The organism is Arthrobacter sp. KBS0702 (assembly GCF_005937985.2).
Lineage (GTDB): Bacteria > Actinomycetota > Actinomycetes > Actinomycetales > Micrococcaceae > Arthrobacter.
The window spans coordinates 1021785-1079455 of the sequence record NZ_CP042172.1 but is presented as its reverse complement, the minus strand read 5'-3'; the positions used below and the strand labels follow the sequence as shown (position 1 = coordinate 1079455).

General features: G+C 69.8%; 41 protein-coding genes and 1 tRNA gene (1 of these 42 only partly in view). 14 read left to right on the top strand and 28 right to left on the bottom strand.

What is annotated here, in order from left to right; translation table 11 throughout:
* The 4 genes from FFF93_RS04905 to FFF93_RS04890 form a co-directional block, all read left to right on the top strand.
* Window positions 1–559: the 3' portion of a uroporphyrinogen-III synthase gene (locus tag FFF93_RS04905; protein WP_261375394.1), read on the top strand. 536 nt of this gene lie to the left of the window's left edge; only the last 559 of its 1095 coding nucleotides appear in the window; its start codon lies off the left edge, out of view; it ends in the stop codon at window positions 557–559.
* Between the two features lie 151 nt (window positions 560–710).
* Window positions 711–1586, top strand: coding sequence for an FAD-dependent oxidoreductase (locus FFF93_RS04900; protein WP_138769915.1), 876 nt, complete (start codon window positions 711–713; stop codon window positions 1584–1586).
* A 114-nt stretch (window positions 1587–1700) separates the two neighbouring features.
* Window positions 1701–2426, top strand: a complete 726-nt coding sequence (deoC, locus tag FFF93_RS04895) for a deoxyribose-phosphate aldolase (protein WP_138769916.1) — start codon at window positions 1701–1703, stop codon at window positions 2424–2426.
* Window positions 2427–2490: 64 nt separating this feature from the next.
* Window positions 2491–2715, top strand: coding sequence for a hypothetical protein (locus FFF93_RS04890; RefSeq protein ID WP_138769917.1), 225 nt, complete (start codon window positions 2491–2493; stop codon window positions 2713–2715).
* Between the two features lie 158 nt (window positions 2716–2873).
* On the opposite strand, the gene FFF93_RS04885 is transcribed toward FFF93_RS04890, so the two are convergent.
* Window positions 2874–3701 (bottom strand): metal-dependent hydrolase, encoded by an 828-nt coding sequence (locus FFF93_RS04885; protein WP_138770534.1) that lies wholly within the window; start codon window positions 3699–3701, stop codon window positions 2874–2876.
* A gap of 7 nt (window positions 3702–3708) precedes the next feature.
* A complete protein-coding gene (mfd, locus tag FFF93_RS04880) occupies window positions 3709–7374 on the bottom strand; it encodes a transcription-repair coupling factor (RefSeq protein ID WP_138769918.1) in 3666 nt (1221 codons plus the stop codon).
* A gap of 236 nt (window positions 7375–7610) precedes the next feature.
* Between mfd and FFF93_RS04875 the strand changes: the two genes are divergently transcribed.
* From FFF93_RS04875 to FFF93_RS04855, 5 genes are all read left to right on the top strand, one after another.
* Window positions 7611–9146 carry an SDR family oxidoreductase gene (locus FFF93_RS04875; RefSeq protein ID WP_138769919.1) on the top strand — a complete coding sequence of 512 codons (1536 nt, stop codon included), beginning with the start codon at window positions 7611–7613 and terminating at the stop codon, window positions 9144–9146.
* Between the two features lie 48 nt (window positions 9147–9194).
* Entirely contained in the window at window positions 9195–9692 is a 498-nt protein-coding gene (locus FFF93_RS04870; RefSeq protein WP_138769920.1) for a DUF2505 domain-containing protein, read from the top strand.
* Between the two features lie 3 nt (window positions 9693–9695).
* On the top strand, window positions 9696–9917 hold the full coding sequence (locus FFF93_RS04865) for an SCO4848 family membrane protein (protein WP_138769921.1): 222 nt from the start codon (window positions 9696–9698) through the stop codon (window positions 9915–9917).
* Window positions 9918–10004: 87 nt separating this feature from the next.
* Complete coding sequence (locus tag FFF93_RS04860; RefSeq protein ID WP_186372234.1) at window positions 10005–10448, top strand: VanZ family protein; 444 nt, start codon at window positions 10005–10007, stop codon at window positions 10446–10448.
* Between the two features lie 27 nt (window positions 10449–10475).
* Window positions 10476–11789 carry a UDP-glucose/GDP-mannose dehydrogenase family protein gene (locus FFF93_RS04855; RefSeq protein WP_138769923.1) on the top strand — a complete coding sequence of 438 codons (1314 nt, stop codon included), beginning with the start codon at window positions 10476–10478 and terminating at the stop codon, window positions 11787–11789.
* Here FFF93_RS04855 and sufU read toward each other — a convergent pair.
* From sufU to FFF93_RS04830, 5 genes are all read right to left on the bottom strand, one after another.
* On the bottom strand, window positions 11786–12286 hold the full coding sequence (gene sufU / locus FFF93_RS04850) for a Fe-S cluster assembly sulfur transfer protein SufU (protein WP_138769924.1): 501 nt from the start codon (window positions 12284–12286) through the stop codon (window positions 11786–11788). The genes FFF93_RS04855 and sufU overlap by 4 nt on opposite strands.
* Window positions 12287–12298: 12 nt before the next feature.
* Window positions 12299–13612, bottom strand: coding sequence for a SufS family cysteine desulfurase (locus FFF93_RS04845; protein WP_138769925.1), 1314 nt, complete (start codon window positions 13610–13612; stop codon window positions 12299–12301).
* Between the two features lie 84 nt (window positions 13613–13696).
* Entirely contained in the window at window positions 13697–15274 is a 1578-nt protein-coding gene (locus FFF93_RS04840; RefSeq protein ID WP_138769926.1) for a glycerophosphodiester phosphodiesterase, read from the bottom strand.
* A 25-nt stretch (window positions 15275–15299) separates the two neighbouring features.
* Complete coding sequence (locus FFF93_RS04835; RefSeq protein WP_138769927.1) at window positions 15300–16685, bottom strand: O-antigen ligase; 1386 nt, start codon at window positions 16683–16685, stop codon at window positions 15300–15302.
* Window positions 16686–16740: 55 nt separating this feature from the next.
* Window positions 16741–18174 carry a polysaccharide biosynthesis tyrosine autokinase gene (locus tag FFF93_RS04830; RefSeq protein WP_186372233.1) on the bottom strand — a complete coding sequence of 478 codons (1434 nt, stop codon included), beginning with the start codon at window positions 18172–18174 and terminating at the stop codon, window positions 16741–16743.
* A gap of 349 nt (window positions 18175–18523) precedes the next feature.
* Here FFF93_RS04830 and FFF93_RS04825 point away from each other — a divergent pair, with 349 nt between their 5' ends.
* From FFF93_RS04825 to FFF93_RS04810, 4 genes are all read left to right on the top strand, one after another.
* A complete protein-coding gene (locus FFF93_RS04825; protein WP_138769929.1) occupies window positions 18524–19684 on the top strand; it encodes a glycosyltransferase in 1161 nt (386 codons plus the stop codon).
* Window positions 19681–21222, top strand: a complete 1542-nt coding sequence (locus FFF93_RS04820) for a lipopolysaccharide biosynthesis protein (protein ID WP_138769930.1) — start codon at window positions 19681–19683, stop codon at window positions 21220–21222. The genes FFF93_RS04825 and FFF93_RS04820 overlap by 4 nt, the downstream gene beginning before the upstream one ends.
* The gene (locus FFF93_RS04815) at window positions 21215–22177 is read left to right on the top strand and encodes a glycosyltransferase family 2 protein (protein ID WP_138769931.1); all 963 of its coding nucleotides are present in this window, start codon (window positions 21215–21217) and stop codon (window positions 22175–22177) included. The genes FFF93_RS04820 and FFF93_RS04815 overlap by 8 nt, the downstream gene beginning before the upstream one ends.
* A gap of 243 nt (window positions 22178–22420) precedes the next feature.
* Window positions 22421–23377, top strand: coding sequence for a right-handed parallel beta-helix repeat-containing protein (locus FFF93_RS04810; RefSeq protein WP_186372232.1), 957 nt, complete (start codon window positions 22421–22423; stop codon window positions 23375–23377).
* 75 nt (window positions 23378–23452) lie between these two features.
* On the opposite strand, the gene FFF93_RS04805 is transcribed toward FFF93_RS04810, so the two are convergent.
* From FFF93_RS04805 to FFF93_RS04730, 16 genes are all read right to left on the bottom strand, one after another.
* On the bottom strand, window positions 23453–27895 hold the full coding sequence (locus FFF93_RS04805) for a PKD domain-containing protein (protein WP_138769933.1): 4443 nt from the start codon (window positions 27893–27895) through the stop codon (window positions 23453–23455).
* A gap of 113 nt (window positions 27896–28008) precedes the next feature.
* On the bottom strand, window positions 28009–28923 hold the full coding sequence (locus FFF93_RS04800) for a hypothetical protein (protein ID WP_138769934.1): 915 nt from the start codon (window positions 28921–28923) through the stop codon (window positions 28009–28011).
* 56 nt (window positions 28924–28979) lie between these two features.
* Window positions 28980–29741, bottom strand: a complete 762-nt coding sequence (locus FFF93_RS17080) for a hypothetical protein (protein ID WP_138769935.1) — start codon at window positions 29739–29741, stop codon at window positions 28980–28982.
* Window positions 29738–30580 (bottom strand): CDP-alcohol phosphatidyltransferase family protein, encoded by an 843-nt coding sequence (locus FFF93_RS04790; protein WP_138769936.1) that lies wholly within the window; start codon window positions 30578–30580, stop codon window positions 29738–29740. The genes FFF93_RS17080 and FFF93_RS04790 overlap by 4 nt, the downstream gene beginning before the upstream one ends.
* A complete protein-coding gene (locus FFF93_RS04785; RefSeq protein ID WP_222424646.1) occupies window positions 30577–31761 on the bottom strand; it encodes a DUF1972 domain-containing protein in 1185 nt (394 codons plus the stop codon). Before FFF93_RS04785 ends, FFF93_RS04790 begins: the two co-directional genes overlap by 4 nt.
* Window positions 31758–32219 carry an adenylyltransferase/cytidyltransferase family protein gene (locus tag FFF93_RS04780; protein WP_138769937.1) on the bottom strand — a complete coding sequence of 154 codons (462 nt, stop codon included), beginning with the start codon at window positions 32217–32219 and terminating at the stop codon, window positions 31758–31760. Before FFF93_RS04780 ends, FFF93_RS04785 begins: the two co-directional genes overlap by 4 nt.
* A gap of 39 nt (window positions 32220–32258) precedes the next feature.
* Window positions 32259–33611 carry a sugar transferase gene (locus tag FFF93_RS04775; RefSeq protein ID WP_261375298.1) on the bottom strand — a complete coding sequence of 451 codons (1353 nt, stop codon included), beginning with the start codon at window positions 33609–33611 and terminating at the stop codon, window positions 32259–32261.
* Between the two features lie 735 nt (window positions 33612–34346).
* Window positions 34347–36989, bottom strand: coding sequence for a LuxR family transcriptional regulator (locus tag FFF93_RS04770; protein ID WP_138769939.1), 2643 nt, complete (start codon window positions 36987–36989; stop codon window positions 34347–34349).
* 57 nt (window positions 36990–37046) lie between these two features.
* Window positions 37047–39782 carry a LuxR family transcriptional regulator gene (locus FFF93_RS04765; protein ID WP_138769940.1) on the bottom strand — a complete coding sequence of 912 codons (2736 nt, stop codon included), beginning with the start codon at window positions 39780–39782 and terminating at the stop codon, window positions 37047–37049.
* 225 nt (window positions 39783–40007) lie between these two features.
* Window positions 40008–42719 carry a LuxR family transcriptional regulator gene (locus tag FFF93_RS04760; RefSeq protein WP_186372231.1) on the bottom strand — a complete coding sequence of 904 codons (2712 nt, stop codon included), beginning with the start codon at window positions 42717–42719 and terminating at the stop codon, window positions 40008–40010.
* Complete coding sequence (locus tag FFF93_RS04755) at window positions 42706–45300, bottom strand: helix-turn-helix transcriptional regulator (RefSeq protein ID WP_261375297.1); 2595 nt, start codon at window positions 45298–45300, stop codon at window positions 42706–42708. The genes FFF93_RS04760 and FFF93_RS04755 overlap by 14 nt, the downstream gene beginning before the upstream one ends.
* A 302-nt stretch (window positions 45301–45602) precedes the next feature.
* Window positions 45603–46190 carry an aminoacyl-tRNA hydrolase gene (gene pth / locus FFF93_RS04750; RefSeq protein WP_138769943.1) on the bottom strand — a complete coding sequence of 196 codons (588 nt, stop codon included), beginning with the start codon at window positions 46188–46190 and terminating at the stop codon, window positions 45603–45605.
* Between the two features lie 122 nt (window positions 46191–46312).
* Window positions 46313–46936 (bottom strand): 50S ribosomal protein L25/general stress protein Ctc, encoded by a 624-nt coding sequence (locus FFF93_RS04745; protein WP_138769944.1) that lies wholly within the window; start codon window positions 46934–46936, stop codon window positions 46313–46315.
* A 224-nt stretch (window positions 46937–47160) separates the two neighbouring features.
* The gene (locus tag FFF93_RS04740; RefSeq protein ID WP_138769945.1) at window positions 47161–48141 is read right to left on the bottom strand and encodes a ribose-phosphate diphosphokinase; all 981 of its coding nucleotides are present in this window, start codon (window positions 48139–48141) and stop codon (window positions 47161–47163) included.
* A 5-nt stretch (window positions 48142–48146) separates the two neighbouring features.
* Window positions 48147–49637 carry a bifunctional UDP-N-acetylglucosamine diphosphorylase/glucosamine-1-phosphate N-acetyltransferase GlmU gene (glmU, locus tag FFF93_RS04735; protein WP_138769946.1) on the bottom strand — a complete coding sequence of 497 codons (1491 nt, stop codon included), beginning with the start codon at window positions 49635–49637 and terminating at the stop codon, window positions 48147–48149.
* Window positions 49638–49851: 214 nt separating this feature from the next.
* A tRNA-Gln gene (locus FFF93_RS04730) sits at window positions 49852–49923 on the bottom strand.
* A 197-nt stretch (window positions 49924–50120) separates the two neighbouring features.
* Between FFF93_RS04730 and FFF93_RS04725 the strand changes: the two genes are divergently transcribed.
* A complete protein-coding gene (locus FFF93_RS04725) occupies window positions 50121–50720 on the top strand; it encodes a TetR/AcrR family transcriptional regulator (protein WP_138770536.1) in 600 nt (199 codons plus the stop codon).
* Between the two features lie 445 nt (window positions 50721–51165).
* On the opposite strand, the gene FFF93_RS04720 is transcribed toward FFF93_RS04725, so the two are convergent.
* From FFF93_RS04720 to FFF93_RS04700, 5 genes are all read right to left on the bottom strand, one after another.
* A complete protein-coding gene (locus FFF93_RS04720) occupies window positions 51166–52995 on the bottom strand; it encodes an ABC-F family ATP-binding cassette domain-containing protein (RefSeq protein ID WP_138769947.1) in 1830 nt (609 codons plus the stop codon).
* A gap of 84 nt (window positions 52996–53079) precedes the next feature.
* Window positions 53080–54042, bottom strand: a complete 963-nt coding sequence (locus tag FFF93_RS04715) for a 4-(cytidine 5'-diphospho)-2-C-methyl-D-erythritol kinase (RefSeq protein WP_138769948.1) — start codon at window positions 54040–54042, stop codon at window positions 53080–53082.
* Between the two features lie 104 nt (window positions 54043–54146).
* A complete protein-coding gene (rsmA, locus tag FFF93_RS04710; protein ID WP_138770537.1) occupies window positions 54147–55013 on the bottom strand; it encodes a 16S rRNA (adenine(1518)-N(6)/adenine(1519)-N(6))-dimethyltransferase RsmA in 867 nt (288 codons plus the stop codon).
* A gap of 171 nt (window positions 55014–55184) precedes the next feature.
* Window positions 55185–56366, bottom strand: a complete 1182-nt coding sequence (locus FFF93_RS04705) for a resuscitation-promoting factor (RefSeq protein ID WP_261375296.1) — start codon at window positions 56364–56366, stop codon at window positions 55185–55187.
* A 280-nt stretch (window positions 56367–56646) separates the two neighbouring features.
* The gene (locus FFF93_RS04700; RefSeq protein WP_138769949.1) at window positions 56647–57579 is read right to left on the bottom strand and encodes a TatD family hydrolase; all 933 of its coding nucleotides are present in this window, start codon (window positions 57577–57579) and stop codon (window positions 56647–56649) included.
* Between the last annotated feature and the right edge of the window lie 92 nt (window positions 57580–57671).

Below are 57671 nucleotides of genomic sequence, written 5' to 3'. Positions count from 1 at the left end.
CCGGCTGCCGAAGCTGATCGAGGCGGCCTGCAGCGGCAACCTGGACGTCCTGACCTTCACGTCCGCCCCCGCCGTCGACGCGCTGTGGAGCACAGCACATGAAATGGGCCTCTACAAGGAGCTTGTGCAGAGCCTGAAGACCACGGTGGCCACCGCCGTCGTCGGGCCGATTACCGCCCAGCCGCTGCTCGACGCCGGGGTGCAGCCGCTGATCCCGGAACGGTTCCGGATGGGAGCCCTGATCCGGCTGGTCTGCGAGCACCTGGCCCTGAACCACGTGCGGCGCCTGGACACCGCCTCCGGCGCCGTGGAACTGCGCGGCCGCTCGCTGCGGATCGACGGGGAAGCCGTGGAGCTGGCCCCGGCGCCGCTGCTGCTGCTGCGGGCGTTGTTGGGTGCCGGCGGGGCCGTGCTCTCCCGTGACGCGCTCTCCGACCTCCTGGAACTGCGGGGATCGGTCCATGCCCTGGACATGACCGTCAGCCGGCTCCGTTCCGCGTTGCCGGACGGCAACCTGGTGGAAACGGTGGTGAAGCGCGGCTACCGGATCCGGGTGTGACCCACGCCATTACCAGCTGGTAACAGCTGGCGAACGGGCCGGGAAAATAACGCAACAACACGGTAACCTGCCCGAAAAACCGGCCCCCTACGCTGGGGAACATCAAGAACACGGGCCACATCCGCCGGCCCACCAGCGAAAGGGCCAGCACATGTCCGTTACGGAAGCGTCCGCCATCTCCACCGTGTCCGCCACACCCCAGACCCGGCCCCGGATCGTGATCGCCGGTGCCGGGCCGGCGGCGCAGGCGCTGGTCCGCCAGCTCACCCGCACCCCGTTCGCCGGCGGCATCACCGTGCTCAGCAACCGCGACGACGCCCCCGAGGAACTGCTCGAGCTCGCCGCGCTGCCCCAGGTTTCGGTCCGCTTCGGGCAGCCGGCCAGCTTCATCGACGCCGCGGACCGCCGCGTCACGACCGCGGACGGCCTCGAATTCAGTTACGACCAGCTGGTGATCGCCACCGGCTCGGCCCCCGTCCTGGCCCCGATCGAGGGCGCGGCCCGATGCCTGAGCTACTCCACCATCGACGACGCCACCCGGCTCGGCGACGCGGTCAAGGACGTCACCCGGGTCCTGGGCCGCAGGCCGCTCGGCATCCTGGTGGGCACCGGCACGGCCGCGGGCCAGGCCGAGGCCGTACTGCGCGCCCGCGGCGTCCGCCCGGTCCGCACCACGCAGCGCCCCTCCGCCGTGGTCCCCACCCTCGCCGGCTCGGCGTTGCCGGCCGCCGGCATTGTCTTCGACGACGGCGCCCGGATGAGCGGTGACCTGGTGGTCCTCGCCGAAGAGCGCGTCCCCCGCGACAGCCTGGCCCGCACGGCAGGCCTGGCCACCGCGCCGCAGGGCGGGATTGTGGTGGGCACGGATTACCGCACCTCGGTCCCCGGAATCTGGGCCATCGGCGACGCCGCGGCATACGACGGCGTCCGGCTCGGCCTGCTGGTGGCGGCCGGTTCCGCCGCCGGCGTCTGCGCTTCGCACCTGCTGCAGGCCTCCCTCTCCGCGCCCCTTCCGCAGGCGGCGTAGGGCGGATCCCCGCCGGTCCCGTTATGGCAAGATGGTTCACTGAGAAGCCACGACACACGCCGTGTCAGCAGGGTGGGCCGGCCACGAACCAGGCCCGCCAGGAAAGGGATCACCATGAGCAACGAAGCCACCACGGACGGCACGGCTGCCGGCACCGCCAGCCACTCCGCGGGCACCATTGCCTCGTACATCGACCACACCCTGCTCAAGCCGGAGGCGAGCGAGGCCGAGGTCCTGAAGGTGTGCGCCGAGGCGGCCGAATACCACTTCAAGTCCGTCTGCGTGAACCCGATCTGGGTCAAGACCGTCAAGACGGCGCTCAAGGGTACCGGCGTCCTGACCTGCTCGGTGATCGGGTTCCCGCTGGGCGCCACCCCGAGCGATGTCAAGGCCTTCGAGGCCCGCGGCGCGGTGCTGGACGGCGCGGACGAGATCGATATGGTGATCAACATCGCCGCGGCCCGGGCCAATGACAAGGGTGCCCTGGTCGATGACATCAGCGCGGTGGCGGAGTCGGTCCACGCCGGCGGCGCCATCCTGAAGGTCATCATCGAGACCGCGCTGCTCGACGACGCCCAGAAGGTCCTCGCCTGCGAGGCCGCCGTCGAGGCCGGGGCAGACTTCGTGAAGACCTCCACCGGTTTCAACGGCGGCGGAGCCACCGTGGAGGACGTCGCCCTGATGCGCCGCACGGTGGGTCCCGAACTCGGCGTCAAGGCCTCGGGCGGCGTGCGGTCCCTCGCCGACGCGCAGGCTATGATAGCTGCAGGTGCAACACGTATTGGCGCCAGCTCCGGCATCGCGATCGTCAAGGGTGAACAGGGTTCATCCGCGTACTGACCGCACACCGGTAACAGCCGCTGCCGCCACAGTTTTTGAGCCCCGCGGGGCCGAGGAGGAACGAATGTCAAACAACACCACCAAGACCCGGCAGGGCGAGAGCAGCCTGGCATCCAGCGTCGTGCTCTTTGTCCTGATGATGGCCCTGTTCTTCGGCGCCCTCTACTCGCTCTCCTTCCTCAGCCTGGGCAACCCCTGGCCGATGGCCGCCTGCCTGGCCCTGTTCGCCCTGGCGTTCTGGATCCCGCAGACCATCACGGGCCGCTCGGATTCCGCTGGCGAGAACTAAACGTATTTCCCTGAAGCCCCGGTTTTCCGGGGCTTCAGTCGTTTAACCGGCCGGTTCCGGATGAGCGCGGCGGTTTCGGACCGGGGCACCCCGGACCCGGGGCGCGCGCGTCCGAAACTGGGGCGGAAACTGCGACGCCGACGCGGCCGCCGTCGGCCCTAGCCTCCGACGGCGGCCAGCAGGCGGTTGACCAGTGCGGTGCCCAGCGCGAGCGCGGCCGGGAAGTGCCCCTTGGCCAGGGCCAGGGCAGCGGAGAACATGCCGACCATGGCGTAGGCGCTCACCGGGATCAGCACGAACCATTCCCGCCGCGAGCCGGCCCGGCCCAGCAGCGGGATGGAGAATGCCCCGTTGGCCTTCCAGACGTCTTTGACCAGCGGCAGCCTGCGCAGGAACTTCGGCGGCTTGACCACCAGCGGCCAGAGAAGCGGCACTCCCCCGGTGGTGATCATGTCCCCGACGATGTGCACGATGACACCGGCGAGCATGGACACCGGCAGCCAGAACCACTGGTGCGGCGCGAACCAGGTCACCAGCGACGCCATGGCAAGGGCAAAGATCCAGTTGCTGATCCAGCCGTACCTGGGAAACAGCTTCAGCGCCTTCGCGGCGATGTTGATCATGAACATGCATAGCAGGCCGGCGCCAACGGACAGCAGCCCCCAGTCGGTCTGCACCTGGATCTGCCCCGCCATGGCCGCGAGCAGCACGAAGAACGCCGCGCCGAGCACCGAGTGGGTGCCCTGGCGGTGGCCTCCGGAGGCGTTTTCGATCCCGACGGCGATCAGGTTCGACAGCGGCGGCAGGGCATGCGCCACGGTGGACGAGCGGTGGTCCCAGTCGCAGACCAGGGCCGTGCCCGCCGTCGCCATCCCGCCGATCAGGATCCCGGTGGCATCCAGCGGGTACCAGCCCAGCGTGTATGGACCGGTCGAGGCAATAGCAACCCACACCGCGGCCCCGGACGCGGCGTGGTGACCTCCCATCACGGGGCTAGCCCACGGGGAGCGGGGCGTCGGAGAAGATCGCCTCGATCACGCCGTTGGCCCAGGCCAGGATCTCGGCGTCCTGCAGGTCCCGGCCGCCGATCCTGGCCGTCTTGGGCTTGGGGATCAGCACCGCGTCCAGGGCCGGCTTGGCCTGCGAACCGGGGTACATCCGGGCCAGGCGCATCAGCTTGGATTCCGGCAGCTGGGCGGGCGAGAACTTGATGAAGTTGCCCTGCAGCGCGACGTCCGTGAGGCCGGCCTCGCGCGCCCCGACCCGGAACCGGGCCACGGCGACCAGGTTCTGCGCGGGCAGCGGCAGCTCGCCGTAGCGGTCGACGAGTTCGGCCTCGACCTCCTCGATCGCCTCGTTGCTGAGCGCGGCGGCCAGCTTCCGGTAGGCCTCCAGGCGCAGCCGTTCGCCGGGCACGTAGTCGTGCGGCAGGTGCGCGTTGACCGGCAGCTCGATCTTCATCTCCGCGGCCTTTTCCTCGGCCTCGCCGCGGTAGTCGGCCACGGCCTCGCCCACCAGCCGGATGTAGAGGTCGAAGCCGACGCCCTGGATGTGGCCGGACTGTTCCCCGCCCAGCAGGTTGCCGGCGCCGCGGATCTCGAGGTCCTTCATGGCCAGCTGCATGCCGGCGCCGAGTTCGTTGTGCGTGGCGACCGCCTTGAGCCGTTCCAGGGCCACCTCGCCCAGCGGTTTTTCCGAGGGGTAGAGGAAGTAGGCGTACGCCCGTTCCCGGCCGCGGCCCACCCGCCCGCGCAGCTGGTGCAGCTGGGAGAGCCCGTATTTGTCCGCGCCGTCCACGATCAGGGTGTTGGCGTTGGAGATGTCCAGGCCGGTCTCGATAATGGTGGTGCAGACCAGCACGTCGAAGCGCTTCTCCCAGAAGTCCACGATGATCTGCTCCAGCCGGCTCTCGGACATCTTGCCGTGCGCCACCTCCACACGCGCCTCGGGGACCAGTTCGCGGATCTTCGCCGCGGTCCGGTCGATCGTGGAGACCCGGTTGTGCACAAAGAAGACCTGGCCCTCGCGCATCAGCTCGCGCCGGATCGCGGCCGAGGTCTGCTTGTCCGTGTACGGGCCCACGTAGGTCAGCACCGGGTGCCGCTCCTCCGGCGGGGTGGCCAGCGTGGAGGTCTCGCGGATGCCGGTCAAGGACATCTCCAGGGTGCGAGGGATCGGGGTGGCGCTCATGGCCAGGACGTCCACGTTGGTGCGCATCTTCTTGAGCGCCTCCTTGTGTTCGACGCCGAAGCGCTGCTCCTCGTCCACGATCACGAGGCCGAGGTCCTTGAACGCGAAGTCCTTGGACAGCAGCCGGTGCGTGCCGATCACGACGTCGACGGTGCCGTTCTTCACGCCCTCGGCCGTCTCCTTGGCCTCCTTGGCGCCCTGGAAGCGGGACAGCGGCTTGACCCGCAGCGGGAAGCCGGAGAAGCGTTCGGTGAAGGTCTCGTAGTGCTGCTGCGCGAGCAGGGTGGTGGGCACCAGTACGGCGACCTGCTTGCCGTCCTGGACGGCCTTGAAGGCCGCCCGGACCGCGATCTCGGTCTTGCCGTAGCCGACGTCGCCGGAGACCAGGCGGTCCATCGGGATCTCCCGCTCCATGTCCGCCTTGACCTCGTTGATGGTGGTCAGCTGGTCCGGGGTCTCCACGTAGGGGAAGGCCTCCTCGAGTTCGCGCTGCCACGGGGTGTCCGGGCCGAAGGCGTGGCCGCGGGAGGCCATCCGGGCCGAGTAGAGCCGGATCAGCTCGCCGGCGATCTCCTTGACGGCCTTGCGGGCCTTGGACTTGGTGCTGGCCCAGTCCGAGCCGCCCATCTTGCTCAGCACCGGGGTGTCGCCGCCGACGTAGCGGGTGACCTGGTCCAGCTGGTCGGTGGGGACAAAGAGTCGGTCACCCGGGGCGCCGCGCTTGGAGGGCGCGTACTCCAGCACCAGGTATTCGCGCACCCCGTCGCCCCCGCCCGCAACCTTGCGCTGGATCAGCTCGACGAACCGGCCGATGCCGTGCTGTTCGTGCACCACGAAGTCCCCGGCCAGCAGCTGCAGGGGGTCCACCGCGTTGCGCCGCTTGGACGGCATCCGGCGCATGTCCTTGGTGGACCCGGCGGAGGTGCGGCCCAGCAGGTCTGCCTCGGTGAGCAGGGCCAGCTTCAGTGTGTCCAGGACAAAGCCGCGGCCGACGGCGGCTGTGGTCACCTCGATCAGGCCCGGCTGCGGGTCCGCGTCCAGGGCTTCGACCCGGGCGCAGGGGATGTCATTGTCGTGGAAGAGCTCGGCAAGGCGCTGTGCCGGGCCGGGGCCCTCGGTGGCGACGACGATCCGCCACTGTTCCCGCACGTGCGAGCCGATGAAGTCCATCATCTCGGCCACGTCGCCCTGGTAGCCGCGCGGTTCGCGGGCGTGCAGGTTTAGCACGTCGATCTCCGGCAGCAGCTCCTCGTCGCTGGCGAGCGAGCTGATGGACCACCAGGACACGCCGTGCCCGAGCGCGGTGGAGCGGGTCTCGCCCAGCGAGCGGAAGCTCGCCGAGTGCAGGGCCGCGGACGCCGCGGAACTCAAATCCAGCGGGGCGGTTCCGCCGTCGGACGCCGTGGACCAGGCCGCCTCGAGGAACTCCTCGTTGGTGGCGGCGAGGTCGTGGGCGCGGGTGCGGACTTTTTCGGGTTCGATCACGACGGAGATGGAGCCCGCCGGGAACTGGTCCAGGAACGGCACCATGGAATCGACCAGCACCGGGGCCAGTGACTCCATGCCTTCGACGGCGATGCCGCCGGCGATTTTCTCCAGCATGTCCGCCGCGGCCGGCAGCTGGGCCTTCAGGGTCGCGGCCCGGGACATCACCGAGGGCGTGATCAGGATTTCGCGGCAGGGCGGGGCGTGCAGTTCAGTGGGGTGGTGCACGCCAGGCGCGGTCAGCGAGCGCTGGTCGGCGACGGCGAACCAGCGCATCTGCTCGACCTCGTCGCCGAAGAACTCGACCCGGATCGGGTGGTCTTCGGTGGGCGGGAAGACGTCCAGCATGCCGCCCCGGACCGCGAACTCGCCGCGCCGGGTGACCATGTCCACCCGGGCGTAGGCGGCGTCCGCGAGGTTCTTCACGACGTCACCGAACGGGGCATCCTGGCCCACCGAGAGGGTCACCGGGACCAGCTCGCCAAGGCCCGCCACGATCGGTTGCACCACGGCGCGGACCGGGGCGACAACCACGCGGAGGGGCCCGCCGCCGGCGGTTTCCGGGTGCGCGAGGCGGCGGAGCACGGAGAGCCGGCGGCCCACGGTGTCCGAGCGCGGCGACAGCCGTTCGTGCGGCAGGGTCTCCCAGCTGGGGAACTCGGCGATCGTCTCTGCCGGTAGGAAGGCGCGCAGGGCGGCGGCCAGGTCCTCGGCCTCGCGGCCGGTCGCGGTGACGGCCAGGACGACCGGCGTCGCGCCGTCGGACGGGCCGCCGTCGGACGGGCCGCCGTCGGACGGGATCACTGCGAGGCCGTCGGCCATCTCCGCGAGGAGGGCAGCCCGCAGCCCGGCCGGCGCGCTGAGCTGGTAGTCCTCGCTGCGGGCCGTAAACGGCCGTGACGCTTCGGCCTGCACCCGGGCGAAGGTCTTGTCCTCGGCGAGGACACGCCGCAGACCGGTGAGAGAGGGGCCGTTGAGGCTCATGGCTGGAACTCCTGAAGTGATCACGGGAATGCAGGCAACACGAATACCCGAAATTCGCAAGAATCCCGGGTCCTTCCAGCCTACCGCGACCCGGCGGCGGCCCGGCACCCGGGGCTAAGCTGGCAGCACGGGGGTCCGCCAGGGCCGCGCAGTCCGGAGCCGTGCAGTCCGGACCAGCCGGCGCTCCGAATGGCTTGTATCCGCCGGCTGATATCCGCAATGAGAAGGAGCCACCCATGAACGGCACCCGCAAGGCTGCGAACGCGAAGACGGTGCTCGTGACTGGCGCCACCGGGTACATCGGCGGCAGGCTGGTCCCCCGCCTGCTCGAGGCCGGACACCGGGTAAAGGTCCTGGTCCGGACCCCGGCGAAAATCGCCGGCGTCCCGTGGCTGGAGCAGGTCGAGGTGGTCCAGAGCAGCCTCGATGACGGCGCTGCGCTGCGGGAGGCGCTCGAGGGCGTCGACGTGCTTTACTACCTCGTCCACTCAATGGCGGGAGGCTCCGGATTCGAAGCCAAGGAAAAGGCCATGGCCGAAACGGCGGCACAGGCAGCCGCCGGGGCCGGCGTCGGGCGGATTGTTTACCTCGGCGGCCTGCACCCCTCCGGGGCCGAGCTCTCCACGCATATGCGGTCCCGGGAGGCGGTGGGCAAGGTCTTCCTGGACGGCCCGGTCGATGCGATCGTATTCCAGGCGGGCGTCGTGATCGGCTCCGGCTCGGCGTCGTTCGAGATGATCAGGCACCTATCCGAGACCCTGCCCGTGATGCCCGCCCCCAGCTGGGTGCGGAACAAGATTGAGGCGATCTCGGTGCGGGACGTGCTGCACTACCTCGTCGGGGCCGCAGCGCTCGAAGGGCCGATCAACCGCACCTTCGACATTGGCTCCCGCCAGGTGCTCAGCTACGCGGGCATGATGCAGGAATATGCCGCGGAGGCCGGGCTGCCGCACCGGGTGGTGCTGGCGCTGCCGATCCCCGCGCCGAAGCTTGCCGGGATGTGGGTCGCGTTGACCACCCCGATCCCGTTGTCCATGTCGCTGCCGCTGGTGGAGTCGCTGCAGCACGACGCCGTATCGCGGGAGCATGACATCGATTCCTACATCCCGCAGCCAGAGGGAGGGCTCACCCCCTACCGGCGCGCGGTCGCCCTGGCCCTGGGCAAGGAGCGCGACGGGCAGGTGGAGACGACGTGGGCCAGCGCCGGGGCCGACGCCGATCCGCTGCCGAGCGACCCGGACTGGGCCGGCCACCGGGTCTACCTCGACGAGCGCGCCTACTCCAGCCCGGTGGACCCGAAACACGTCTGGACCATCATCGAAGGCATCGGCGGACGCAACGGCTGGTATTCGCTGCCGCTGGCCTGGAGCGTGCGCGGCTGGCTGGACAAGCTCACCGGGGGCGCGGGGCTGGCGCGCGGCCGGCGGCACCCGCACCTGCTGGCCGAAGGCGAGGTGGTTGACTGGTGGCGGGTCGAGCGGATCGACCGCGGCCGGCTGCTGCGGCTGCGCGCCGAAATGCGGGCGCCGGGCCGGGCCTGGCTGGAATTGTCGGTGGAACCGGAGGGCACCGGCAGCCGCTACCGGCAGCGCGCCATCTTCTTCCCGAAGGGGCTCAGCGGCAAGCTGTACTGGCTCGCCGTGCTGCCGTTCCACAGCCTGATTTTCCCCGCCATGTCGCGGAATATCGCCGCGGCCGCGCAACGCCTCGCAGAGGCAGAGCGGGACACGGCGACGGGGGCCGAATCGGAACCCGCCGGGCCCACCGCGTAGGATGTTGGGAGCCCGAAACGTCCAGTCCCACCCCATGGAGGACCCCCAATGGCCCTGAGTGCATCCACCACCCTTCCGCACAACGTTGAGAGCGTCACGGCAGTTTTCGTCAACGAGGACTTCCTGCGCCACACCAGCGAACTCGTCGGCGGAACCCTCGAATCGTTTGCCGTCGACGGCGACCCGGCCGGAGCGTTCAACACCACGACCGTCCGCACGATCCCGACCACCCGGATGCCGGACCTGGCCCGCAAGTTCGTTGGCGAGAGCCTCAAGGTGACGCAGCTGGAGAGCTGGGAAGCCCCTGCCGCCGACGGTTCCCGCCAGAGCAGCATCTCGCTGAAGGTCGCCGGCGCCCCGCTGGATGTCAACGCCGTGCAGCGCCTCGTCGCCGAGGGCGGCAGCACCCGGATCGAGCTGGAGGGCACCGTCACCTCCTCGGTGCCGCTGCTGGGCGGGAAGATCGCCGATGCAGCCGAGCCGATGGTCGGCAAGGCCCTCAACATCCAGTCCACCCAGGCCCAGGCCTGGCTCGAAAGCCACTAGCCGGTGGAGCTTCCCGCTTTCCTCGCCGTCGTGCTGGTGGTGGCCGGCGTCTGGTCCCTGGCGGTCTGGCCGCAGTTCCTTCGCCGCGTAATGAAGGACCCGCGGGCCCGCGACGCCGGCGGCAAGGCAACCCGTTTCCTCACTGTCCACGTTGTGCTGGTCAGCATCTCGATGCTGCTCGGCGCGGCGACGGCGGGGATCGGGATCGCGGGCCTGCTCGGCTGACCCCGGGGCGCCGACTACCGCTTAAACCGGCGGCGGCGCGGGGCTAGAATCAGGAAAATGTCCGCCCGCTGCTGAAGGGGGATGCCTGTGCGGCCCCATCGCGTGGCCACCTGGGGGCTCATCGCCTACGTCGCGGTGCTGGCCGGGGTGGCCCTGTGGCCGCTGCCGGTCGACCGGCCCCTTTCACGGCTGCTGGAGAGGGCGCTCCGGGCGGTGCACCGCCGGGGAGTGCCCGACTGGGTCGACTACGGCTTCGTCGAGTCCGCCGCCAATATCCTGCTCTTCGTGCCCTTGGGTGCCCTCGTGGCCTGGATCATCGGCCGGGGCTACTGGTGGGTGGGCGCGGCCGCTGGCCTGCTCGCGTCCTGCGTCTTCGAGCTCGCGCAGTTCCTCTTCCTGCCCGGCCGCTACCCCACCCTGGCCGACGTCCTGGCCAACACCTTCGGGGCGCTCCTGGGCTCCCTGGTCGCCCGCCAGATAATGCCGCGCCGCAGGCCTGTCCGAAACCGGGCGCCAGCACGTACTCTGTGAGCACACCCTTGGCGGGAGGACCTCGGAATGCGGATCTCGGTTATCGGCTGCGGCTATCTGGGCGCGGTCCACGCGGCGTGCATGGCGAAGCTGGGCCACGAGGTGGTCGGCATCGACGTCGACGCGAACAAGGTGGAGCAGCTCTCCCGGGGACGGGCCCCGTTCTATGAACCCGTGCTCGATGAGCTCCTGTCCGAACTCGAAGAATCCGGCCGGCTGAGGTTCACCACCGAGCTGTCCGCCGCCCGCGGGGCGGAGGTCCACTTCATCTGCGTGGGAACACCGCAAAAACGGGGGGAAAACGCGGCGGACTTGCGCTTTGTCGACGCCGCCGTGGAAGCGCTGGCCGGCCAGGTGTCCCCAGGTGACGTGATCGCCGGGAAGTCCACGGTCCCGGTGGGGACCGCCGGCCGGCTCGCCGAGCTGCTCGCGGAGACGGAGCCGGGCGCCACCCTCGTCTGGAATCCCGAGTTCCTCCGCGAGGGCCACGCCGTCACTGACACCTTGAACCCCGACAGGTTCGTCTACGGCGTCCCGGACGGCAGCGAGGACCACCCCGCCGTCGCCGTGCTGGACCGGGTCTATGCGACGCCGCTGGCGGGCGGAACACCGCGGATCATCACCGACTACGCCACGGCCGAACTGGTCAAGGCCGCCGCGAATTCCTTCCTTGCCACCAAGATCTCCTTCATCAACGCCATGGCCGAGGTGTGCGAGGCCACCGGCGCGGACGTCACCCGGCTGGCCGACGCCATCGGCATGGACGAGAGGATCGGCCGGAAGTTCCTGAACGCGGGGATCGGCTTCGGCGGAGGCTGCCTGCCCAAGGACATCCGGGCGTTTATGGCCCGTGCGGGCGAGCTGGGCGCGGACCAGGCCCTGACCTTCCTTCGCGAGGTGGACGCGATCAACATGCGGCGCCGCACCCGCGTCGTCGAGCTCACCCGGGAACTGTGCGGCGGCTCCCTGATGGGGCAGCGGATCGCGGTGCTGGGCGCCGCCTTCAAACCCGAGAGCGACGACGTCCGCGACTCGCCGGCGCTGAGCGCCGCGGCCCAGCTCCAGCTCCAGGGCGCCGTGGTGACGGTGACCGATCCGCAGGCGCTGCCCAACGCCGCCAAGCGTTTCCCGGAACTCCCACTCGAGCCGGACCTGGACGCCACCCTGCACAAGGCCGACGCGGTGTTGCTGCTGACGGAGTGGCGGCAGTACCGCGAGCTGGACCCGCACGACACCCTGGCCCTCGTCTCGGCGCCGCGCATCCTGGACGGCCGGAACGTGCTGGATCCCGCCAAATGGCGCGCCGCGGGCTGGACCTATAAGGGCCTCGGACGCCCCTAGTTCGCGGGGTCCTGGTTAGTGGTGTCCTGGTTCGCGGGGTGCTGGTGTGACTCCGCCTGGCCGAGGGCGTCCTCGGCGGCCACCCAGGAGAGCATGGCGCACTTAACCCGGGCGGCGTACCGGGACACGCCCTCGAAAGCCGCCGCGTCGCCCAGGACCTCGGGGTCGGCCGGCACCTTCCCGCGGGAGCGCAGCACCTCGCGGAAGCTGTCGATCACGCGGTGCAGTTCCACCGGCTCCAGGCCCTCGGCGAGGTCCGTCAGGACGGAGGCGGAGGCCATCGAGATGGAGCAGCCCTCGCCGTCCCAGCGCAGTTCGCTGACCTTGCCGCCGGCCACGGCGATCCGCAGCGTGATTTCGTCGCCGCAGACGGGGTTGAGCTGGTGCGACTGGCCGCTGCTGGCCCCCTCCGGCACACCGGCGTCGGCCAGGCCGCTGCCGTGCCGGGCCTTGGAGTGCTCCAGGATGATCTGTTGGTATAGCTGGTCAAGACTCATGCAGGGCCGTCCTCAGGCTTGGAAGTATCCGCGGACACCGGCGACGGCGTCGAGGAACGCGTCGACGTCGTCGGTGGTGTTGTACAGGTAGGTGCTGGCCCGGGTGCTCGCCGTGAGCCCGAGCCGGCGGTGCAGGGGCTGGGCGCAGTGGTGGCCCACCCGGACGGCGATGCCGCGGCTGTCCAGGAACTGTCCGACGTCGTGGGCGTGTACCCCTGCGACGTCGAACGCGGCCAGGCCGATCCGTTCCTGCCCGGCGGCCGGACCCAGCACACGGATCCCGGGGATGGCCTCCAGCCCTTCCACCAGCCGCCCGCCCAGCTCGGCTTCCCAGGCGTGGATCCGGGCGAGGCCGGTTTCGCTCAGGTAGTTGGCGGCGGCGGCCAGCGCCACGGCCTGCGAGATCTTCTGCGTGCCGGCCTCAAAACGCTGCGGGCTGGGCAGGAATCCGGCGCGTTCCATCGTGACGGTGGTGATCATCGAGCCGCCGGTCAGGAACGGCGGCATCGCGTTGAGCAGCTCCGAGCGCCCGTAGAGCCCGCCGATCCCGGTGGGGCCGAGCATTTTGTGGCCGGAGAAGACGGCGAAGTCCACGTCCAGGGCCTTGACGTCAAGGGCCAGGTGCGGGGCGGACTGGCAGGCGTCCAGCACCACCAGGGCCCCGGCGGCGCGGGCCAGGGAGACCAGCGCGGGCACCGGGTTGATGGTCCCGAGGACGTTGGAGGCATGGGTGAAGGCGAGCACGCGCGTGCGGCCGCCGATCAGCCGGGCGGCCGCGTCGAGGTCCAGGGCGCCAGCGTCGTCGACCGGGATGAACTTCAGCGTGGCGCCGGTCCGTTCGGCCAGTTGCTGCCAGGGAATCAGGTTGGCGTGGTGCTCCATCTCGGTGACCACGATCTCGTCCCCGGCGGTGAGCGCGAAGCGGGCCGACGCCGCGGGGGCGCCCGGCAGGGAGGCGTTCAGGAAGGAGTAGCTGAGCAGGTTCAGTCCCTCGGTGGCGTTGGAAGTCCAGATCAGCTCATCCGGGTCCGCGCCGATGAAGGCCGCCACGGTCTCGCGGGCATCCTCGAAGGCTTCGGTGGCCTCCACCGCGAGGTGGTGCGCGCCGCGGTGCACTGCGGAGTTCCGCTGCTCGTAGAACTCCTGCTCCGCCTCCAGCACGCTGAGCGGGTTCTGCGAGGTGGCCCCGGAATCCAGGTAGACGAGCCGGTGCCCGTTGACGGACCGGTTCAGGATCGGGAAGTCGTTGCGGATCCTCATGACCTCCTCGTTGCCCAGCGCCGTGGCTGAGCTGAGGAGATGGGCTGGTGTAGCAACCATGGGCAGGAACTCCTGGATCGGCAGTCGCTGCGGCGCAAGAGGGCCAACCGCCCGGGTCGGAACCTATTACGTCACGCAGATTAGACCTAATTATCCCACGTTCGCGCAACGATCGGATGCGGCGGCAGCGCGGACCCGCACCCGGCGGAACTCCACCGCCGGCCCGGCGACGTAATTCTTCAGCAGCGAGAACCAGCCGCCGCCGTAGCGGGAGTCGTCCGAGCGGACACTCCAGCGCGGGGCGCCGCCGTCCATCCGGTGCACGGTGAGGCTGCGCGGTGCCACCGAGACCACGAACGCCAGCCACTCCCCCGGCGCCGGCGCCGGGCTGTCGCCGGCGGCCAGTTCGACGGCGGCAGCCGCGCCCGGGTCCCGGCGGGACAAAGTGATCCGTCCGCCGGCGCCGACGTCGAGTTCGTAGCCGGGCGCACCCGGGCCGGACTCGCGGCGGTAGGACGCGTCGGTGGACTGTCCGAAGGCCACGCCCGCCCCGCCGGACCCGCCGGCCGGCGGCAGCCCGTCCGGCCAGCGCAGCTCGAAGGTGAGTTCCCAGCCCGGGGCATCCACCGCGCCGGCCATGGACCCCAGCAGGTAGCCGGCGCGTTCCTGGTTGGCCAGGCGCACTGCCTCGCCGGCGAAGCCGGGCTGTTCCTCCCATCCGCCGTCCGCCTTCCACGGCAGGTCGCCGGTGCCGCGGAGTCCCTCGCCGAAGCGGTCCTCACCGCGGGGCGCCTCCTGGTGCAGCACGTGCCGGATGTTGGAGCAGATGAACCCCCGGACGCCGAGCTCGCGCAGCCGCAGGTGCTCGGTGCGGCGGCGCACCTCCCAGGCGATTACGGGCTTGCCGGAGTCCACCAGCTCCAGGATCCGGTCCTCCGGTGCCGTGTGGTGGACGCCGAGCATGTCCACGAGCGGCACCAGTTCGGCGAGCCGGGGGTAGTCCGCCCGGGTGACGTAGCCCCAGGTGGTGTAGCCGTCGGCCGCGGCCTGGGCATGACCGGCCGACGACGCCGGCTGCTTCCAGATGATGTGCTGCCGCGCGTCCGGGTACTTCTCCAGCAGGGTGAGGATCCGCTCCGCGTTGGTGCCTTGTTTGTCCTCCAGGAAGATCACGTGGCTGGCGGCGAAGGCATCCAGGACCTCGGTCAGGAGCGGGATCGGTTCCAGCGGGGTCGCCGGGCCAAGCCACGGCCGTGCGTCGTTGCGCAGCTGGGCCAGCGATGCCGCGGTGGCCGTGGCAATCGTCAGCGCGGTGCCGGTCAGCCGGGCCGTGGTCAGGTCGTGGTGGCAGACCAGTACGCCGTCCGAGGTGGCGGAGACGGAGACTTCGATCGCCTTCAGGCCCGCGTCCGCCGACTGCCGGTAGGCGCGCATGGTGTGCTCGGGCCAGTTGTCGCCGGAGCCGCGGTGCGCGACGAAGAAGTTCGGCTTCGAGAGCAGGCCGTGGATGGTGTGGGGCGTGGTCGCGCCGGGCTCCGCGATGGAGCCTTCGGCTACGAAGGCGGCGGCCGCGGAGGGCGCCGGAACAAGGCCGGTGCCGGGCCGCGGGCTGCCGGCAGAGCTGGGGCAGGGAGCGCAGCCGGCCGCACCGAAGAGGGCGCCGGCGGCAGCCAGGCCCAGGAATCCGCGCCTGCCGAACCTGCCGGAAGTTCCCCCCGATGCAACCATGCTCTCCCCCGGTCCCGCAGCGGGTTCAGCCGGCCGGCGCCGTGCGCGCGGGGACAGGCCCGGTGCCGGCCGGAAGCGGCCGGGCCGGAGTCACGGGGGCCGGAAGCGGCCGGGCCAACGTCACGGGGGCCGGAAGCGCGGGCGCCAGGGCTGCGGCGGCGTGTTCCTGCCTGTTCCGCTCCCGGCGCTCATCCCCCGCGATCACCACCATCGCCAGCACGGTCCAGACCAGGATGCCGGCCGCGGACCGCGTGGCCAGCGAGCTGTAGGTCTGCGGGATTACGAGGGCCAGGACGCCGGCCAGCGCCAGGCCCGAGTAACCCAGGCGGAATCCGCTCCGCGCCACCAGCACCAGCATGGAGCCGAAGTAGAGCACGGCCGCGACGATGCCGATGTCGACGCTGTACATCAGGAGCGGATTCTCGAGGCTGCTGGCCAGGCCGGCGTGGAAGGCCAACCTGAAGCTGGATCCGATCCCCCCGCCGCCCAGGACGTAGTCGTCCCAGCGGGCCAGGAAGTAGCCCACCGCGGCCTCCCTGGCCTGCGCCGAGCCGGAGTCGTCGGCCAGCCGGGCCGTCACGCCGTCGATCAGGGGCGACGACACGATGGCTGCCCCCGCGGCGGCGAGGCCCGCCAGCATGAACGACTTCACCCAGACCCGTCCCGGTGCGAACAGTATGGCGGCCACCACCGAAGAGGCGACGGCGATGATGCCGACCCGCGACTGGGTGAGCAGGCTCCCGACCACCATCAGGACCAGCAATGCCGCCTGCAGGAACTTGTGCCGGAGGCCTGCCACCAGCGGCGCGGCCACGGAAATCGCCAGCGACAAGGCGAGCGGCTGGTCCAGGGTGCCCATCCACCGCCCCGACTGCCGTTCGAACCAGTACTGGGTGCTGTAGCCGGACTCGAAAATCAGCACGTCCTTCGCCCGCCATTGGAGCACGGCCACGACGCAGGCCACGGCCACAAACAGCAGCAGTGCCCCGCGAAGGGTTGCCACGAGTCCTCCGGCGCGGGAGGCCTCGGACAGCAGGAGCAGGAAGAACAGCACTGGGACCAGGATCTGGTCCACCAGCACCACCAGGCCGCCGGCCGTACTGGCGCTGAGGGAGGCGAGCAGCGCCACGATGATCACCACGGCAAGGACCAGGAACAGGAGGAACCGCCGAGCCAGCGCCTGCAGGATGCTCCACGGGTCATAGAGGATCCGGACGGCGAGGATGCAGAGCACCAGCCACGTCGCCGGGTGGAAGCCCAGCGGCCCGGCATCCACGCCGGTGACCACCGAGGCGCCGACGGCCGGTACCAGGATCCACAGTCCGATCACCAGGACGATCAGCACCCTGGCGTGGCGGCGGAGGACCAGGGCCGCGGCCAGGCACAGCGCGATCCAGAGTGCCAGCTGCATTCAGACCACCCGGCCCGGTTCCGGGTCCCGCACGGTTGCGCCCACCGTGTGCGCCTTAGGGCTGACGGGACGCGCTCGCGACCGGCTTGCCGGTCCGGGCACCCGGCGGGAGGCCCGGGGCCGGCTGCCCGGTCTTTCCAGCCGCCGGGAACTTGACCGGGAACGTGGCGCGGAACTGCCGGCGGCCTGCCGCGAGGCGGCCCGGAAGGGCGTTCAGCACCGCTCCGGCGACGGTTCCGTTCACCAGCTCGAGGTTGCGCAGGGCCGCCCGGAGCACCTCGCGGGTCACGTTCCGGTGCCGGACAACCAGCACCGTGCAGTCGGCCGCGGCTGCTATCACGGCGGCGTCGCTGAAGGGTTCCATGGCCGGGGCATCCAGGACGACCCGGGCATAGGAGCCACGCAGTTCATCGAGGATGGCAGTCAGTGCCCGGCCGCCGAGCAGCTCGGTGGGGTTCGGCGGCACGGTGCCCGCACCGACGGCGTGAAGGCCTTCGACGGCGGTGTGCTGGATGGCCTGTTCCAGCGGCAGCCGGCCGGCCAGAACGTCGGAGAGGCCGGTCTCCGTAGCCAGGCCAAGCACGGAGGCGAGCCGCGGCGAGCGCAGCCCCGCCTCGACCAGCAGCACCGGCTCCCCCGCTTCGGCCCATGCCCGCGCGAGCATGAGCGCCACCGTGGTGCGCCCTTCCCCGCTCCCGGCGGAGGTCACTGCGACGACGCCGGATGTCCCCAGGGCAGGGTAGTGATCGATGTTGGTGCGGAGCCGGCGTCCGGCCTCGTCCAGCAGCGTGCCCCTGCTCTGGTCCAGGATGCTTGCCGGCGGCCGGGCCACGCCGCTGAGCGGAATGCGGGCCAGTACCGGCAGGCCGGTGGCCTCTTCGACCTCCTGCGCCGTCCGCAGCGACTTGTCGGAAAGCCGGCGGGCGACCGGGATCGCTATACCCAAGGCGAGGCCCAGGAGCGCACCGACGGCGAGGTTCAGCGGCACCTTGGGAGACACCGGGCCTGGGTCGTTCGTGGGTCCGGCGATGACCGTCAGGTTCGTTACGGCGGCGCCGGATTCAAGGTCCGCGGCCGCGGACCCGAGGTTGCTGGCGATCGCCCGGGCGATCGCGAAGGCTTTGGCCTGCTCCGGCTGGCTCACCACCACCGAGAGCGTCAGGGTGTCCCGGTCCGCGGAAGCCCCGATGCTGTCCGCGAGGTCCTTGCCGGAGATCCCGGTGCCGCTGTCCCGGACGAGGCGGCCGAGGAAGCCCTCACTCTTGACGAGGTTGGCGTAGGACGTGACGCGGTTCCGCGAGAGCTCCTGCGCCTGCAGGGTCGATTGGCCCACCGCCGATGGAGTGGCGGCAAAGAACTTGACGTTGCTCTGGTACACCGGCTCCGTGCGGGCCGTGACGAGGGCTGCCGCCCCGAGACCCGCCAGCAGGCACACCAGCAGGATCCACCACCCCCGCGCAATCGCCCTGCCGTATTCTGCAAGCTCCAAAGGAACCCCCATGCGGTTCCCATGCCATGCCGCGCCGGCACGGTCCTTCACGGTCCCCTTGTCGCACCATTATTGACCGCAACGGTGCCGGGCGGAAGCTTTTAACCCGCACCGGTTTTCGGGGCGCTCCGGTGCCGCCGGCCCCCGGAGGCCGGGCGCAATCCGCTGCTCCGCCGGAGGCGGAACCGCATCCTAGCCAAAGCCGAAAGCCGGCCGTAGTCTTTCCCTAAGCCTGGGCGGATTCCGTGGGTCTCAACGCTTCCTCGCCAGGACCGGGGACGCGCGAGCGGCCAGCCGGACCTGCCGATGGGCGTCCCGTCCGCCGGGGTACGGATCTGCGGGGGGAAAGATGGACGAGACCGGTCACAGTTTCACGGTGTTGGTGGCGCATCCCAGTGCCGACCTCTACGGGTCGGACCGTGTGCTCCTCGAAACCATCGAGGGCCTGCACGGCGCCGGCGCCCGGGTCCTGGTGGCGCTGCCCGAGCCCGGGCCGCTGATTGCCGAACTCGAACGACGCGGCGCCGCCGTCGTCCTGTCGCCCACGCCCGTGCTGCGCAAGAGCCTGCTCTCCGGGCCCGGGCTGCTCCGTCTGGCGGCGGAGTCGGCACGCGGCCTGCCCCGGAGCGTGGGCGTGATCCGCGGAACACGACCGGACGTGATCCTGGCCAACACCATCACCGTGCCGCTCTGGACCATCGCCGGCCGGCTGACCGGGGTCCCGGTCGTCACCCACGTCCACGAAGCCGAGGCGAGGGCCCCCCGCCTGCTGCGGGCCGCGCTGGTCGCGCCGCTGCTCCTTTCCCGGAGCATCCTGACCAACAGCCGGTTCAGCGCCGACACCCTGGCCGCCTCCCTGCCGGCCCTGCGCGGGCGCTCCACAGTGGTCTACAACGGGGTGCCGGGCCCCGCGGAGCCCGCCCGGCCCAGGGGGCAACTGCACGGCGGGCTGCGGATCGCCTACGTGGGCCGGCTCTCGCACCGCAAGGGCGTGGACGTCGCCGTCGACGCCCTGCTGCGGCTGCGGCGCCGCGGCACCGACGCGCACCTGTCCGTCGTGGGGGCGGTGTTCCCCGGCTATGAGGACTACGAGGCGGCGCTGCGGGGCCAGGTGGCCGACGGCGGCGCCGCGGCGCACGTGACGTTCCACGGCTTCCAGGCCGACGTCTTCCCGTTCCTGGCCGACGCCGACGTCGTGGTGGTCCCGTCCCGGTTGGAGGAGCCGTTCGGTAACACCGCCGTGGAAGCGCTGCTGGCCGCACGGCCCGTTGTGGTGAGCAATACCTCCGGGCTGCGGGAGGCCGCCGGCGGCTACCGTTCGGCTCAGTTTGTGGAACCCGGCGACGCCGCAGGCCTTGCCGCGGCGCTGGCCCGGGTGGCTGCCTCGTGGCCGGACTACGCCGCCAAGGCCCGGGCAGACTCCGCCGAGGCGGAGTTCCGGCACAGCCCGGAGCGCTACGGAAAGGTGATGGCCGACCACCTTGCCCAGGCCGCCGGCGGCCGTCAATGACAGCCGGCCTCGCCGGCAGAACCGCCCGCAGCGTGCGCTGGAGCTTCGGCGCCGTGCTGGCCCGGCAGGGCTTCCAAATCATCTGCGCCGTGGTGCTGGCCCGCCTGCTGGGACCGCAAAGCTACGGCACCATCGCCGCCGCGACTGTCTACATCAGTCTGGTGGCGCTGCTCCTGGACCAGGGCCTGTCCGCGGCGCTGATCCAGCGCCAGGACATCACCCGGCGGCTGGCCGGGGCCACCGCCACACTGAACCTGCTGGTGGCCGCCGTCCTGGCGGCAGCAACCTGGTTCGCAGCCCCTGCCGTGGCCGGGTTCTTCGGAGTGGCGGACCTGGAACCCATCCTGCGCGCTCTGGCGTTCATCGTCCCGGTCAAGGCGCTCGCGATCACACCGCGGGCCTTGCTGGCGCGGGAGCTGCAGCTGCACCGGGTCGGTGCGGCGGATATCGCAGCCGCCGCGGCCGGCAGCGCGGCCGGCATCGGCGCCGCAGTCGCCGGGGCCGGTCCGTGGTCCATGGTCTACCAGGTGGCCGTCACCGACGTCGTCGGCGCCGCAATGCTCCTCGCGGCGAGCCGGGGCCCGGCACCGAACCTCGCGCTCCGCGCCGTGGCCCCGCTGTTCGGATTCAGCCTGAGCGTCTTCGCCACCGACTGCCTCGCCTACTTCTCCCGCAACCTGGACAACATCCTGGTGGGCCGGGTGCTTGGCGTCTCGGCCCTGTCCATTTACGGCATGGCCTACCGGATCCTCGTGGTCCCGGTGCAGCTGATCGGCCAAACCGTCAACCGGGTCATGTTCCCCGCCTTCGCCAGGTCGGCGAAGGAACCCGAGCGGGTGGCCGCGAGCCTCATAGCCGCCACCAGGATCCTAGCCTTCTCGGCCGTTCCGCTGATGGTGTTCGTGTCCTGCGCCGCGCCGGAGCTGGTCCATCTGGTCCTCGGACCGGACTGGATGCCGGCGGCGGCGCTGGTCAGTGTCCTGGCGATTGGCGGCGCGCGGGAGACGATCTTCTACATCACGCCCTCGCTGATGAAGGGGCTGGGCCGCGGGGCCCTGATTGTGCGCTACGAGGTCCTGGCCGCCGTGGTGCAGGTTAGTGGGATCGTCATCGGCCTGCAGTTCGGGGTGTTTGGAGTGGCCGTCGGCTACACCGCGGCCGGCTTCCTGCTGACCCCGGTGTTACTGCGGATCCAGACCCGGCTGACGGGAGTGTCGGCCAGGTCGCAGCTGGCATCCATCCTGCCGGCGGCCCACGCCGCGGTGTGGGGCGCCGCCGGCTACGGGCTGTGGCAGCTCGGGGACGCGGACCGGCTGTGGCATCTCGTTGGCGGGCTGGTAATTTTCTTTGCCCTGGCGGCGGCGGCGCTGTGGCTGTTCCACCGCCAGATCCTGGCCGGCGTCGTGTCGCAGGCCCGCGGCCTCGCGGGGCGGGCCGGCAACCGTTCGGGCCGCCCCCGCACCCCGCCGTCCCCGGCCGCACCTGACACGCCGGAATCCCCGGACGTCCACAACCAGGCAGGAGGCCTCCATGGCTGACGACGTCGACTCCGCGGGGGACGTGGTGATCGCGGTCCTGACCTACCGCCGGCCCGAGGACATCAGCCTCGCGCTCCCCCGCCTCGCCGCGCAGGCGGAGACCCTGGCCGGCGGTCCGCTGCCGACCGCGACTGTGCTGGTGATCGACAACGACCCGGCGGGCAGCGCGCGGGCCGCCGTGCAGGACATCGCCGCTACACTGCGTCCGGGCCTGGTCCGGTATGCGCACGAGCCACGGCCCGGCATCGCCGCCGCGCGGAACCGGGCGCTCGCGGATGCCGGGACCGCGGCCCTGCTGGTCTTCATCGACGACGACGAAGTCCCCTCCGAACGCTGGCTGTCCCAGCTTGTGGAGCTGCAGCGCCGGAGCGGAGCCGCCGCCGTCGTCGGCCCGGTCATCAGCGAGTACGAACACGAGCCCGAGCCCTGGATCCAGGCCGGACGGTTCTTCCGCCGCCGCAGGCTCGCCACCGGCACCCGGCTGAGTGTTGCAGCGACCAACAACCTGCTCCTGGACCTGCGCCAGATCCATGCGCTCGGCCTGGGCTTCGACGAGCGGTTCGGCCTCAGCGGCGGCTCGGACACGCTCTTCACCCGCCAACTGGTGCAACGGGGCGGGTCCATGCTGTGGTGCGACGAGGCCGTCGTGGTGGACCGGGTTCCGGCGTCCCGCCTCACCCGCGGCTGGGTGCTGCGCCGGGCGCTGCGAAGCGGCAACTCGGCGGCGCGGGTGAACCTGGAACTGGCCGCCGCCGCGGGTCCCAGGCTGGCGGCCAGGGCCTCGTCGCTGGCGTCCGGTTCGCTCCGGTTGTTCGGCGGCGCCGCACGCCTCGGCGCGGGGCTGCTCACGGGTTCAATGGCACACCAGGCGATGGGCCTGCGAACCGCCGCGCGGGGACTGGGGATGGCGTCCGCGGCCTTCGGTTACGTGTACAGCGAGTACCGCCGGAAATAGCCCCCGCCCCTGCCGCGCCGCGGCACACCCTTGGACAGCTGGCCGGACCTCGGATAGCGTACAAGCAGGTCTCAACCGCAGCGCTCCGCCCCCGGCGGGGCCGGTAACGAGACCCCTGAGGTGAACAGCATGGCCCGCCCGACCCGGAGCACAGGCGCCTCGCTTGCGGCGGCCGTTTGGGCCGCTGTCCTGATGGCGGGGTGCGGACAGCCTGCGGCGCAACGTCCGCCCGGGCCGCCCACGATGGCGGCTCCAGCCGCACCGGTCGTCCCGCAGCCGGCCGGATCGGGACTCGCCGTCGGCAGTTACCGCCCCTCGGCAGCCACCACCGGGGTGCCCGCCGGAACCGCTTTGAAGCCGTTCAACTCCGCCGGGGCGGATCTGGTCATCACACGGGACGGCACGATCCTCGACGGCCTCGAGATCTACGGCGACATCAAGGTCCGCGCCAAGAACGTCACCATCAGGAACAGCAGGCTCCACGGCGGCCCGGGCATCCCGGCCTCGAATACCGGCATCGTCGATGCCACCGACGCCGGCGTCGTGAACCTCCAGGTCCAGGACAACACGATCATCCCCGACCGCCCCTCCTACTACCGTGACGGCATCGTCGGCCATGACTACACGGCCCGGCGGAACCACATCCAGGGCACCAACGACGGCCTCGGCATTTTCAACCGTCCCGGCGGCCCTCCCGGCGCCAACGTCACGGCCGAGGGAAACTACATCCATTCGCTGACGTTCTGGTCCAACGACCCGGCCCACAGCGACGGAACCCACAACGACGGCATCCAGGTGCAGGGCGGCGAAAACATCCGGATCGTCGGGAACACCATCGTGGCCAGCGCCACGCCCGGCCGAGGCAGCGGCCCGAGCCCCCGCGGCGAGCACGCGGGCATCGGCATCATGCTGCAGCAGAATGTCGGCCGGCTGGGCAACGTCGTGGTCGAAAAGAACTGGGTGGACGACGGCCAGACGTCCATCAACATCGACCACGGGAAGTACGCCACCATCACGGTGACGGTGGCGGCCAACTATCTGGGCCGCAACCAGTTCGACTTCGGCCACGGCTCGAAGTACCCCGTCCGGGTGATCAACCGCGCGGCGAGTTCGGTGCCGGGCCTGGCGACGAACCGGTGGGCAGACAGCCTCGCCCTCCTGGGCGAGGGGACCACCGGCGGGATCCGCTTCAACGGCTGACCCGGCCACCGGCACCTCACCGGGCACGCCCAACCCCGCCTGGCAGAGCCCATGAATATCCTTCGTCCCCTCCCGCTATGGCCTGGCCACGGACAAGTCGTCGAACCGAACAGCCACCGGGGCGTTGGTAGCCGTGCTCCAGAGGTACGTAAGCAGCCCGATGCTGCCGGCCGCCTGCAGCGACGGCGTGGCATCCGTTGCCGTCAGCCCCCAGGCCGCCGGCTCGGCGGCCCCGTCCCGCCAGATTTTCGCCCTGACCGTCGTGGGGTTGGTTCCGGTGACCTGCACCCTGAGCCGGAGTTGGTCGTTGGCAGCCACCGTCATGCCGGTCACCGCCGCGGACTGCAGCGTCGTCTCCGTGCCGCCGGAAACCCGGGTCAGGAAGAGCGTCGCCGCGCCGGTGGCGGCGATTCGCAGCTTGGCCCGGTATTCGTCGCCGCCGACTTTGCGCCCGACGGCGCCGACGTAGGTGCCGCCGCCGGTGGCGATCTTGTCCTGCGCGAACTTCACCGTGAGGTCGGTGGCGGTGGTGGAGACACCGGCCAGGGTTGCCAGCCGGGAGATCCCGCCGGAGCGCGTGGTGATGATCCCCGCGCCGCCGGTCACCGTGTAGTTGGCGGCCGTTCCGGCCAGCGTCCAGACCCCGCCGGTGTCGGCCGACCCCCAGCTGCCGGCCAGGTCGCGCCCGAAGCCGTCCGCGGCGAGGAGACCCGGCGGCGGGGTCCCGGTCACCGTCACGGCCTGGGTGAGGGTGCCGGTGGCGCCGGCGTTGTCGGCGACCGTGAGCGTCACCTGGTAGGTTCCGGCAGCTGCGTAGCTGTGCGACGCGGTGGCGCCGTTTCCGGCGGCGCCGTCGCCGAAGTTCCACGCGTACCCGGCCACGGTCCCGTCGGTATCGGTGGAGCCGGTGCCGTCGAAACTGGCCTGCAGCGCGTTGACGGTGGAGGTGAACGCCGCCACCGGGGCCGCATTGGGTGCCGGGGCCGCGCCGCCTGCGGTGATGTTCAGATTGTCCATCCGCAGGACCACCGGCAGGTTGGTGGAGGAACCCGAGACGTAGCCGCCGGCGCCGGCAGCGCCCGCGGCCTGCAGGGCCGCCGTGGCGTCGCTGACGGTCAGTTGCCACGCGGCGGGTTCGGCTGCCGAGGCGCGCCAGACCTTGCCGCTGACCGCGGTCGGCGCGGTACCGTCGAGCTTGAGGCGGATGACCACCGGGTCGTTGGCGGCCAGGGTCAGCCCGGCCACGGCCAGCGGCCCGGCAATGGTCGTCTCGGCGCCGGCCACCACCTTGGTGAGGTAGAGCGACACGGCCCCGGTGGCGGCCACCTTGATCTTGGCCCGGTACTCGTTGTTGTTGGCCCGCCGGCCCACCAGCGTGGCGAACATGCCGCCGCCGTCGGGGACCTTGTCGGCCGAGAGGGTGATTCGGCCGTCGTAGGCTGCCGTCGCGACGCCGTTCAGGTACGCGTACCTGCTGGCACCGGCGGTGCCGATGGTCGCGGCTCCGGATCCGTTGGCGACGGAGAAGTTGCTGCCTCCGCCGGCCACCGTCCAGGCTCCGCCGACGTCGGCGGTGCCGAATCCACCGGTAACAGTCCGTCCGAAGGCGTCCGCGGCCAGGACAGTGTCGGCCGGCGGGGCCGTGACCGTGACGGTGCGGGTGAGCTGACCGGTGGCGCCGGCGTCGTCCGTGACCGTGAGGGTCACCCGGTAGCTCCCGGCCGCGGCGTAGCTGTGTGACACGGAGGCACCTGTCCCGGAGCCGCCGTCACCGAAATCCCAGGCGTAGCCGCTGATGGCGCCGTCGGGATCCGTGGAGCCGGCGGCGTCGAAGGCGGCTGCCAGGTTGGCCACGGTCGAGGTGAAGGCGGCCGTTGGGGGCCGGTTGGCCGGCGGCGCGGTCACCGTGACCGTCTGGGTCACGCTCGCGGTGCTGCCGGAGTTATCCGTCACCGTGAGCCGCACCTGGTAGCTGCCGGCGGTCGCGTAGCTGTGCTCCGCGGTCACCCCGGTTCCGGTGGAACCGTCGCCGAAATCCCAGGCGTAGGCGGCGATGGGGCCGTTGGCGTCGGAGGATGTGCTGCCGTCCAGCGTCGCGGTCAGCCCGCTGACAGTGGAGCTGAATGCCGCCACCGGCGGGGACGGCGGCGCGTCCACGGTGCGTCCGGAGGCGACGTAGTGGGCCTGGATCCGGGCCAGCGGCAGGACCGCGGGGTAGAGCGCGACGTCATCGATCTGGCCCTTGAGGTAGCTGATGTAGGCGGGCTGCCCCTTGAGTTTGACGGGCCAACTGGGCCAGCCGTCGAGGTTGTCGCCGCCGATCCGCCAGTAGCCGTCGAACGGCCAGGCGGCGGTGGTGTCGGTCCTTGACGCCACGGGCACCCCGTCGATGGTCAGCTTCATGCCGTCGGTGCCAAGGGAGGCGACGACGTGGTGCCACTGGTTGTCGTTGAACTTCGCCGTGGAGTTGATCGTGGTCCGGGTGCCGCGGCTGCCGCCGGGCCGGACGCCGAAGAAGATGCGGCCGGCGGGGTCCATGTAGACGGTCCGGTCCAGGTCGGCCGAGAGCCCGGCCTGGCTGTTCCCGTAGCCGATAATCTGGCCGCCCAAGGTGGAGTCGGTCCGGATCCAGGCCTCGGTGCTGAAAGTGTTGGGCCTGGCCGCCAGCGACGGATCGCCCGCCACTGCGTCCTGGGTGCCGTTGAAGCCGACGGCGGTGTCCGCCTCGCTGTTCAAGGCGCCCGGGGCGCCGAAGCTGGCACCCGGCTGCAGCAGCAGGTCGTCACGGCCGGCCAGGTCCACGGCTGTGGCGCCGCTGCCCTCCCCGAGCCGCCAGTAGTTTCCGGGTTTGTCGGCCAGAACCTGCTGGGCGTAGTTGCCCGGGGCCGCCACGGCGCCCGGCACGGTGATCGTGGCGGTGTCGCTGCGGGCCTCGTTGCCGAAGGGATCCCGGACGAAAATGCGGTAGGTGTAGCTTTGGCCGGGTACCCGGGAGGTGTCCAGGTAGGTCATGCCGGGCCGGCGCCAGAACGTTGAGGCCTGGTTGACGGTAGCGATGACGGCGCCGTTGCGCCGGACTTCGTAGACCAGGTTCTCGTTGTCCTGGTCCCAGTTGGCCTGCCACCGGACCCGGACGGTGCCGGCGGCGGGGCTGGACAGCGTGGGTGTCAGGTTCGCCCCGGAAACGCGGGGGCCGCGCTGGTTCGGGGCGATGCCGGTCCGGGGAAAGCGGACCAGGCCCTGCTGGGGCTGGTTGTTGACTGTGGTGAATTCGCCGGCCATCACCACGTAGTCATCGTTGCCGTTGACCGTCCACGGGCCCTGGTCCTGGCCGGTGAACGTGCCGGAGTTGATGGTGGGGAACCAGTTCAGCAGCGGCGGGGAGGGATTGCCCGCGAAGTTGGTGTAGCCGTGGCTTTCGGTGGTGATGGTGCCGGTGGCCTGCTTGCCGAACGCGAGCCCCCGGTTGTGGGTCCAAGGTTCCGTCTGCGGGAAGCCGCCGATGTTGCCGCAGTAGTGCGGGTGGCCGGCCAGATAGATCACGTCGCCCAGCGGTTTGATGGAGTAGCTGTCCCCATGACAGTCCTCGATCCAGTTGGTGCTGTCATCGGACCATTTGACCGAGAACATCCCCTCCAGGGTGCTGGTGCGGCCGAAGGTGTAGCCCGCCCCGTAGACGCTGGTGCCGTCGCTGGCGAGCGTGGTGATGGCACCGTTGGTCCCGCCGTCGCGCACGATACTGTTGATTTGGAACGGCAGCAGGGCGCCGGCTCCGGTGTCCACTTTGGCCAGGCCCAGCCCTGGGTTGCTGGACCCGTTGACGGTGGTGAAGGCGCCGCCCACCACCATGCTGGCACCGTCGGGAGAGAGTGTCATGGCGTTGACCCGGCCGCCCTCGGCAACCGGGCTCCAAGGCAGCAGTGCTCCGTCCGCGGCGCTGACCGCGGCAAGCCGGTTGCGGGTCACGGAGCCCACGGAGCCGAACAAGCCGCCCAGGTAGACCGTGCTGTCCGTCGCCACGATCGCGCGGACCGAGGCGGACATCTTCGGCAGGAAGCTCATGATGAGGGCGCCGTTGGATGGATTAAGCGCGACGACGCGCCAGACCGTGGCGCCGTTGTAGGTGGTGAAAGACCCGCCCACGTAGAGCCGCGATCCGTCCGGGGACGCGGCCAGCGCCGTCACCTCGGCGTTGAAGCTCGGGGTGAAGCTGTTCAACAGCTCCCCCGTGGTCAGGTTGTAGGCCAGGATGTTGTTCCGGGTGACCGCCCCCGTTCCGGCCGCGGCACCGGCGGGCCGGGCCTCGCTGAAGTCCCCGCCAACGTAGACCGTGTTGCCAATGACAAGCTGTGTCCAGGCGACCCCGTTGATCTGGGCGGTCGGCAACGCGTCGGCGGAGACCGTCACCGGTGTGGTCGGGCTGGCCGGATCGGCCGGCGCGGTGTCGGCAGCGGACGGCGGACCACCCACCAGCACCAGCGAGACCGCCAGGGCAGTGCCCAGCAACACCGCCAGCATTCGTTTTGTTTGATTCCATACGGCGCCTGCCGGCGCCGGGTCGGGCGCAAACCCTGCATCATCCTTCGACTGAGCGCTCCCCAGCGTGGCGTTCCGGAACATGTGCTTCCCCTCTAGTCCATTCGGTGTCTGGCGGCGCTGCTGGTCAGCACCGCCACGTCCTCGGCCGTGAAGAGGCCTCGGATCCAGTGGTCGTTTCGGCTTGCGCCGACGTTGGTGTGCATCAGGGCCTCGCCCTGGGTTCCCGGGATGATCGGAAAATGCCGCGGGACCGGACGGACCTGCCGGACCGGAATCCCGGCGCGCAGGGCCACCCACTTGAGCCAGATGTCGTCAGCATTCGGGCAGGCAGCGGCGAAACCGGTGCCGTGCGCCTTCAGTTCCTGAAGCATCGCCGGCGGATAGAGCACTCCGGAGGCGCCCACGGCGAAGTTGGCCGTCCGGGCGGCGGTGTCGCGTGCCCGCGCCCAGGTGGCATAGTCGGCGATCCCGTCCACCGAGGGTCCGATCACGTTGATCCAGTGCCCGCTGATGGCGCCCGGGTGACGGCGGTTGGCGTCGGTCAGCAGGGCCAACCAGTTCCTCGGGTAGGCGATGTCGTCATCGGCGGTCACGAGTGGCAGGGTGTGGCGGTCCACCGAGGCGACGTACGGGTAGTACTTGGTGTGGGAGCCGTAGTCCGCGCTGAGCAGCACCTCCACGCCGCGGCGTTCCAGCCGGCGCAGGGCGGGCGGAGTGGTGCGGAACTGCTCCGGTGTCTGAAGCCACAGCAGCAGGCGTTGCGGCCTGGTGCTGCCTCGGGCGATCGATTCGAGCGCGAGGGCAACGGTCTGCAGCCTGTCCCCGTGCGTTGTCATGGAGACGACGACGGGGGCGGTGCCGGTGGCACACCGCCGGGCCGTCAGGTTCCGAAGGCGCAGGTACGCCACGGTGACGCGCGCCCGCAGCCGCTTGGCCGCCTTCCTTCCCCGCCGGGCCGTGGTCCGCACCAGCAGCAGTGAGGGCAGGCTGTCCAGTTGTGTTGCCATGGCTGGATCCTTTCCTGTGATTCAACGGTCGGTTCTGATAGCTCTGCCGGAGGCGGTTAGGCCGGCACCTTGCCTGCAAACGTCGCCACCGGCGTCTCGGCCTCAAGATTGAAATGGATCTTGACGTTGTCCCGGGCCTCCAGGGGGACCGCGAAGACGAACACCCCGGTGCCGGTGTCTCCGGGCGCGACCGAGGACGGGAAGGCGGCCGTGTCCGGACCACTCAGGGGTCCGGCCGGCTCCTCGTCCCGGCCGAACGTCAGGTCGACGACGGCGGACCCCAGGGAGAGGGCTTGTGCGGTGCTGTTGGTCACCGTGACCTTGAAGCGGACGGCCGGCCCGGCGATTTCACCGATGCCTTTCGCTTCGCCCTGGACGGCCTGTACCTCCGTGATGGTGGCCGACACACCGCCCTTGAGGTCCTTCTTGTCCTTCAAATCCACCGGGGCCGCGGTGGGCTGCGGGATTTCGGCAAGCTGCTGCTCGGATTTGCCCTGCCGGTCTACCGGGCTGGGATCAGGCCGGGCAGCGGGAGACACGGCCGCCGGTCCCGGCACCGTGTTTGCCGCCGGGCCACCGGCTGCGGAGGGTGTGAGGGCGGGCGCCGCGGGCCCCGCCGTCTCCGGCTTTGGGCTGGCCGACCCGGCAACCGTGTCCTGCCCGGGCCGTTCGCCTGCCGCCCTGGCGACGGTGTCCTGGCCGGAGGCCCAGACCGTGCCGCCCAGGGCGAGCAGCGCCGAAATTCCGATCGAGGTGGCGAGGAGGCGCCGGCGCCTCCCGGCGCTGTGGCCTCCCTGCCCGTGGTGTGCTGTGTTCATTGCGGGACCCCAGTTCCAGTGATGCTGCCGGTTGGTTCGGTCGGCTGCGGGAGGCGTTGCCGGCTCTCGCGGCCTGGCGCCGGCGGGAAGGCGGAAATCTCACGGAACCATTTGACGGATGCCAGCAGCAGGAAGCCTGCCGTCGCGGCGACGATCAGGGTGTAGACGGCGAGGAAAAGCGGAACCACGCCGTAGAAAGCGAAGGAGAGGCAGAGGACCCCGTAGTCCATCGGGACCACCAGCACCGACCGGACCCAGGACCGGTTGCCCGGGGCTGCGACGGAGACCAGCCTGTGTTGGCGCCTCAGCTGCTCGGTGAGGATCATGCTGAAGAACAGCACGGCTGAGATGACGGCGGCGGCCAGTGGGACCAGCAGCCACCAGCGGTCCACCGCGCCGAAGCGGTACAGTCCGACGGCGAGCGCCAAGGGAAGCGCAGAGGTCTTCACCGCATCCACCATGTGGTCCAGCCACTCTCCGGCCGGCGATCCGCTGCCCTGCATCCGGGCGACCTGTCCGTCGGCCGAGTCAAGGGCGTAGCCGACCACCAGCAGCAGTGCCACCCCGATCCCGAGCGCCCCTGACGGCGGGAAGACCGTCAGCAGGGCGATCCCGGAGAAGGTGAAGACCGCGCTGATAGCCGTGACGGCGTTGGGGCCCAGCCCGGCGCGAAGGGCCAGCGCGGCCAGCAGCCGTCCGAGCCGGCGGTTGACGTAGCGGGAGTACGCCGGCGCCCCGCGGGCCGCCGTCTTCTGCGCCGCGGCAAGCTGCTTCACGGTGTCCCGGTAGCCCGTGCCGGCCGGGGCGGCCGTACCGATTCCCGGATCGACGGCGGTCATTGTCCGGCTCCCAGGCTCGGCCGAGGCGCCGAAGTCCGGTCGCGGGTTGCAGCCGCGGGGCCCTGCCGGGCGCTCCGGCTCCTGGTGCTCAGGAGCCCCTCACAGAGCTGTTCGTATCCGGCCGCGACGTCGTCCCAGTTGTAGCGGCGCGCCAGCTGCCGGGCGTGGCGCCCCCGGGCGTCGGCGTCGGAGCCGGGGCTTTCGGCCTCGTGAACCAGCCGGGTGACGTCGTCGGGGCCGGCGAAATACCGCCCGGCGGTTTCGAGCACCTCGCGGTTGAATCCGACGTCGAACGCGTTGGTGGCCGTGCCCGAACCAATGGCCCGCAGCAGCGAGGGGTTGGTGCCGCCCACGGAGTGTCCGTGCCAGTACACCAACGCGTTCGCGTACAGCTGGTCCAGCAGCTCCTGGTCCCAGATGCCGCCCACGAAGCGGACCCTGTCGTCGCCGAGTCCGTGGACCATGCTTGTGTAGCGGTCCGAGTAGGGCGCAGAGCCGACGACGACGAGCGGAAGCCGGGCGGCGCTCCGGGCGAACCCTTCGACGATGAGGTGGACGTGGTTTTCTGGCTCGAAGCGGGCGACGACGAGATGGTAGCCGCGGGGCGCCAGGCCCAGTTCCCCTAGCCGGTCGGTGCCGCCGCCGGCCTGCAGCGGCGCCCCGTAGGCCAGGTAGACCGTGTCGGCGTCGAACTTCTCCCGGTAGTAGTCCTGGATGCCGGCCGCATCCGCGATCAGCGCGTCAGACCACCGGACCGCGAGCCGTTCGACCAGCTGATAGTAGTTCCGGCCGGCCCGGCCCCACTTGGCACGCTTCCATTCCAGCCCGTCGACGTGGGTGGCCACCGGAACGCCTGCGGCCCGGATCGCGGGCAGGTAGGGCGCGTTGGCCGCGTTGAAGACGATGGCGGCGTCCGGACGATGCCGGAGCAGGTGGGCGACGGAAAGCCCGGTATGGCTCAGCGTCTCAAGGGACCTTTTGCGCAGCGCCGGAAGATGGACGAGGTCCATGCCGAGGTGCCGGGCCGGCCGGGCGCCGTCGCCCATCTCACGGCAGTAGACCGTGACGCGGTGGCCGCGCTGTACGAGCCGCTGCCCGATTTCCTCGATGGCGGTTTCGAAACCCCCGTAGCGGGCCGGAACCCCGCGCGTGCCCACCATCGCGATATGCAGCCCGCTCATAGCCGCACCCCATGGAGGCGTTGGCCGGGTTCAGGCGAACGGTTGATCAACTCCAAGGCGGTGCGTAACGAGGAACTGGACGTCTGCACGGTGTACGGGAAGAAGACGACGTCCACGCCGACGGCCCGGAACGCGGCCTCCAGCCTGTCGCCCTGGGGGGTGCCCTTCCAGTCATCGCCTTTGAAGAAGACGTTGAATCGGAGCTCCTCCCAGACCTGGAGCTTGTCCGGGACAGTTTCCGCGTAGACCTTGTCCACGTAGCCGATGCTGGCGACGATCTCCATCCGCTCGGCCAGCGGGACCACTGGGCGCCTCCCCTTGGCCTGTTCCAGCATTTCGTCCGAGACGACGCCGGCGACCAGGAAGTCGCATTGGCTCCTGGCGTGCTTGAGGATGTTGAGATGCCCGATGTGGAACAAATCGAACGCCCCCGGCGCGTAACCGATTCTGAGACCCATTTTTTCCCTTTCAATTCACCGCCGGCCCTCACCAGCGCTTTAGTAAGCCCCCACCGGGTTCAGGATGACCTTGACGGTGCGCCAGAGGATCATGATGTCTCCCGTCAACGACCAGTTCTCCACGTAGTAGAGGTCCCAGCGGACGCTCTCTTCCCAGCCAAGATTCGACCGGCCGTTCACCTGCCACAGCCCGGTGATGCCGGGTTTGATCAGCAGCCGGCGGGTCACGTCGCCCTCGTAGCCCTCAACCTCGCGGGGCAGCTGCGGACGCGGCCCCACCAGGCTCATGTCCCCTTTGAGGACGTTCCAGAACTGCGGCAATTCGTCGAGCGAATACTTCCGCAGCCAGCGGCCGCACTTTGTGACCCGCGGGTCATCCTTCATCTTGAAGAGCAGCCCCGCGCCCTCGTTCAGCTCCTTGAGCCGCGCCAGGTCCTCCTCCGCGGTCACCACCATGGAACGGAACTTGATCATCTGGAACCGTTCCCCGTTCCGGCCGACCCTTTCCTGCCGGAAGAAAACCGGTCCCATGCTGTCGCGAGCGATGACCCAGGCCAAGGCGCACAGCAGCGGCGAGAGGAGCAGCAGCGCCGCGGCCGAGGCAACCACGTCGACGGCGCGTTTGAGCGTGTGCTTGCCGCCGCTGAATTCCGGCAGTTCCACGTGCATCAGCGGCAGGCCCTCCACCGGCCGCCAATGGATCCGGGGACCGGCGACGTCGGTCAGGCTGGCGGCCAGAACCAGGCTCGCGTGCGTGCCTTCCAAGGCCCAGCCGAGCTGGCGGATGGCACGGCTTCCGCCCTGCAGCTGCCCGGCCACGACGACGGCGTTCGCCCCGGTCTCGACCACCTTCCCGGCGACCGAGGCGACATCGCAGAGCACGGGGACCCGGGTGGCGGAAATCTGCAGGTGGGTGGCGGTGTAGCCGGTCGGCAGGGCCGCCCCCACCACCTCGTACGCGGCACCGGATACCTTGCCGAACTGGCGGATGACGTATTCAACGTCTGCGGGCTCGCCCACCACGATCACCTTGGAGAGGTAGTGGCCGAAGTTGCGTTGGCGGTTCAACCAGGCCCGCCACCGCCACCGGCTCAGGAGGAGCAGCAGGGAACCGGCCGGGAGGGCGATCGCGAAATGGCTGCGCACCACGTCGATGCCGAGCAGCAGGACCACGATGGCGATTCCGCCGAAGACCCCCAGGGTGGCGTCCATGACCCGTTTGTATTCCTCGGCTCCGACGCCGAGCACGGTCTCCTCCCTGGTCCTGTGCACTTCGAGCGCGACGATCCAGGCCACGACGATGGAGATGCTGAGGGACACATAGGTGCTGACGGCCGGCGTTCGGGCGAGCATGTCCTCTGCGTCGATGTGGATCGCATAGGCCACCGCCACCGCGCTGGTAACTATGGATATGTCAGTGAAGCGCAGCCAGCGGCGGTACCGCCGAGCCCAGGACATCCCCGAGTCGACGGGACGGGCCGCCGCGGGTTCCCGGCCAACGGACCGGGAGTGATCAAACGCCCCGCCTGCGGGCCTTAGGACCCGGGCGGGGCGTCTGTTACTACGACTGCCTCTTTTTCTATAGCCGGCGCGGTGTTCGTCTACCGCGCTCACGGCAGTTCCACGTCTCTCAGTGGTGCAGACCGTTTAAGGGAGCCGGCGGCGGCTGGGGGGAGAGCCTCGGTCTCAGAAGGCTCTGACGCCGCCGGCTCCGTCTTGGGGGTACGGCTGCCAGTTGGGGCTCCGTACGGTTCCATTGAAGGAGTTCGGTTATGGATGGTGTCGACACGGCCACGTTTGCGCGTGGCTTTGGCAATTGCGGCGCTGGAACTCAGGCTTGTGGCCCTGCTCCTCCGCGGGCGCTGCCCGCAGTCGGTTACCGCCCTGTAGTTACTCATTTTGAGACCTTTGTGAGTCGTTCCTGGGACTGAGTTAAGTCAATCGCGGAGGCCCGATCTGCACACGAGTAGGGGTTACCCGACTTCTCTTGTGGACTACGCTGACGTACTACTTGGGCATACTCCCGGAGGGCGTCCGGGTCACGCAGGCGATACGCGGGCTTTCCCGCGGTGGCGGCAAAAAACGCCTGCATTTCGCACTCAGGGCCCGCTGCCGGCCCGGCCCGTGTCACTGCTGCGGTAAATCACGCTGGACGTCCACGAGCTCACCCCGGCGGCTGACGCCGAGCTTCCCGAAGATGCGGTAGAGATGGCCTTCGACGGTCCGTTGCGACAAGGTCAGCCGGGCGGCTATTTCCGCGTTCGTGGCCCCGCCCGCCACCAGCTTCAGGATCTCGGTTTCCCGGGCGGTGAGGTCGGCGTAATGCTCGCCGCGGACGATGTTCATCTGGCCGGACATGCCGGCGGCGACCATCCGGTGGTGCACCTTGCGCTGGACCGCGGTCAGCTTCCATTTGTCCGGATCATGTTCGAGCAGACGCGCGGCCTGCTGGGCGGCCTCGAGCGCCAGCAACAGGTATCCGGCGCTCAGAGCCTGATCGCTCACGGCCATCAGCTTGGTCGAATCCGATGCGGCGACGGCGAGCGCGTAGTCCCGCAGCAGCCGCGCCTCAGGGCCTTCGACGGCGCTGCTACTGGCCGCCAGGGCGGCCGCGGCTGCCGTGTCCCCGCCATGCAGCGCTAGCCGTCGAATGTCGGTTTCCACGCCCCGCAGCCCCTGCCGCTGCGCTTCGTCCGCGAGCCGGTCAAGTTCGCGGCGGCCGTCGTCGCCGTCCCGGCCAGAAGCGACCTCCGCAGCGGTGCAGTAGGCCTCCGCAAGGAGCCCAAGCGTTGCCGGCTCGCGGTACGCGGTGCTGCGGAAGGCCAGCGTCTGTTCGGCCGCGTCGCCGGGGTGTCCGGCGGCGGCGGCGGCGTAGGCAGCGACGGCGTGCGCGAAGGCCAGCAGTTCCCAGGGGTCGGCGATCAGGAGTTCTTCCACACCGAGCAACAGTTCGGCGAGGCTTTCCGGGATCCGGCCCTGCCGCAGCCGGGAGTAGCCACGCATCACGTGCAGCATGCCCCCGCTGTATAGCAGCCGCGGGGACAATCCGGCGGTGTAGTCGTCCAAGGCGGAGGCGAGTTCCTCCCATTCGCCAGCGCGGATGAGGTTCAGGCAGTGCCGTTCCAGCACGTCTTCGTAGACCAGGGGAAGCGCCAGGCCGGCTCCCTGCACCCCATTCCAGGCCTCCCGGTCGATGCCCAGTCCCGCGAGCACCCGGCCCTGGGCGGTGAGCACCTCGGCCAGGCGAGACACCGCCGGGATGCGGATTTCCGGGTTGCCCTCCGCGGCGGCGACGAGCCCCTGCAGCCGTTCCTGAAGCTCCGCGGTCCGGCCCTCCCAGCGCTCCAGCAGGAGGCCGGCGGCCACGCCCGCGGTTGGCCCCGCCCAGCGCCGCTGGTCGGGGTCGCCGGCGTCCAGTCCCCCGCCGCCCGCCTCGCGCGGAAGCTCGAGGGATGCCGCTGCGGTTCCGAGCCGGGCGGCCAGGAGTGCGGCGAGATAAGAGGCCCGGCCGTAGCGCACCGGCTGCGCTGCTTCGAGGTAACCGGCCGACGCCCCGCTCCGGCCGAGGATGTAATTGGAATAGGCCAGCTGGATCCTCGCCTCCGAAAGGAAGTGCTCCTCCTGGATGGCGCCCGCGGCCCGGAGCGCCGTCGCGGTGTCCAGCTGGATATTCGCTGCCGTGGCGGCCCGGAGCAGTTCCACGGCGGGGACCTCGGCCCCGGTATCCAGCGACCAGCGCAGCTGGTTCAGGAAGGCATCCGGGTGCACCGCGCCCGCCCAGGGCAGCGCCAGCAGGCTGGTCCGGAGACTGGCGCTCCGTCCCGCGGGCACGCGGCGGCGGATGATCTCCCCGATAAGCGGGCTGGCGGGTTTGACGATCCGGTCGCGGTCCCGTGAGACGGTGATGATTCCGGCCATCTCGAGGGCGTCGACGGCACGGGGGCTGCTGAACCTGAGGATCTGGCCGAGCGAGAGCGGCCCGGCCAGGGCGACAATGGCGGCGGCCGTCTTTTCCTCCGGGGACATCGAGCGGATCTGGTGGTCTAGCAGGTCAGCGGCCGGGACGCTCCCCAGATCCGGCGCCGCGAGGAGGAACCACGCTCCGCGTCGCTGCCCGATGGCTCCGGTCGCGCGGGCGTGCTCGATCAGGGACATCAGCATAAACGGATTGCCCTCCGTCAGCTTGGCGAAGACCTCGCTCACCCAAGGGGACACCTCGGCGCGCAGCACCTGTTCGCAGAGTTGGTGCACCTCGGAACGGCTGAGGGGCGCCAAATCGAACTTCGCAATGATGCCGTCATCCCACAGTGCCAGGAACTCCTCGGGAATCAGCGGCCCGGGACGGCAGGTGGCGAGCAGCCGGGCCGCGCCGGTGGCCACGGCCTGCGCCACCAGCTGGACCGTCCCCCGGTCCAGGCTCTGGGCGTCGTCAATCACGAACAGGGCCAGCTTTGGCTCAGCCCTCAGACTGGCTGTCACGGCGGCCAACACGGCAGCGTACGAATCCAGGTCATGCGCCGGGAGACCTGCCAGGTACGGTGCGAGTGCACCGAACGGGACCGCGGCGAGCGCCGGGGTCGCTGCGAGCCTGATCACCGTTCCCTGCGGGTGCAGTTCCGCAAGGACGGCCTTCACGACGGCGGTCTTACCGGACCCCGAACTCCCGACGATCACGGCCCCGGCCCTGCCCTCGTCACGGAGGCAGCGGACCACCTCCTTGACGACGCCGGAGCGGCCGATCAGGGTCACGGCATCAGTCAGGCTTTCCACTCAGGGCCACTCCCGCCGCCGTCGACCGCGTCAGGGCCACGGTGGGCCCCGTGCGGGTCAGCCGATGCGGGCGCTGGCCGCCGGTCCCGAGATGACATCTTTGAGCTCCGATCGGCTGGCGACATGGAGTTTTGCGTACACCTGGTACAAGTGGCCCTCGACCGTGCGGACCGAGACGTGCATCTGCTCGGCGATTTTGCGGTTGGACGTTCCGGCTGCCGCCCGGACGGCGACCTCGCATTCCCTGGCGGTCAGGGTGGAGGTGGTCAGCGAATGCAGGCCGTTTTTCGGGCTGCCGAACCTGTCGTCCAGGGACTGTTCCGTACGCTGCGAGACGCGGAGCGCGATCCGGTTCCCGGCCTCGTTGGCGCAGTAGACTGCCCGGCGGGCCACGTCGCGGGCGAACACCGCGTTCCCGGCGGCATCGGCGTCCTTGGCGACGGCCAGCAGCTGCTCGCTGGCGCAGTCCTTCACGCCGTCGGCAAGCCGCAGGCAGAGCAGGGCGAACTGCCCGGTCACCCGGCCCGCGAGGCCGGCGAGCTTCTGGCACAGCTGCCGGTCGCCCAACCGGGCCGCCGCGGACAGGAAAAGCAGCCCTGTGGCTGCGGCCCCGGCGTCCGCGTCGCTGTCCGATTCGGCGGTGAGGGCGCGGATCGCCGCCGGCCGCTGGCCGAGTTCAGCGAGAGCGCACAGCTCGAAGTACCGTGTCATCCGCTCCACCAGCCAGGAGCTGGCACGTTGCGGCTGCGACAATTCGGCGAGCAACAGCCCGGCTCGTTCCTCGTCCCCGGCGAGCCCGGCTGCATAGGCGCAGGCCGCGGTGGCCAGTCCGGACAGGGCATCGGGATCCTGCATCCGCAGCTGCCACATTCCGGCCTCGAGCCACGGGCCGGCGCCGTCCAGGTTCCCGGCGTGCAGATCGATCACGCCTCGGACAATCTCGAACATCCCGCCCAGCCGGGCCTGCGGCTCCGGCGTGCTCGACGTTGCCGTGAGGAAGGCCGAGGCTTCGCGGAACTTCGCCGACAACAGCATGAGCAGCAGGAAACGCCCCCTGATCTCGCGCACAGCGCGGTCCGACATCGGTACGGCGGCGGCCGCGGCGATGACCTGCTTTCCCAGGGCCATGGCGCCAAGGACGTTGCCGGTGACCGCCATGGCCTCGCAGAACAGGCTCGCGGTAAGAAGCCCGGTTTCGGTTCCCAGCTCGGCCCCCACACCGGCATGGGCCGCGAGGACGTCACCGTAGCGGCCCTCGAAGGCTGCCAGTTTCACCTCGGCCAGTCGTAACTGCTCGCGGGCGGCCTCCACCTGTCCCGTCTCTTCCACGGACGGGCCGAAGAGGCGGTCGCGGACCCGCTCCAGCCTGGACCGGGCGTCGGCTGCGGTGGCGGTGCTTCGCAGGTCCAGATCCACCCGCAGCAGTTGAAGGGCGGCCCACTCTTCCAGCGGGCGCCCAGCGGCCGCGGAGCCGTCAAGGCCGTGCAGCAAGCGCCGGGCGGACTCGTCGTTGTTGGCTGCAAGCTGCGCGTGCACGGATTCGATGGCCACCTCCGTGAGCGCCTCGCCGCCATCGATTTCGTGGATGAACCGCAGCGCCGAGGCGGGATCGGAGGCGTTGTTGGCCAGGTGCGCCGCGGCGAGCGCCGTCGCGGAGCTGATCTCTTCCCCGCAGTCCAGGGCCCACGCGACGTCGGAGGACCCGGTGGGTTCACCTTGCTCCGTGTCCGCCAGCACCGCGGTCAGGCGGCGGCGCAGTTCGGCGCTGCGGCCCGGAGGAACGACGCTGGCAACGATCGAGGCCGTCACCGTGTTGGCGACGCTGACCATTGGCGGATGGTCGTGGCTGACCTGGATCAGGGCCCGCTCCTGCAGGTTGTCCATGTCCTGCGGATTGAAGATCCGCATAAGGGTCTGGAGCGGAACGGCGCCGGCGAGGGAAAGGAGTTCGAAAACGTCGCGCTGGCCGGGGCTGAGCCGGTTCAACCGCGCCTTCACGACGTCGCGCACTTCCCCGGTCAGGGCGATGGAGCGGCCGCCCTGGACCCAGGCGCCCTCCCGCCGCACGATGGTGCCGAGCTTGATCTGTTCCCGGGCCAGGGAGTGCAGGAAGAGCGCGTTTCCGCCGCTTGCACTCCAGAGCGCGCGGGCGGCCGTGTGCGAGAAGTGCCCGCCGTATTCCTGGTTAAGCGTGGCGGCCGTCTCGGCGAAATCGAACGGCTCCAGGTCCACCCGGCGCAGCAGGTCATCCTTCCACAGCCCCATGATGTCGCCGCCCACGTGCGGCAGGTCGACGCACGCAGCAAGCAGGGTCACGTGGCCCCCGGCGCTGAGCTGGGCCACCATCATGCAGGACAGGTCATCCAGGTCGTGGGCGTTGTCCACGAACAAGACAATGGCGCGGCCCTGGGCTTTCGTGTGGAGGAGCTGGGTGAGCCCGCGCAGCACCATCAGCGGGTGCTCCAGGTGGGAGGCATCGAGATCGTTGAGCAGCACGCTCAGGGCGCCGTACGGGAGTTTTGATGAAATCGAACTGCCCCGGACCTGGACGACCAGGTAGTCGTCGCCGAGTTGTTCAAGGGTGCGCTGGGCGATGAACGATTTTCCGGCCCCGTGCTCCCCCACCAGTACGACGCCGCAGCCCGATCCTGATGTCAGGGTTTCCAAGACGTCCGCAACGACGTGCTGGCGGGTGAAAGGTTTTTCCTGCCGCCCCTGAGGGGGGCGTTGCGCTGGTGAAATCGCGTCCGTTTTGCCGCTGCCCGCGGGCACGCCGGCTTCTTGCTGAAACATGGGAGAGACCTTCGCAATCAATGTTTAACCAGTGATAGCTCCACGCTATGGAGCGGCCGTCGCAAAGGCATCCGTAAGTAGTACTCGATTGCCGGCCGGGTATGGCGCCGGTGTCTACGCGGCTGTACTCGGATTCCGCCAGGCCCTCTGCGCGGCAAACCAAGTAGTTCCAAACCGAGTCCAAGTGCCGCCGGCCGTAATGCGCTCCGGCCGAGCAGGGAACACCTACTCCTCGGACACCCGGCGGAGTTCCTCGCGTCCCTTGATGTTCAGCTTGGCGTAACTGCGGTACAGGTGGCCCTCCACGGTCCGGACTGACACCTGCAGTTCGGCAGCGATTTGCCGGTCGCTCAGGCCCCGGACCGCCAGCGCCACGATGTCACGTTCGCGGCGGGTCAAGAGTCCGAGCGTGTCCTGGCCGGCCGGTTCGTCCCCGGCAGCGCTGTCGGCACGGTCGCGGCACCGCTGCCGCTGCGCCGTGGCCATCCGCTCCCGCAAGGTGTCGCCGGCCGCGTGGTAGGCGTTGGCGGCGTCGCCGTACGCCAGCGCGGCGAAGCCCCACAGTTCGGCCTCCTCGCAGGTCTTGGCCGCGTCGATCAGCTCGCCCGGCTGCCCGGACCCGATCGCGGCGGCGTACCCGCAGACAGCCCTGGCACGGCGGCCCTCCAGCTGCGGTGCCAGTTCGCGCAGCCGCACGGCCGCCTCCCTGTCGCCGAGGGCCAACCTGAAGGTCAGCGCATCAAACTCCAGCCCCGCGGTGTTGCGGTCGCCGTCGGGCCTGCCGAGCCTTTGCAGTTCCTCCGCCGCCCGGCGGTAGCCGCCGAGCCGGGCCTTGCCGTACACCACGGCCATGGCGGCGAGGGCACGCAGGTAGCGCGAAACGGGGGGCCGGGCGGATTCGTAGTCGGCCAGGTACCCGGCGGCCTTCTCCGTAGCTCCGATGTCCGCGGCGGCGGCAAAGGCCATCGCCGCGGTCAGCGAAAACAACTGTTGGGGGTCGGCAAGCCGCAGCGCTTCGACGGCCGCGCGCAGCGTCCGCTTGGCTTCGGCCGATCGGCCCTGGTACAGCAGCACGATGCCGGTCGCCGTGTGGACGCCGCCGCCAAACGAGATCAGGCTGGGGCCGAACCCCGCAACGAAGCGTGCGAGCAGGCTTTCCGCGGCGCGCCAGTCACCCCCGTGGATCACCGCCGTCACGGCGCGGACCACGAGGAAGTCGGAGAGGAAGTACAGTTCGTCGTGCTCGGTTCCGGCAGCCTCCAAGGCGGCGGCGGCCGCGGCGGAGGCGCTGTCCGGCTTGCCCTGGACCAGCAGTTGTTCCGCCTCCAGGGCCAGGCCGAAGGCCCTTTCAAGGGTGCTGGCCGCCAACCGGCCTTCGTCGCGGTCGGCAGGGTCGCTGCCGGCCGCGCCGGCAGCTTCCGCGTCGCCGGCGAGGGCCAGGACCATGGTCCGGATGGTCCGCACCCGTTCCCGCGTCGCGGCAAGGATGCGTTCGGACTCGGCGGGGCTGGCGTCGGCCAGCCGTTCACCGGCGCGCAGCAGAGCTTCCGCCCGGTGCATGATGTCGGCCGGCGTGTGTCCGAGCGCCGAGAGCACTGCCGCCCACAGCAGCGAGCCCGTCAGCAGGCCGGCCAGCGTGCGTCCCTTGGCGAAATCCGCCTCCAGGATGTCCCGTGCCGCGGCATGGTTGGAGGTGTTGTAGTACGTCCGTGCGATCACCGACCGGGCCGTGAACTGCAGTTCCGGGTCCTTGACCTGGGCGGCCGCCTTGCGGGCGAGGTCGTCCTCGAAGAGCCTGCTGGCCAAGATCGCGGCCCGCAGCAGCTGACGGTCCTCGACCTCGACGCCGCACTCCATCGACCAGCTGACCTGGCGCAGGAGTCCCTCGGCCGAGGCCGGTTCCCGGTCCATCAGCCGCAGCAGGCTCTGGCGGAGCTGCAGGCTGCGGGCAGGAGAAACCAGGTTCCGCAGGGTGTCGCCGTAGACGGGGTGCCACAGCCGAAGTTCGGGCTCGGCCTCCTCGGAGACGCGGACGATTTCCTGTTCGATCAGTCCTGCGACGGTGGCTTCGTCCACCAGGGCTTCGATCAGGGCCTTCGACACCGGCTCGGCCAGCGCCACGAGGTTCAGTGCCTTGCGTTCTGCGGCGGGGCGCCGGAGCAGCTGGCGGCGGACGACGTCGGTCAGCCGTTCGCCGTGGCTGTTTAGTGGGCGGGCGAGCAGCCATACTCCGTTGCGCTGGAGCAGCGTGCCGTCGCTTTTCGCGTCGTCGACCAGGCAATCCAGCAGCAGCGGGTTGCCGCCGGAGGCCTCCCAGAGCACCTCGGCGACATTGGGCAGGACCTGGGGGCCGAGCTGGTGCGCCAGGATTTCCGAAGTTTGTTCCCGGGTGAGCGGGCGCAGGTCGTGGCGTTCGGCAATGCCCTCGAACCAGAGCTGCAGGAGCGGCTCGGGCAGGCCGGGGCGGGCCACGGCGCCGACCAGCAGTTTTGCCCAGCCGGCGGCGGCGAGTTCCACCAGGACCCCGGCCGTAGCCTCATCCAGGTCATGGGCGTCGTCGACGACCAGCAGCAGCGGCTTCTGGGTCTTCCGCCGCTGCCCTTCGAGGTAGCTCCAGAACGTCCGGAGCACGGCCAGCTGGGACGTGGCGTCCTCCACCGGCAGGTCCACGATGAACGGGGCCAGCACGCCGTAAGGCACATGGCTCAGCGCCGGGCTGCCGTGCAGGCGTACCGGCGTCACCTGGCCGCGGAGCTCCTCGGCCACGGCCTCCATCAGCCGCGATTTGCCGATCCCGTGGTCGCCGAGCAACAGCACAGCGACGTGGGTGCCGCCCTGGAGGGCCTCCACCGCGGATGCCAGGTCTTCCGAGCGTCCGGTCAGGACGCTCTGTTGCACCTCGCCGGGAGCGGCTACGCGGACCCTAGATGAGTCCAAGCAGATCACTCCGCGAGGACACTCCGAGCTTCGTGAATACCTGGTACAAGTGCCCCTCCACTGTCCGAACCGAGATGCCCACGTCCAGGGCGATGTCTTTGTTGGAAACTCCGTTGCCGGCGAGGGCCGCGATTTGCCGCTCCCGCTCGGTCAGCAGCGGGCCCTTGTTGTGCGGGACGATCGGCAACGCCGGGACCGACTCGGACAAGGACTCGAGCATGCTGTGCGCCGCCGTGGCGCTGCCGGCGAGCCCGGCGGCCTTGGCGAAATCGAAGGCGAGCGCCGCGCATCTGGCCTGCACGGCGTCGAGCTCCAGGGCGGCGGCGAGTTCGGCCGCTTCGAGCATCGTCACGGCGTCCTTCGTGCGGCTGCCGACCGCCACCACCCGGGACAGCTCCGCGAGGGGGCCCTGCCGCAGCCCTGCGATCTCCTCCATGAACTGGAAGTCCTTTACGGTGCCGTTGACGGTCGCGCCGAGCATGCAGATGCCGGCCAGGGTATAGAGGCCGTTCCGGAAGTGCCGCTCGGCGGCGTGGACCAGCCGGTCCTTCGCGTCGGGGTCCCCCAGCCAGCGGGAGGCCATGTCCATGCAGAACTCGGCCGAGCTGCTGACGACGAAGCGGGCCGGCCCCTCAGCGGACCGTGCGCGGTCCAGGTAGACGGTGGCCTGCACGGAGTTGCCCATCTGCGCATAGGCAAAAGCGGTGGCGGCATAAGCCTGGCGCAGCGCGTGCAGGCTGGTCCTGACTTCGAGCTGGGCGATCGCAGCGAGCAGCGGATCCAGGGCCAAGTAGCCGCGGCCGGCATATACATACGCGAGCCCGACGGCGAGGTCGGTGGCGGCGCTGCCCGAGTGCAGGCCGTGGCCGGCCCGCCCGCTGGCGTCTTTGAGCATGTCGATGCTCTGCCGCCACTGTCCGGAGAGCAGCAGGACATTGAAGGAACGCCAGGCGAAGTTTTCCCTGATCCGCGGGACATTGGCCCACTCACCGAGTCTTCCGCCGATGTCTCGCATCAGCTGGCGGGCCTCCAGTTCCCTGCCGGTCATGCACAGGGCTTCCATCAGGATGATCGAGGTCCGCAGCCGGTGGACCGGGTCGAGGGCGTCGGTATCGGCACTCGCGGCCGCGGCGAGCCGGTCCATCATCGGCCGGTAGTCGCCGATGAAGGAGAGGTAGTTGAACTCGCAGAGGTCGAGGCACAGGCCGGCGCGGGCCAGCCCGTCCGCATCGCCGTCGGCGGCCCCCGCTTCGGCCTGGCGGAATTCCTGCAGCCGCAGCCGGGCCTGCCGGATCAGCTCAGGGACCTTCCCGGAGCGGTCCTCCAGCCAGGCCATGCAGTCGGCCTTCGCCGCAATCAGCTCGGCAAACGCCTCTGGGGCGAGGGCGTTGGTCTGGGCCTCAGTGACGTCGTCCAGGGCGGACATCGCCTGCAGGGGAAGGCCCAGCTGCAGGTACGCGGCAGCCTTCTGCAGCTGTCCCTCGGGCCATTCGGTGTCGCCGGGCGCGATGCTGGCGGCGCACTTCAGCGCGAATTTCGGGTCGAAGAGGCGGACGGCGGCCTGCGCGGCGGCCAGCGCGTGAGCCGGCGCCAGCTCGGCGTGGCAGTCGTGCGTCCAGGCCGCGTAGGCGAGCAGGTCCTCCACGGTGAGCTCGCCGAGTTCGTGTTCCTGGTGGCCGGGGACCTTGTCGCGCAGCTCCAGCCGGCGCTCCACACTGAGCCAGTTCCGCACGATGTCTCCCAGGTACCGGTCCCCCAGCGTCACGAAGTGCCGGTCGGTGCGGTCGACGACGATCTGGCCGGCTTCCTCCATGTCCGCAATCAGGCCCGGGCCGTACATCCTCGCCAGCCGGGACAGGGACATGCAGCGAGCGCACGAGAGCACCTCGATCACTTCACGGGCCTCGGGCGTTTCCCGGGCGTACCGCGCCCTGACGATATCCTCCAGCGCGGTCTTGCCGTCCAGCACCACCTCGTCGACGAGGGTCCAGACCGAGCCGGACAACACCAGGTTGCCGCGTTCGATCTGTTCGGAGACGACGGCCTGCAGGAGGGTGGGGCTGCCGCCGACCAGCTCGTGCATCTGGGTTGCCAGGGCGGTCGACACCCGGTGCCCGAGCGCCGCCTGGAGCACCTCCTGCGTTTCGATCGCGGTCATGCCGGCGAGTCGGACTTCGGCCAGCTGCCCGGAGGTGATGAGCCAATAGAAGTCGGGCGGAAGGTCGGTGGCGCGCTGCGCGGTGGCGATCAGCCGCGCGGTGCCGGTCTGCATCAGGTTCAGCAGGACCCCGGTGCTCTGCTCGTCGAGGGACCCGGCGTTGTCCACCAGGATCACGCATTTGCGTCCCGCGGCGTCGTTGCGGATCAGCGAGGTGATTCCGTGCAGTATCGCCGTCGGCGAACCAAGCGAGCTCTGCGGGAGGCGGGCGAGGGTGAAGGACAGGCATCCGTAGGGGGTGGCGGCACCTGGCCCGGAAGTGCGCAGCTGGAGGGTATAGACATCCGGGCCGAAGCCGGCGAGGGCGCTGCGTCCGACCAGGGATTTCCCCACGCCCCGGTCCCCGGTGATGACAACGCCCATACTCTCAGGCGCGGTGAGGGCGGTCCGGACACGGTCGGCGTCGGCTCCGCGGGCCAAGCCTGACCACGCGTGTCTGTTCACCGGCCCCGCGGCGTGTTGTTCTTCGGCGGGCGCCAATGTAATGGAAACATGCCCCCAGCCCAGCGAATCCCTCGACATCTAGTTTCCTTTGTACCGCTTTGCGGACGGCAAAGCCGTCACCGTCCACCTAGAAGTAGCGTAACCCTATCCCCCGACAAGAGAGTAGACAGATCATAGCGGCAACGCGGGACGCTTGGAAAGGAAACCGGGATCGGCCCCGGCTATGTTGCCTTCGCGGGGTGGAACTTCTGTTGGGCCTGCTGAAGCCCGTCGCGGACGAGCGCCTCGACGGCGTCGGCGGCGGTGTCGATCAGGAACGGAAGTTCCTTCTTCTCCGCTGTGGCGAAGTCCCGCAGCACGAAGTCGGCGGTGTCCATCCGGCCGGGCGGACGGCCCACCCCCACCCGGACCCGCAGGTAGTCCTTCGTGGCCAGCGCCTTGGAGATGTCCCGGAGGCCGTTATGGCCGCCTTCTCCCCCGCCGATCTTGAGTTTGACTGTATTAAAGGGAATGTCGATCTCGTCGTGAACGGCAATGACGCGGGAGGGGTCGACGTCGTAGAACTTCGCGAGCGCGGAGACCGGGCCGCCGGAGACATTCATGTAACTCAGAGGCTTGGCCAGCACCACCCGAGGCCCGCCGATACCCAGCCGGCCTTCCAGGACCTGGGCGCGGGTTTTGTGCGACTTGAAGGTGCCGCCGACCCGGGCCGACAGTTCATCGAGCACCATCTGGCCGACGTTGTGCCGGTTGTGGGCGTACTCGGCACCCGGATTGCCAAGGCCTACGATCAGCCAGGTGTCGGTCATGGGTCCATCCTTCGGGGGCGGCGGGTGGGGGCGGCGGGTGGGGGGCGGCGGGTGGGGGCGGCGGGCGGAGACGACGGCGGCCGGGCCCCATCGGGACCCGGCCACCTGAGAATACGCCGGAATTACTCGGCAGCAGCCTCGGAGGTCTCTTCGGCAGCGGCGCCTTCGGCCGGGGCAGCCTCTTCCGTGGTCTCTTCCTCTTCGAGGATTTCAACGGCCTCGGAGATGTTCACGACCAGGGCGTCGGCGTCGGCCAGCAGAACGGTGCCCTTCGGCAGCACGACGTCGGAGGCGTGGATGTGCTCGCCCGCGGCGCGGCCTTCGATGCTGACCTCGACGGCGGTCGGCAGGTGGGTTGCCTCGGCCTCGAGCGAGATGGTGGTCATCTCGAGGTTGTGCACGTTGCCCGGGGCGACGTCGCCGGTGACGTGGACGGGGACGTCAACGGTGACCTTCTCGCCCTTGCGGACGGTCAGCAGGTCGAGGTGCTCGATGATCTGCTTGATCGGGTTGCGCTGGATGTCCTTGACCAGGGCCAGGTGCTCTTCGCCGTTGATGTCCAGGGACAGCAGGGCGTTGGCGGTGCGGACGGCCAGGGTGGTGGCCTTTGCCGGCAGGGTGATGTGGATCGGCTCGGCGCCGTGGCCGTAGATGACAGCCGGGATCTGGTTGGCCATGCGGGCGCGGCGGGCAAAGCCCTTGCCGAATTCGGTGCGTACTTCTGCTGCGAGCTTCTGCTCAGCCATGGATATCTCCTCTGGGACGAACGGTGTTCAGCAAGGGCGGAGGTCTGTCAGCGACCTTCAACGCCGGGCGGCCGGGCCGCCCCTCAGAAGGGAGATTCAGACCCAGTCGATTACGGAGACCAGCAGTCCGGCTGTCAAGGCCGGCGCTCTCCCTCGCCAAGGTATCGGATCGAGTTTAGCAGTGCCGGGCCCCGTCGCGAAAACGGGGCCCGGCCGGGCGGCTGCTACGCGTTGCCGTCGAAGAGGCTCGTCACGGAACCGTCGTCGAACACTTCACGGATCGCACGGGCGATCAGCGGCGCGATGGAGAGCACAGTGAGCTGCGGGAAGTGCTTGTTCGCGGAGATCGGCAGCGTGTTGGTGACCACGACTTCGCGGGCGCCCGACTCGGCGAGGCGCTGCGAGGCCGGGTCGGAGAACACCGCGTGGGTGGCGGCGATGATGACGTCCTTGGCGCCGGCGTTCTTGAGCACCTGGACGGCGCCGGAGATGGTTCCGCCGGTGTCGATCATGTCGTCGATCAGCACGCAGGTGCGGCCTTCGATCTGGCCGACGACGGTCTTGGAGACCGCCTGGTTGGGGACCGTGAGGTCGCGGCTCTTGTGCACGAAGGCCAGCGGAGCGCCGCCGAGGCGCTCGGCCCACTGTTCGGCGACCCGGACGCGGCCGGTGTCCGGGGAGACGACAGTGATGTTGTCCGAGCCCACCCGGGTGCGGATGTAGTCGGCGAGGAGCGGGATGGCCATCAGGTGGTCCACGGGGCCGTCGAAGAAGCCCTGGATCTGCGAGGTGTGCAGGTCCACGCTCATGATGCGGTCGGCGCCGGCGGTCTTGTACAGGTCGGCGACGAGGCGGGCCGAGATCGGCTCGCGGCCGCGTCCCTTTTTGTCCTGCCGGGCGTAGGGGTAGAACGGCGAAACCACGGTGATGCGCTTGGCGGAGGCCCGCTTGAGCGAATCGATCATGATCAGCTGCTCCATGAGCCAGTTGTTCAGCGGGGCCGGGTGCGCCTGGATAACGAAGGCGTCGGTGCCGCGGACGCTCTCGCCGGCCCGGACGTAGATCTCGCCGTTGGCGAAGTCGTAGGCGTCCAGCGGCAGCAGCTCGGTGCCCAGCTCCTTGGCGATCTCGCGCGCCAGCTCCGGGTGTGCGCGCCCGGCGGCAAGTACCAGCTTCTTCTCGCCGTGTGCCGTAATTTCGCTCATGATTGCTAGCCCTGTTCTGTCGATGCCGGAGTAGTGGAAGATGTCGGGGTGGCGGCGGCCGCCTCGGCCAGCGCGGCGGAGAGGGAGCCCGGCCGGTTTGCCGCGACCCAGCCTTCCGAGTTCCGCTGCTTGGCCACGGACAGTGCGAGGGCGCCCGCGGGCACGTCGCTGCGGATCACGGCGCCGGCGCCGCTGTACGCGCCGTCGCCGACCCGGACCGGGGCCACGAAGACGGTGTTGGAGCCGGTGCGGACGCCGGAACCGATCACCGTGCGGTGTTTCTTCTCGCCGTCGTAGTTGGCCGTGATGTTGCCGCAGCCGATGTTGGTGTCCTCGCCGATTTCCGCGTCGCCGGCGTAGCCGAGGTGGGAGAGCTTGGAGCCGCGGCCGATCGTGACGTTCTTCGTCTCGTAGAACGCGCCAATCTTGCCGGTTTCACCGAGGACGGTGCCGGGGCGCAGGTAGGTGAACGGGCCGACGCTGGCGTTCGCGCCGATGGTGGAGCCGGAGCCGTGGGTGCGGATCACCGTGGCGCCCTCCCCCACCTGGACGTCGGTCAGGGTCGTGTCGGGACCGACGACGGCGTCGCGCGCCACCGTCGTGGCGCCGTGCAGCTGGGTGTTCGGCAGCAGCCGGACGTCCTCGTCCAGCGTCACGGTGGCGTCGATCCAGGTGGTGGCGGGGTCGACGACGGTGACGCCGGCGCGCATCCAGGCCTCGACGGCGCGGCGGTTGTGCTCGGCGCCGAGGGCCGAGAGCTGGACGCGGTCGTTGGCGCCTTCGACCTGCCAGCGGTCTTCGGTGACGACGGCGGCGACCCGGCCGCCGGCGGCACGGGCCAGGGCGAGGACGTCGGTCAGGTACTTCTCACCCTGGGCATTGTCGGTGGTGACGTGGGCCAGCGAGTCCCGCAGCACGGCGGCGTCGAAGGCGTAGATGCCGGAGTTGATCTCCCGGATCCCGCGCTCGGCGTCACTGGCATCCTTGTGTTCGCGGATGCCGGTCACGGTGCCGTCGTCGGCGCGGAGGATGCGGCCGTAGCCGGTGGCGTCGTCGAGGACGGCGGTGAGGACGGTGACGGCATTGCCTTCCGCCTCGTGGGCGGCGACAAGCTCGGACAGCAGTTCGCCGGTGAGCAGGGGCACGTCGCCGTAGGTCACGACGACGGTGCCGCTGACCTGGGCCTGGGGATGCAGTGCGTCGAGAGCCTCGAGGGCGGCTTCGACGGCGCGCCCGGTGCCGGGCACCTCGTCCTGGTCAACGATAAGCGCCTTGGGGTCGAGCGCTGCGATGTGAGCGGCGACCTGGTCGCGTTCGTGCCGGACCACGAGGGCCAGTTCGCGCGGATGGAGGGCGCGGGCGGCGTTAAGCGCGTGGCCAACGAGGGAGCGTCCGCCGATTTCGTGGAGGATCTTGGGGGTACGGGATTTCATCCGGGTACCGGCACCTGCAGCTAGGACAATGACGGCGGCGGGGCCGGTGTTCTCGGGGCTCACGTACGGGCTCTCCTTGCTCAGTGGCCTGACTCAGTGCCGCTGCTCGGTGGATCTCGATTGGCCCGTGGACGACAGCCAGGTGGTCTACCTCGTTGCCGGCTCCGCGCGGCCGAGCCGGACCACATTCCGGTCGCGGCATCCTCTTCATCCTACTGGACTCCCGCCGGCACCAGCCCGCCGGGCCGGTTCCTCCGGCAGCGACCGCCCAAGGAAGTTCCGCCCATAGGACTCGAACCTATACTCCACGGCTCCAAAGGCCGGGGTGCTGCCATTACACCAGAGCGGACCGTGCCAGGGCGTCAAGCCTGTGGCACAAGAGACAATTCTGCCACGAAGGATGTTGCTCGTGCGACTCAGTGCCCGGGGACCTGCGGGCGGGTAAGGCATGATGGTGCTGTGAGCAAGAGCGCAGGCGTGTCCGGAGGGGCGGACCACTTCACCGGCAGGCCGGTGCGGTCCCCCGGCCACATCCCCAGGGCCCGGATGACCGGCCCCCAGCGCCGCACCCAGCTAATCGGCGTCGGCCGGAGCCTCTTCGCGCTCCGCGGGCTGGACGGCACCACCATCGAGGAAATTGCCTCCGCCGCGGGCGTTTCGAAGCCAGTGATCTACGAGCACTTCGGCTCCAAGGAGGGCCTTTACACCCAGGTCGTGGAGTACGAGTTCCGGATCCTGCTGGGCGCCATCAACGACGCCCTCTCCGCGGAAGCCAAGCCGCGCGTCCTGGTCGAACGGGCCGCCCTGGCGTTGCTGGGCTATATCGAGGACCGGACCGACGGTTTCCGGATCCTGATGCGCGACGCTCCGCCCTCGCAGCCCGAAGGCGCGTTCTCCACACTGCTCTCCCAGGTGACCGCACGGGTGGAGTACATTCTGGCCGACGAGTTCGCCCGCCGCGGGTTCAGTGCGGCCGACGGCGCCATGTACGCCCAGATGCTGGTGGGCATGGTCGCGATGACCGGGCAGTGGTGGCAGGACAGCCGCACGCCGGATAAACGCGAAGTGGCCGCGCACCTGGTGAACCTCGCCTGGAACGGCCTCACCGGCCTGAGCAAAGAACCTGAGCTCAAGACCGAGGACTGAGGGTTCGGGTCTGTCCTGAACCCGGCCGTCACCCAAGCCGTGCAGCGCCACCCGAGGGACATGCCCATTCCTGGCTGCGCGCAGTGGACATATACGCACTATGCCCATTCCTGAGCCTGGCCGCTGGACATGCCCCTCGGTCCTGGAGAGCGGGAAGGGACATGCTCATTCCTCGAAGTGCACACGGGACATGTCCAACCGGCCCCTCCGCGTCCACCCGAGGGACATGCCCATTCCTGGCTGCGGGCAGTGGACATATACGCACTATGCCCATCCCTGAGACTGGCCGCTGGACATGTCCCTTAGTCCTGGAGATCTGGAAAGGACATGCCCATCCCTTAGCCTGGCCGCTGGACATGTCCACGGGCCCGGAAGGGCGGCAGCGGGCATGCCCATTCCTGGCGCTGCGCACTGGACATGTCCTGCGGAACGGACCGCGGAGGGCTTATTCGCCGAGGACTTCGAGGGCTTCGAGCCATTCCAGTTCGAGGGCTTCGCGTTCGGCAGCGAGTTCCCGGAGTTTGGCGTTCAACGCCGCGAGCTCGTCGAACTTGCTGGCGTCGCCGGCCCCGGCGGTCATCTGGGCGTGGATTTTGTCTTCCTGCTGCTGCAGCTTGCCCAGCTGACGGTCGATCCGGTTCTTGGCCTTGCGGGCATCGCGTTTTTCGGCTTCCGAGGGGCCGGAGGCTGCCGGGGCGGAACTGCCGCTGGCGGCGGTGACCGGGTTGCCGCCGCCGGTGATCGTGGAGCCGGCCATCGCCGCCTCGCGCAGTTCCAGGTACTGGTCCACGCCGCGCGGCAGCGCGCGGATCTTGCCGTCGCCCAGGAGCGCCATCTGGTGATCCGTGACACGTTCGAGCAGGTAGCGGTCGTGGCTGACCACCACGAGCGTGCCCGGCCAGCCGTCCAGCACGTCTTCGACGGCGGCCAGGGTGTCGGTGTCAAGGTCGTTGGTGGGCTCGTCAAGCATGAGCACGTTGGGTTCCCCCACGAGCAGGCGCAGGAGCTGGAGCCGCCGGCGTTCGCCACCGGAGAGGTCCTTGACCGGGGTCCACTGTTTCTCGTTGGTGAACCCGAGCTGCTCCACCAGCTGGCCGGCGGTGAATTCCTTGCCGCCGACGTTGAAGGAGCGCTTTTCCCGCTCGATCACCTCGATCACGCGGAGGTCCGACACGTCGTCGAGCTCCTTGACCTCCTGGCTAAGGACGGCGGTGACCACGGTCTTGCCGCGCTTGACCTTGCCCGAGGTCGGCTGGATCTCGCCGTTGAGCAGCTTGAGCAGGGTGGTTTTGCCGGCGCCGTTGACGCCCACCAGGCCCAGCCGTTCGCCGGGCGCCAGCCGCAGGGTGATGTTGTCGAAGAGCTTCTGCCCGGCTGAGCCGCCGAGGAAGTCCAGCGAGACGTTTTCCAGATCCAGCACGTCCTTGCCGAGCCGGGCGGTGGCCATCTTGCTCAGCGCCGTCGAGTCGCGCGGCTCCGGGACGTCGGCGATCAGGGCGTTGGCCGCCTCGATCCGGAACTTGGGCTTGGCCGTGCGGGCCGGGGCGCCGCGGCGCAGCCAGGCCAGTTCCTTCTTGACGAGCTGCTGGCGCTTGCTTTCCATCACGGACGCCGACCGGTCGCGTTCGGCACGGGCCAGCACATAGGCGGCGTAGCCGCCGTCGAACGGGTCCATGATGCCGTCGTGGATTTCCCACGTCTTGTTGCAGACTTCATCGAGGAACCAGCGGTCGTGGGTGACCACGAGGAAGGCGCCCTGGTTGGGCCGCCAGCGCGTCTTAAGGTGCCGGGAGAGCCAGGCGACGCCTTCGACATCGAGGTGGTTGGTCGGCTCGTCGAGCATGATGACGTCGTGGTCCTCGATCAGCAGCTTGGCGAGCGCCACCCGCCGCTTCTGCCCGCCGGAGAGGGCATGGACGTTCGCGTGCCAGTCGACGTCGGACACGAGGCCGCCCATGACTTCGCGGATCTGGGGATTGCGCGCCCATTCATAGTCGGCCTGGTCGCCGACGATCGCGGCGCCGACGGTGAGGTCGCCGTCGAGCACGTCACTCTGGTCCAGGTATCCGATGTTGACCTCGCTGCGCTTGGTCACCCGGCCGGAGTCCGGGGTGGCGCGCATGGCGAGGAGCCGCATGAGGGTCGACTTGCCGTCGCCGTTGCGGCCCACCATGCCGATCCGGTCGCCCTCTTCAAGGCCGAGGGTAATGCCATCGAGGACGGTACGGGTTGCGTACGAGACCGTGAGGTTCTCGCCGCCGAGCAGGTGTGCCACGGGGAACTGCTTTCCTAGAGGTAATGGTCGAGCTAGAGGCGCTGTTGGCCTCGGGTGGTTCTGCCGTCGATGCGGCCAAAGCTATTAAAGGAGCGTATCGGAGATGATGCGGGCACCGTGCACCGGACCGTGGACGGCCATGGCGTCGAGGCCGTGATGCCGGAGTTCCCCGGCGAGCCCCTCCGCGGCGGCCGCACCGTGCGCCAGCAGCGCCACGGTGGGCCCCGACCCGGAGACGATGCCGGCGATCGCGCCGCAGGATTCGCCGAGTCCCAGTACGTCGCGCAGCCCGGGCGCCAGCTCAATCGAGGCGCGCTGCAGGTCGTTGACGAGGACACGGCTCAGCGCGTCCGCGTCGCCGCTGCGGAGGGCGGCAAGGACCCGCGGATCCACCGAGGTGGGCTCCTCGATCTCCACCCCTTCGGCGGCCCGCAACCGGTCCAGGGTGCGGAAGACCTCCGGAGTGGACAGGCCAAAGTCCGCGGTCACCAGAACCCAGTCGGTCTGTGCCTTGACCAGGGCCGGCGACAGCTCGTCGCCCACGCCCAGTCCGACGGCGGTGCCTCCCAGCAGCGAGAAAGGCACGTCCGCGCCGAGTTCGGCGGCCAGGTGGGCCAGCTCGTCGCGCGAGAGCCCACTGTCCCACAGGGCGTCGCAGGCCAGCAGGGTCGCCGCGGCATCGGCCGAGCCGCCGCCCATGCCGCCGGCAACCGGCACGCGTTTGGTGATCTCCAGGTGGACGCCGGTGGAGTGCTCCGAGACGTCGGTCATGATGGCCGCCGCCTTGTACGCGAGGTTGCGCTCGTCGAGCGGAATGTCGACGCCGTCAAGGTCCAGGGTGCTGGCCGGGCTGATGCTGACCGTGATCTCCCCGGTGTCCGTGCTGGTGGCCGCGACTTCTTCATAGAGCGAGACCGCCAGGTAGACGCTGGCGACCGAGTGGTAGCCGTCCGCGCGCAGCGGCCCGACATCCAGTGAGACGTTGACTTTGCCCGGTGCCTTGACCCGGACGGTCCTCGCGGAAAAGCGCCCTCTCACTGCGTTCATGGCTCCACGCTATGGCATGGCGGCCCGTGGCTCCAAGCAGGAGAGGCACTCCCGGGAAGGAACAGCACTAGCCGCGGCGGGGGCTCCCGCGGCCGCGGCTCCGGTCAGGACGACGGCTGGGCGTGCGCTTCGGCGATCCGGGCAAAGTCGGCAATGTCGAGGACTTCGCCGCGGGCACTGGGGTCCACACCGGCGGCCCGGAGGCAGCGCTCGGCCTCGACGGCGCTCCCGGCCCAGCCGGCCAGGGCGGCCCGGAGGGTCTTGCGCCGCTGCGCGAAGGCCGCGTCGATGACGGCGAAGACCGCTTCCCGGGTGGCGGTGGTGGCCGGCGGTTCCCGGCGGGTGAAGGCGACGAGCCCGGAGTGGATCTTGGGCGCCGGCCAGAAGACATTCATCCCGATCACGCCGGCCTTGCGCATACTGCTGTACCAGGCCGCCTTCACCGAGGGGACGCCGTAGGTCTTGGAGCCCGGGGGCGCCGCCAGCCGGTCGGCAACCTCGTCCTGGACCATGACCAAGCCGTGCTGCAGGCTCGGGAAGTACTGCAGCAGGTGCAGGACGACCGGGACGGCAACGTTGTAGGGCAGGTTGGCGACCAGCGCCGTCGGCTGCACCGGCAGTTCGGTGACTTTCATCGCGTCGGCGAGGACCAGGTGGAAGTTTTCCCCGGCCTCGGGGCGCCACCGGCTGACGGTGGCGGGGAGCTTGCCGGCCAGCACCGGGTCGATTTCGACGGCGACGACCGCCTTGGCGGCGTCCAACAGGCCCAGGGTCAGCGAGCCGAGACCGGGTCCGACCTCGAGGACCGATTCCTCCGCGCCGATGCCCGCGGCGGCGACGATGCGGCGGATGGTGTTTCCGTCGATGACGAAGTTCTGGCCCAGCGTCTTGGTGGGGCGGACCCCAATTTCCTCGGCCAGCCTGCGGATGTCGGTGGCGCCAAGGAGGGGCGCGGGAGTGCCTGCGGGCAGCTTCCCGGCAGGCTCGACGGCGGCGGAGGGGGTCGGTTCAGTCACCTAGGTATCCTATCCCGCGGCGGCAACGGCGAAGGCCGGCCCCGGGGTCCGGGACCGGCCTTCGACAGCCAGTTGAAGTCCTGCGCGGCGCAGGTCAGGCGCCGCGGGATTCCTTCGTGTGGTTCCTTAGCGGGACGCTGCCCAGCCGCAGCCCCAGGGCGACAGGCCGCGCTGGGCGTAGACCCGGTTGGCGATGTCGATCTGCTGGGCCTTGGTGGCCTGGCTGGCGTTCGGGGCGTAGGCGCCGCCGCCGGAGCCCACCCAGGTGCGGATGTCGAACTGCAGGCCGCCGTAGTAGCCGTTGCCGGTGTTGATGGACCAGTTGCCGCCGGACTCGCACTGGGCGATCTTGTCCCACATGGCTTCGTTCATCATCGCGGGGGCTGCGGCGCCGGTGTTCGCGGCTGCGGCGACGTCGGCCTTGGGCTTCTCCTTGGTGCCGACCGTGACCTTTTCGGTCACCGGCTGGAGGGTGATGTTCTGGGAAACGAGCGTCCGGGAGGCCTCGCGGCCGTCCACCAGCACCAGTTTGAAGCTCTTGCTGATGCTTCCGGCGGCGCCGGCCTGGGTGACCGTCTTCTCACCCTTGAGCATGGTCGCGTCTTCGGTGGTGAGGGTCTCGAACGGGATGGCCTCGGTGGAGTCCGCGGTCTTGGTGGCGTCCACCCGGGACACCTTGACGACCATGTTGTTGACGACGGGGGCATTGGCCGGCTGGGAGGTGCGGTCGCTGGCGCCGAGCTTGATGCCGGCGTCGGCGAGCAGGTTCCCGACGGTGGCCGCCGTCGTGGTGGTCTGGGTGGCCTTGCCGTCGGCGACGATGGTCACGGACTTCGGCGTCGAAATGCTGACGAAGGAGCCGGAGACGGCGAGCTGCGCGTCCTTGGGGGCGGAAACTTCCGAGGCGCTGGCGACGCCGAGTTCGCTCACCAGGGAGGCCACGGTGGGTGCGGTGGTGTTAATCGTCCGCTCCGCACCGTCCACGCTGACCTTCACGGCCTTGGCGAGGTTGACGTTGATGACGGATCCGTCCTGCACATGGGAGTCGGCCGAGGGCGAGACCTTGTCGGCGGACTGCAGCTCCACCTTGGCGGCCCGGACCACCTGGCCGACGGTGCCGCCGAACGTCTGGACGGAGCTCACTTTGCCGTCGACGTTCAGGGTGACCGTCTTGTTGTTGCCGACGAAGGCGACGAGGCCCAGCACCAGTGCCATGAGCACCACCAGCTGCGCGCCGACCTTGACGAAACTAACCTTGCCGTCCGATGTGAAGAACTTGACCACGATTGCCCATATCTTTTGGACCATCCGGGCACGGGGATAAGCGCACACGTTTCCCCGGCGCAAACACCCCCAGGGCAGCTCCGGACGGGTCCGGATATTTGCGGAAAACGCGAGCACCGCCACACCCCCAAACGAGAGCGCACACGTGGATTCTTTACCGCAGTGCGCGCCCGGAGGGAGTGAAATTATCCGAAGGCCTTCCCCGACCCCGGCTAATAGTTGACCACTGTAACCGTAGCGTTATAAACCAACCAAGATTTTGTGCATACTCGGTATGTTGCCACAGTGACGCCGGGGGCCAGATTTAGTCCCAGGAACCGTACGCCTGAAGCGTGTTTTCGGCCAACTGGGCACACAGCCCGGACAGCTCCCGGCCTGTCAATTCCGCCATCGCCCGGACCGTGTACGGAACCATGTAACTGGCGTTCGGCCTTCCCCGGTGCGGGTGCGGGGTCAGGAACGGGGCATCCGTCTCGACCAGCAGCCGGCCGGGTTCGGCGATGGCCAGCGCGGCGCGCAGGTTCGCCGCATTCTTGAACGTCACCGTGCCGGCGAAGGACATGTACCAGCCCTCGCTGTTGCAGGTGCGGGCCAGTTCCTCTCCGCCGGAGAAGCAATGGAAGACCACGCGCTGCGGCGGCCCCTCTTCGCGGAGCACCTGCACCACGTCCTCGTGCGCGTCGCGGTCATGGATCTGCAGCGTCAGGCCGAGCCGCTTGGCGATGTCGATGTGCCGGCGGAACGAGTACCGCTGCTGGACCAGCCCCTCCCCCTCGGTGCGGAAGAAATCGAGGCCGGTCTCCCCGATGGCCCGGATCCGCGGGTGGGCCGCGAGGGCCTCGATCTCAGCGAGGGCCTCCTCGAGTTCGCCGCGGGCGGCGTACGCGGGGGCGTCGTTGGGGTGCAGTGCGACGGCGCCCAGCAGCCGGGAGTCCTGCTCCACGGCCTGCACGGTGAAACGGGACGATTCCAGGTCGCAGCCCACCTGCACGGCGCCCCGGACCCCCACGGCCTCGGCGGCATCGAGGGCGTCCTTGATACTGACCGCCGGACCCCCACGGGACGAATCAGCGTCCGGGAAGTCCAGGTGCGTGTGGTTGTCCATGACCGGGAAGGGCAGGGGCTCCGGCGCGGGCGGGTACCCTTTCCGGCCGGAGGAACCGGTTCCGGAGGGACCGCCGTCGGCCGCGTCGCTGCCGGTCGCGCGGAAGGGGGCGGGAGTGAGCGGATTGCACATTCATCCAGCCTAGCCGCGGGGTGCTCGGAGAATTACCCGGAACTCTCTGTCTGCATCGTCAGTTGTGTTAGTACGCTGTTAGGAATACAGGC

Bases quoted from the DNA above. Each gene is read 5' to 3' on its own strand.
- FFF93_RS04900 (WP_138769915.1), top strand. From the start codon at position 711: ATGTCCGTTACGGAAGCGTCCGCCATCTCCACCGTGTCCGCCACACCC.
- deoC (WP_138769916.1), top strand. From the start codon at position 1,701: ATGAGCAACGAAGCCACCACGGACGGCACGGCTGCCGGCACCGCCAGC.
- FFF93_RS04890 (WP_138769917.1), top strand. From the start codon at position 2,491: ATGTCAAACAACACCACCAAGACCCGGCAGGGCGAGAGCAGCCTGGCA.
- FFF93_RS04885 (WP_138770534.1), bottom strand. From the start codon at position 3,701: ATGGGAGGTCACCACGCCGCGTCCGGGGCCGCGGTGTGGGTTGCTATT.
- mfd (WP_138769918.1), bottom strand. From the start codon at position 7,374: ATGAGCCTCAACGGCCCCTCTCTCACCGGTCTGCGGCGTGTCCTCGCC.
- FFF93_RS04875 (WP_138769919.1), top strand. From the start codon at position 7,611: ATGAACGGCACCCGCAAGGCTGCGAACGCGAAGACGGTGCTCGTGACT.
- FFF93_RS04870 (WP_138769920.1), top strand. From the start codon at position 9,195: ATGGCCCTGAGTGCATCCACCACCCTTCCGCACAACGTTGAGAGCGTC.
- FFF93_RS04855 (WP_138769923.1), top strand. From the start codon at position 10,476: ATGCGGATCTCGGTTATCGGCTGCGGCTATCTGGGCGCGGTCCACGCG.
- sufU (WP_138769924.1), bottom strand. From the start codon at position 12,286: ATGAGTCTTGACCAGCTATACCAACAGATCATCCTGGAGCACTCCAAG.
- FFF93_RS04840 (WP_138769926.1), bottom strand. From the start codon at position 15,274: ATGGTTGCATCGGGGGGAACTTCCGGCAGGTTCGGCAGGCGCGGATTC.
- FFF93_RS04835 (WP_138769927.1), bottom strand. From the start codon at position 16,685: ATGCAGCTGGCACTCTGGATCGCGCTGTGCCTGGCCGCGGCCCTGGTC.
- FFF93_RS04825 (WP_138769929.1), top strand. From the start codon at position 18,524: ATGGACGAGACCGGTCACAGTTTCACGGTGTTGGTGGCGCATCCCAGT.
- FFF93_RS04820 (WP_138769930.1), top strand. From the start codon at position 19,681: ATGACAGCCGGCCTCGCCGGCAGAACCGCCCGCAGCGTGCGCTGGAGC.
- FFF93_RS04815 (WP_138769931.1), top strand. From the start codon at position 21,215: ATGGCTGACGACGTCGACTCCGCGGGGGACGTGGTGATCGCGGTCCTG.
- FFF93_RS04810 (WP_186372232.1), top strand. From the start codon at position 22,421: ATGGCGGCTCCAGCCGCACCGGTCGTCCCGCAGCCGGCCGGATCGGGA.
- FFF93_RS04805 (WP_138769933.1), bottom strand. From the start codon at position 27,895: ATGCTGGCGGTGTTGCTGGGCACTGCCCTGGCGGTCTCGCTGGTGCTG.
- FFF93_RS04800 (WP_138769934.1), bottom strand. From the start codon at position 28,923: ATGGCAACACAACTGGACAGCCTGCCCTCACTGCTGCTGGTGCGGACC.
- FFF93_RS17080 (WP_138769935.1), bottom strand. From the start codon at position 29,741: ATGAACACAGCACACCACGGGCAGGGAGGCCACAGCGCCGGGAGGCGC.
- FFF93_RS04790 (WP_138769936.1), bottom strand. From the start codon at position 30,580: ATGACCGCCGTCGATCCGGGAATCGGTACGGCCGCCCCGGCCGGCACG.
- FFF93_RS04785 (WP_222424646.1), bottom strand. From the start codon at position 31,761: ATGAGCGGGCTGCATATCGCGATGGTGGGCACGCGCGGGGTTCCGGCC.
- FFF93_RS04780 (WP_138769937.1), bottom strand. From the start codon at position 32,219: ATGGGTCTCAGAATCGGTTACGCGCCGGGGGCGTTCGATTTGTTCCAC.
- FFF93_RS04765 (WP_138769940.1), bottom strand. From the start codon at position 39,782: ATGTTTCAGCAAGAAGCCGGCGTGCCCGCGGGCAGCGGCAAAACGGAC.
- FFF93_RS04755 (WP_261375297.1), bottom strand. From the start codon at position 45,300: ATGGGCGTTGTCATCACCGGGGACCGGGGCGTGGGGAAATCCCTGGTC.
- pth (WP_138769943.1), bottom strand. From the start codon at position 46,190: ATGACCGACACCTGGCTGATCGTAGGCCTTGGCAATCCGGGTGCCGAG.
- FFF93_RS04745 (WP_138769944.1), bottom strand. From the start codon at position 46,936: ATGGCTGAGCAGAAGCTCGCAGCAGAAGTACGCACCGAATTCGGCAAG.
- FFF93_RS04740 (WP_138769945.1), bottom strand. From the start codon at position 48,141: ATGAGCGAAATTACGGCACACGGCGAGAAGAAGCTGGTACTTGCCGCC.
- FFF93_RS04725 (WP_138770536.1), top strand. From the start codon at position 50,121: ATGACCGGCCCCCAGCGCCGCACCCAGCTAATCGGCGTCGGCCGGAGC.
- FFF93_RS04715 (WP_138769948.1), bottom strand. From the start codon at position 54,042: ATGAACGCAGTGAGAGGGCGCTTTTCCGCGAGGACCGTCCGGGTCAAG.
- FFF93_RS04705 (WP_261375296.1), bottom strand. From the start codon at position 56,366: ATGGTCCAAAAGATATGGGCAATCGTGGTCAAGTTCTTCACATCGGAC.
- FFF93_RS04700 (WP_138769949.1), bottom strand. From the start codon at position 57,579: ATGTGCAATCCGCTCACTCCCGCCCCCTTCCGCGCGACCGGCAGCGAC.